Origin of the sequence: Enterococcus sp. AZ079 (assembly GCF_050547255.1) — a bacterium.
Lineage (GTDB): Bacteria > Bacillota > Bacilli > Lactobacillales > Enterococcaceae > Enterococcus_D > Enterococcus_D casseliflavus.
The window spans coordinates 1,665,514-1,723,184 of record NZ_CP172955.1; the positions used below are offsets into that span (position 1 = coordinate 1,665,514).

Sequence of the window (57,671 nt, forward strand, 5' to 3'; positions counted from 1 at the left end):
CAACACGACAACAGCCACTTCTCAAAGCAGTGAAACAGAGGAAAAACAGAAAGAATATGTCGATCAACAAGGAAACGGTTTGATCAAAGGATCAAGAAGCGGCATCTATCATTTGCCCGGATCTAAATACTACGAGGATACTACCAACCCGAAAGAATGGTTCAAAACCATCGCTGAAGCGGAAGCTGCCGGCTACCGTGCACCAAAATAAAAAAGCCTTAGGCTTTTTTATTTTGGTTTTATTTATTCTTCGTTGGCTTGTGCTTGTCGCAACACTTTGACATAGGCCTTCCCTTCGTCTGTAAAACGAACCGAACGTGACTTAAAGCGATAAGCTCGGTAAATCAGGCCTCTTTTTTCAAGACGCAATAAATGACGATAAACCAAAGAAGTTGTTTTTATCTCTTCATTGGCACAGATTTCTCGTATGGTAGGTGCGCAACCTTGAGCTTGCATATATTCGTCAATAAAAAGTAAGATTCGATCTTTTCTCGGCATAATTCCTCCTTTCCGCAAAACAGTCTTCACTGCTGCAAATTCGTAAAAACCGATAAGCTACTGCCTCGTCAGCTTTTTGTCCAATTAATACACTGAAAATCTATTGTTCCTCTCTCTTTTCCCATTCTTCCAACGAGTTAAAGTTACTTTTAAACGCTGGAATTTTCCCCTTAACGAGAAAAGCATCGGCTAGCAGCGCTCTTTGGTATTGATTTTATCAAATTTAGCAGCAAAAATAGCAAATTTCAAAATTATTTTCCTTTTTATTGACCTAAAAATAAATAGAGCTATTATTTTTTCTTAGAATTTGTTATTCTAAATTTAAGTAAAGGAGGATTTTATGTTAGGGATCGGTTTATTTTTTGTAGGAATTACTTTGATAATCAACGGATGGGGCAGCTTACTTCACATTGACTACCGCTCACTTGCTTTGATCAATCTTTTTACAGGTACGTTATCTTTTATTATCAATCTAATCTATATGCTTCAAGGCGCTTATTATGAAGCAGGCACTGGCTTTCTCTTTGCCTTCACGTATTTGTTGGTAGGGATCATTTACCTTTTTGATTTAGATCTACGTATTTATGGGATTTTCGCACTATTCGTAGCCATCAATACCTTACCTTTTGCTTGGGTCTCTTGGCAATGGGAGCAAGATCCCCTCTTTGCATTGATTTGGTTAACATGGGGAGCGTTATGGTTTTGCGGCTTTTTGGATACGATCGTGAAGGTAAACTTTGGTCGTAAGATTCATTATTTTGCGATCGCTTGTGGTATCTTCACTACGTGGGTCCCAGGCTTGCTGATGCTAGTAGATCTCTATTAAAAAAGAGTGATTATCTCAATGATAATCGCTCTTTTTTAATAGGAAAATTTAGAAAAATTGTTTTTTTCTAAAAAGTGTTCAATCTCCTGCATCGCTTTCTGAGGACCATTTGTCGGGAAATCCTTCTTTAACTGATAGGCTTGTTGGCAAATCTTCGGAGCTCCAACCTCAGTCAGGGCAGCTTCCAGCTTTTTCTCAGTTAATGGTTTTGTCAGCGCGATTGCATTGCCATACGCCACGCAGTACTGAATATTGCAGCATTGCTCATAGTGCATCCCAATTCCGATAAACGGCTTCCCAGATGCACAAGCTGTTTGAACAGTCCCTTCCCCACCATGGATAAAAGAAAAATCGATATGCTCATGCAATAGATGACTTGGCAGATATTCGGTCAAGAACAGATTCTCTGAGTCGTTGTGTTTCCCCTTGAGTAGATGTGTAACCGGAGCAATGATCGCTAGTTCCGAACGGTTTCGCAAGAAAGCTAAGATTTTTCGCACCATGCGCGGATTCCCCGAACTGCCCATCGCAAAATAAACGATTCGTTTTCTTTCCCGCCGCTTTTGTTGAATAAAAGTCAACACTTCGTCTGGTAAAGAAGACCCGAGCTTCGCAAAAATCGGCCCAACGATTTGATAATTTTCTGGCAGCTGCTCTTTCGTTAAAAATAAATCAGGAGTGGTGATGAGATTTAAATCAGCGTCCATCATTCGTAAGCTCGTTTCAGGCATAAAAAGTTTTTCTGTTTGAGCAGCGTGTTTGAATGCTCGGGGCATCCAGCGGGATTTTACCAATTGTTTTCTTATCCAATACCAAAGTGGTTTCCTTAGCGGTCCGAAGAAACGCAAACTAGAAGGGATAAATGCGCTATCTGATCGAAAAAAGGGATCGCTCATCGCATAGGGTTTTACGTAGACTAAGGGAATCTGTTTGCTGCGAGCTGATAGAAAGATCGTGACATTCGATCCAGTTACAATGACCTGAGGAGCAAGTTTATCGATCAGCTTTTGTTCGCTCAGAATACGCGCGGCAACCATCTCTTTGGTGAAGGGATTTTTGATTGAGCGTAGTTGATCTAATTTTATGATCTGTTCCTCTTGTTTTTCTGTCAGAGTCGGCGTCAGCAAATGGTACGTAAAGCCACTTTCAGTGATAAGTGAAGCAAAGGTATTTGAAAAACCAAAGAACTCGCAGTGGTGATTTCCTTGCATTTGTTTAGCGACTTCGATCATCCTTGTCGTTTCAGCCAAGTTGAATACCGCAGGCGCAAAAAGAATCGTTGGCATGAAATCCTCCTTATATATCGAGTCCATCCACTCGTTTCTTTCAAGTATACTAAAAGTAGGCACATGTAGGAGTAGTTTTTTTGCAGACCTTCTCGTTCATCTTTTTACATTATTTAACTAAAAATTTGCTATAATAAAGAAAACCTTTCAAGGAGTAAACCAATGCAAAAAAAAATATCTTCCTTGCGGCTTAGTACATTATCAAGCGGGCTCATTCTCTTTGCTTTCTTTTTCTTGATTCAACAATTTTGGGAAATGGTTGTTTCTGACTTTGCACTTTTGCCTTCGCTGGCATTCATCCAAATTCTCTTGATGATCCTTTCAACCTTTCTCATTAGCAAGTTTGTTAAAAAACGCTCGTGGCGGCAAGTGCTTTTTGGCAGCTACCTATTCATCATCGGCTCGCTATTTTCTTTCTGGCTAGCAAATAATCCATTGGAGCTGCAAGCAGTCATTCTTTATATGATAGGCGCTTTTTTTGGCGGCATTCTTTGGGAATATTTGGCCCAGCGCTTGGCAACAGATCTTCTGGCCAAAGAACATGAACCTCGTTAACAGAGGTTTTTTTCTTTTTCTGATAGAAAAGGCAAACATTCTTCGTATATAGTGTGAAGGGGTGAAAAAGGTGCAGGATGAAGAAATCATTGAACGAATCAAAAAGAAAGACTATGCCGGCTTAGAAGAACTGTTAGCTGTTTATGGTGATAGCATGCTGAGGACGATTCATAGTGTCCTCTCCCAACCGCATGAAGTGAGCGAGCGCCAAGATGTAGCGAACGAAGTTTTTTACGAGGTTTGGCAAAAGATTGCTGCGTACCAACCAGAAAGAAGCCGCTTGATTACTTGGCTGCTTTTGATCAGTCGTAGTCGTGCGATTGACCACAAGCGGAAGTTGAACAAGCGCTCACTGGAAGAAAAACCTGTTGATGAGCAGGAACTAGCTATTGAAGAATCACCTTTGACAAAGGAAACCTTTTTGGGCTTTATTGAAGACCTTGAAGCCCTTGATCAAAGGATTTTTCTGCTCTACTATTTTTACCAAGAGTCACCAGAAACCATCGCAGAGCAGACGAACTTAAATGTCTCAGCGATCTACAATCGTCTTTCCCGTGGCCGCAAACGCTTAAAAGAAAGGATGACTATCGATGGATTTTAAACAGTTAGTCTTAAATGAAAACAATTCACTGACAAAAATATCTGAACAAGTAAAAGCAACAACTTTCGAGCTGTCCAAACAATATGTTTTCTTGCAAGATCTATTAGAGGAGCTTCAGACGCTTTTAGCAAAAGACGAAACGATTCTTGGCTATCTGCCTTTGACGCCAGATGGAAACCTCGCCTTCGCCAATCAAGGACTTGGCGCCTATGCCTATGCAACAACCGAGAAAGCAAAAGCATACCGTGACATCTTTCATGATACCCGCGGCAATCGTTTGTTAGTTTTCACAGAAACCCGCATGCTTTTTCTGGTCATCATCGACTATTTAGAAAGTAACACCTATTTCAGTTACCCCTATGAGACCATCAAGGCGTTCACGATCAAGCCAAGAAAGCTGATGAAGCACGAATCACCAGAGGATAAAGAACAATTCCATTGGGGCTATTTCGACTTTCAGGCAGGGACGCACATTTTCTCAGAAGTACTGACGAAAAAAGACTACGAATTATTTACGTCCTATCATGAATCGATCCCTGCACTCAAGAAAATTCCGATTCAAAACAAAGTTTACCGAGCAGCGAAATATCAGTATTTCCTGAGTAATTGGCATTTCAGTTTTCGCTTGATGACCGCTTTCAACCTGCTTTTTCTGCTGCTGTTTGTATTAATGATTCTCGGATTTTTCTTACACATTGGTCCACTAAAAGGATTTTATTATAAGGATCTGTTGGACATAGGTATGGTCATTTCCCTTTTTTATAGTAAGAACATCTTGCCATAAGAAAGGACTGCTGCTCCTTCCTAGGCATTTCTTTTATATCAATTGAATAAAGCACCAGATTTTCTACAAAAGAGTACCCCTTGCAGGATTCAAGTCAAAATGAATGCTGCAAGAGGTATTTTTTGTCTCGGACTATTGGGATATTCCTAACCGTTCGTTTTTTCATTTCCTTTTGAAATTCTCAGATTTCTTGTGAACTTTTCAGAAGACTCCACTCATAATTTCATACATGCCTAATGGGATTATTTTTTCCTTCACGCTTGCTTTTTAGGAAGAAACGTTATGATGATTTTACTTGCTAGGAGGTGTGAAAAATCGAACTTATCGGACATTTGGTCTTTTGGATCCCGTTTTGTCTTTTTCTAGTGATTGGATCGTTTTTCATACAATGGCGGAAACGTTTCGTTTCAACCCTTATTGCAGCGATCCCGTTTCTCTTTTTTATGGTAAAAATATTCAATTATCGGCACTATGAGCCAGATTCTGTTTTCATCATCTATTTGGTCGGACTCTTCTTGTCAGCGATCTTACTGATTGCAGCTGTCCGCCGACTGTCAAAAAAAGCCTAAACCTAGGGTTACTAGAAAACAAAGACATTGCCTAAATGAAACCCAGCCTAACTTTAAGGTTCATTTAAGGTTCACGGACTATAGTCAATACGGACATAATAATTTAGAGCCTGTGCTAGCGGAAACTAGCGCAGGCTTGTTTGATTATTTATAGAAAATAGGACAAATCGCTAGCAGGTGTTGGGTAGGCAAAAATCATTTGGGCCAGCGCTTCTTTCGATAGCTGATTCTCCAACACAAAAACGAAGTGGTTGATCAACTCATCGGCCAATGCAGAAACAATCGTGACCGCAACGATGGTATCAGATGTGTTATAAACCAATTTGATTTTTGCATCTTGATCATTGATTCGTCGATAGGTATACCAAGAAGAAAGATCCATCACCTCGCTATGATACTCTGAGGCATTATCGGCAATCTCTTGCTCACTGATCCCGATTCTTGCTAGTTTTTCCGCACCAAAAACCAGCGTAGGGATCAGCGGATAGCGGATGGGTGTTTTCTGGTCATCTATATGATCGACAAGATAGGCGGCTTCAAAGCTGGCAACAGGCGTCAGTTTGGGCTGCTTTTTCGCTAGCACATCCCCAATTGCATAGATGTGTCTTTGACTAGTCTGCAAAAACTCATTTACTACGATCCCTTGTTTTGACGTTTCTACCCCTGCCTTTTCCAGTTGCAGCTGATCGCTATTGGGTCTGCGTCCCGTGGCACCAATCACTGCTTCTACGGTGAGAGACAATGCTTGTGTCTGGATCGTATAGTGGTTTTGTTCTTTCGTGATTCGCCGCGTGTTCTGATTAAAGTGGAACGAAACGCCTTGGTCCTGCATTGAACGAACCATTTCTGCGGTCAATTCAGCATCAAATCCTTTTAGCGGCTGGTCATTATGATGGATCACATGAACTTCAGCACCTGCTGCTTGAGCGATCATTGCCAATTCGAAGGTAATATACCCAGCACCTATGAAAGCAATCGTTGCTGGCATCTTTTCAAAGGAAAGAAAATCAGTACTGCTTTGTAAATGCTCCTTGCCGACGATGGGCAGTACGGCTGGACGCTGTCCTGTCGCAATAATTATTTTTTCTGCTTGAATCTCTTCTGCGTCCGCGACGACCGTATGGGCATCACGAAAAGCGGCTTGTCCGTAGTAAGTAGTGATCCCTTCTGCTAGTAACCCTTGTTTGGTTGACTCTGGCACCCGATCGGTATACGAGCGCTTAAACGCCATCAGTGCCGGCCAATCAATGGCTACCTGTCCTTGAACACCATTGCCTTGCATACGTTTCGCCTCTGTTTTGACTTCTACGCCTCGCATCAGTAGTTTTTTCGGATCGCACCCGCGATTGGGACAAGTGCCACCCCATAAATCGGCTTCAACGATCGCGACTGTCTTACCTTTGGCTTTTAACCCGTAGGCAGCAGCCGTTCCAGCTGGACCCGCTCCGATAATCAGTACATCCACCTTTTTCATCTGTCTCCTCCTTCTCCTAAAAAAATATTCCTGCGCTTTCTCTTCCCTTCAAGTATAGCGAATCACGGTCAGCCGACAAAACAATTCGCCTTTTGTGGCTCCTGCGAATGATCACAATCAGCCCTTGAAGTTGCATTTGATGTGGTATACTTTTCTTGTCAGTTTAACGACAAAGGAGAATGAATGACTGTGAGTTTTAAACGTTTTTTTCAGCTCTTTCTTTTTTATTTTCTCTCGATTCTGGCGGCATATGGCCTGATTGCATTTCTAGCAGTAGAAAACTTTTGGCTGGCGGTCTGTTTGATGACGATTGTCGGCTACCTCATCTTGGGTATCCCACTAACCTTATTGAGTTTAAAGAAGAAAAAATAAGACAACAGACAAAGACACCAGCAACTTTTCTAAGAAGCTGGTGTCTTTCCTCATTGATGCGATTATCCTAATACGATCTGGGCATCTGCCAATGCTTTTTCCACGACTTCCATCACCAGCTTGCTATGGGCAAGGCGTTCCTTGACAAAGGCCTGATCATTTTCGTGAATGGCTTGTGCAAAGCGGACAAATTCTTCAAACATACGATGTCCGTGAACGCTGCGATCCTGATGGCTTTTTGCCCCATGAACCGATTCAACGTCATAACTGGCAAGCATATTCGTCGGCCCATTGACGATGATCGATCCTTTCGTCCCTTGGATCGTTGAACGAATCGTCGCTGTCGAATCTTTGGCGCCAATACAAACGACTTTTGTTTGTTCATAGTCTAAAAACAGCATGCCAGAAGTATCGATCCCCTGTTCGACATTAGCAAAATAGCGGACACTTTTTGGTTTTCCTAAAAGCCCGACGACAAAATGAATATTATAGATATTGATATCCATCAATGCCCCACCACCCATTTTCGGGTTAAATGCAGGTAAAACGGTTCCCTCTTTGAATAAATCATAACGAGAAGAATACTGCGAATAGTTGCATTCAATCAATTTCAGCTCTCCCAATGTTTCAAGCTGCGCTTTTATTCCTTGATAGTTGGCTAAGTACTGATTTGTGATGGCTTCGATCAAAAGCACCTTGTGGGCAGCAGCCATTTCTGCTAATTCTACTAATTCTCGTGTCTGCAACGTAAATGGCTTTTCACAAATGACGTGTTTGCCAGCGAGGATTGCTTCTTTGGCAAAGGAATAATGCAAATGATTGGGCAGTGCGACATACACGGTGTCAACGGATGGATCCGCCAAACATGCCCCTAACTCTGTGTAGACGGTTTGAATCTTGTATTGCTGTTTTAAGTGATTCATTTTTTCTAAATCATTTTCTGTCCCAAAAATAGCGGACAGTTCAAGTTGTGGGACATCCCCTGCCACCGTTAAAAAATCATGGACGATCATGCCTGCCCCTAAAATCGCTAAGTTCATCTTGCTTCCCCTTTTCTATCTTCTTGGATCATTTGTTTCAATACTTCAGTGACCACTTTATGATCCTCTAAATGGGCCAAACCTGACACACAGATAGCACCAGTGACTTTTCTGTCTTCGATAATTGGAAAACCACCACCACAAATTGCATAATGTTCGTCTTGTGCCCACTTAGCAAATTGTATATCTCTATCTTTTTGCGCATAGACGTATAGTGAACTATGCCCGCTTTCTAGTACCGTTCGTTCTTTTCTTTCAAGCCAAGGGCTCTCTTTTCGCCCTGCCATTAAAAATCGAATGATCGGCAAGCCCTGATGAACAACTTTGATCCCTACCGGCTTCGGGTAGTTCCTTTTAACGTACTGATCGATGGCAATAACCAACCGCAATGCGAGGTCATTGTCAAAATGAGCAAACTGCAGCTGCTGTTCTTCTTGCAGGATTTCTGAAGGTTCGATTCGGATCAACTCCTTTACGTTGAGTCAGTTGATGCCTTCAGGCGCTTTGTTTGTCAAAAGCCCCATAATCACTCTGCCTTATGACTCAGTGATCACTTGATTGATGCCTGTTTCTAACATTTCGATTTGTAAAATCGTTTCTTCGTCTTTCACGATTTTTTCTTTGCCATGGATGATCGTTTCATAGACGCCCTCATACACACGGCTATAATCACCAATTTCAGAGATGACTTTTTCTTCATGGTAGTTCCCGTTAGCATCCATATAAGTTAGTGTGCCATAGTGCTCTGGCAAATCGATCCCAAAATCGGCATGATCTGGGAGATAAAACTGTTTTAGATGCTCTTCTTGTCGATCCTTGGTTTGTTTTACAAAAACGCCGTTTTCGCCATAAACGACAAAACTAGGCCGCTCTTTTAATCGGAAGTAACTAGATTTGACTGAGACTTTCATTCGACCATAAAACAGATCCAAATCGAAGTAATCATTCATGCGATTTTTTCCAAGCAATTGCCGAACCTCATAATGGACATCGTCTGGTTGTCCAAAATAGGAGATCACTTGGTCCAGTGTATGACAAGCGTGTCCGTACAAGTAGCTAGTATTCAATGAAAATTCGGTCACTGACCGTGGAATCTCTGGACGAAAATAATCATAATGCATCTCTACTTCTAAGAGATCTCCGAGCACGCCGCTTTCGATCACTTTTTGCGTGGTCAAAAAATCGGAATCAAAGCGGCGATTTTGATAGCATTGCACAAACAAGCCTTTCTCCTGCGCCAGTGCGAACAATTCCTTTGCTTGTGCCGAAGTTTCCGTAAAAGGTTTTTCGATCAAGACATTTTTCCCATGAAGCAAGACATCCTTGCCTAATTCATAATGCAAATGACTGGGGGTCGTGACCACAACTAATTGAATTTCAGGATCACGGTAGATATCCTCTAAGTCAGAGGTGTAATGAACGCCTTCTAGTGTTGGCCAGGTCAGCTTTCCGCTTGGTGAATAGATCGTCTTTACTTTGATCTTATCCTGTAGCTTGGTTGAAAAAGGCAGATGGTAGCGATTGGTGCTTTTTCCGTTTCCGAGATATGCGATAGTTAACATTGTGACGCCTCCTATGAATTGATAGCTTGATTATTGATGAAATCCTTCGAAATGGGAAGTCTTTTGCCAAAAACAGGTTCTTTTGACCAGACTTTTTCGCAAACTGCTCAGTGGTTCTGAACATTTTTACCAAATTGACAAAAATGTACAGTTTTTGCTTTTGGTTTTCTTTGTCCTAGGCTATGATTAGAAAGAGGTGGTTTGATGTTATTAGGAGATAAATTACGGCTTCAAGAAGGATTGACCAATACGGAGAAACGGATTGCCGATTATATTTTGCAAAATATCAATGATGTGCCTTCGTTGACGATTGAAGTCATCGCCAAGCATACCTACACATCCCACTCTTCCGTCATTCGTCTAGCCAAAAAGATGGGGTATGAAGGATTTAAAAGTTTTCGCTTAGGTCTGGCTGAAATTGCCCATAATCAGATGTTCAACCCAACCTTTGTTGACGCGAATTTCCCCTTTTCGCCCAAGGATCAAACACCTGACATTTTGAAAAAAATGGCCGATCTAACGATCAACTCGATCCACAAAACCCACGCTCAGGTTGCCCCAGAAACGATGGAAGCAGTGGTGCAATCGTTGGAAGCTGCGCAACGGATTTTCTTATTTGCTCGCGGCGATTCTCAGATTCGGGCAAGAAGTTTTCAAAATAAGTTAGTCAAAATCAATAAGTATCTGATCGTTGCTGATGAATATGGGGATGATGCGTGGAATGCATCGAACGTCACGCAAAATGATTGTGCCGTGTTTATTACCTACCGTGGGAAAAATACGCAATACGAAAAAATCATGCAGCACTTTCGTGATGTCGGCGTACCAGTGATTGTGATTTCTGGTAACGCCTATGCGAAAATCATCCCATTAGCGACCCATGCGATCATCGCTTCTCATGATGAACGTGATTTTCTCAAAGTCGGTACCTTTTCTTCACAGGTCGCTTTTGAGTATATTTTAGATTCACTGTTTGCATTGCTGTATGCCAAAGAATACCAAAAAAATATTGTCGAGTTAAGAAAAAAACAAACTGTTTTGGAATCAGGGATTCTCTCAGAATACCCGTCAACTGAAGAAAAGAGGGAAATGAAATGATCAATTGGGGAATTATTGGTGCCGGAAATATCGCCAATCGCTTTGCTGCAAGTTTAGAAAATTTTCAAGACGCCCAGCTTTATGGGGTTGCTTGTCGTACGATGGAAAAAGCGCAAGCGTTTCAAGCAAAATTTCCGTGTGACGTCGTCTTTGATGACTACCAAAACCTATTAGATGATCCAACTATCGATGTCGTTTATATTGCTTTGCCGCATTTGTATCACTATGAATGGATCATCAAAGCCTTTCAAGCGAAAAAAGCTGTTTTATGTGAAAAACCAGCAACCTTGACTGCACAAGAAATGCGCGATGTACAAAAACAAGCCCAAGCACACGAAGTCTTCTTTATGGAAGCTATGAAGCCACGCTTCACCCCAGCGTATCGCAAACTAAAAGAACTTGTGGATGGTGGTCATATCGGCGAGCTGACCAGTGTTACGACTACTTTTCGCCGCCATTTACCAGTCGAAGGCAGTTCTTATCATTATCTGCCAAAACAAGGTGGTGCTTTACTGGATATGGGGATCTATAACTTAGCCTTTATTCAAGATTTTTCACCAGAAAATTTAACTGCCGAATTGATCGGTTACAGCCTTTATGAAACTGGGGTTGATACCTACGTTGAAGCACGCTTTGTCAGTGAAGACTTTGTCGCAGTGATTGAGACTGGATTTGACCAAACAAAAGAGACGGTGGCGGAATTACAAGGAACAAAAGGGAAAATCACGATCCCCAACTTCCATCGCCCCGCTTCTTTTACCGTGACGATTGACCAAGAAGACATGGTCTATGATATTGGGTACGAGATCGATGATTTCCATTCAGAGATTCAAGCAGTTCACACCGCTCTTGCACAAGGACAACTCGAAAATCCCCTGATGTCCTTAACAGATAGCATTGCCTGTATCGCTTTAGCTGATGAACTAAGAAGCTTACTAGATGCGGAAAAAAAGACAATTAAGATCATGCCCCATCGTTTTTGAATAGAACTGACCAGTGGCTACCACTCGGTCAGTTTTTTGTATCAAAAATTGAGCGCTTTCTTTGACGGTATCGAAATGGTTATATTATATTTTTATACAAACGAAAAAAAGAAAGGAAAACGCTTATGACTCCAGAAATTATTACGTATCTTATTTGTTTATTGACCTTCGCTTATCTAGCTGTGACGGTTTTTACTTTTGTAAAAAATCGCCGGACAGGTGACGGCTATCGCCTCCGTATTTTTTACGTGTTGGCAGCAGCACTCGTCTTTTTGCTTTCCGTTTATGCAATCGCTACCGGTCAAACCTATGACGACTTGGTTACATCGATAAATGATCTTTTTCAATAAAACACCGACGGCACGAACCCAAGCTGGTTCACTTTTATCATTCTTTGGGGTATTTCCCAACAGGCAGGTTTCAAAGCCCCTCTTCAGCAATCTGCTTTGTCTCCTTTACGAAAAAAATTGCTGCGAAATAAAAAAGCCATCTCGCCTTTCATCGGCAGAGATGGTTTTTTCTATCAATTGCCATCCTTTACAGCAATCATTTTTATTGGTCCTGCAAGGTGTCATCGGTTTTTTTACGCAATCGCGGAATCTCTTTCACATTCATTAAATCTAAAAAGAAAGTGAACAATGGGATCCCGATGATCAAGCCCCACAAGCCAAAGAGATGTTCGCTAAGATACAGGAGAATAAACGTGTAAAACATCGGGATCTCTGTTTTATTAGCCATCAAGCGGGGATTTAAGATATAGGATTCCAACGCATGAACAAACACTATGATGAATAAAATGTAGATCACGTCATTAAATCCGCCGATAGAATAGGCAATAAACGTCAATGGAATACACGAGATGATCACACCAGCAACAGGAATCAAGCTGAGAAAGAAAATCATCAACGCCAAACTCAACAGCTGCGGAAAGCCCATCACCGCTAAGGCGAAAACAGTGATCGCTGTATTGACTAAGGCGATCACCAACTGCGTCTCGATCACATTTCCGAAAGCCCGCGTGAACTTAGCCCCTAAATAGTAAACATCTTCAAAGAACCACGCCCCTCGCCCTTGCAAAAACAGCCGAGAAAACGCAACGGTCTTTTTGTTATCGATCATAAAGAAGAAACTAAGCAGAAAGGAGATCAGCACAGTCAACGCCAACTCACCGAAATTATACAGATAATTGATCACGACTAGAACGCCGCTTTGTAATTTCTGGATGTATTCGCTGGTCTGCAATAAATTCAAGACATATTCGATCAATTCATTATTGGAGTCTGTCCGTTGGTAGAAATCAGCAACGGAATTGACTAATTGGACGGATTGTTTGATGATGATGGGTACATAATTTGTTGCTACTAAATAAAGAATAAAAACAATCAAGCTGTAGGTCAGGATGCTCGTAAGCTTGATGGGCAGATGGCTTTTTCGATGGAGCAAAAGAACCAGCCGATAAATCAGATACGTAAAGATAAAGGTCAGCAAAAGAATGGTCATCAGACTGCGAAACAAAAAAAGAATGCCCGCAAGCATAAACAGGACAGTCCAGCGCCGCAACACAAGATTTTGAAGAAAAGCATTATAGTATTTCATCTGTAACTCCTTTATTCGTTGCAATGGAGCAACGAAGCATTTCAGTAGTGCCTAAGAATTATCTAATCATTAAACTATGCAAATAGCAAGAGATTTTATTTTTCTTAATCGAGCGAAAAAATGAAACAAAAAATCCTTAGAAGAATCGTTGCCTTTCTTCTAAGGAAAAGAGTTATTGGTAAACGGTCTTTCCTTCGTTTACGGGTAAAACCGAGTTGATGGACAATAAAAAGAAGCTGGCAGCCAACAGATCAGCACTGCCGCCTGGAGACACATTTTCTGACTGGCAGAAGGCTGCTAGTGCATGAAATGCTGGGTTCGGCAACGCTTGCTGATTGGCTTTTTGTGCGAGTTGCTGAACCAGTGCCAGTACCTCTTGATTGCTGCGGTATAAAATACACGTATCGTCCAGCGTAGCGATGATCGCCAACAGCATGTGGAGCCTTTTTTTGGTCTCATTGGAACAATCCCGAGAAAAATAATCTGCTAGAGCGATTTGAACATGAGGGAACCCAGCAGCAGCTTCCCCATACGCACCGAGATGTCCATATTTGGCTTGAACAGTTTTGCCATGACTTTCTGTTTGTTGAATCAGCGCGCGATCAGGAAATGCAGTGAGAAGCTGGATGTCAGAAAAGACTTCTGGTAAAAAAATCCGCTGTTTGCGACTAAGTTGGCTACTGACGGCGCTGATGAGCAAGCCTAATGCCCAGATGGCTCCTTTATGAGTGTTGATGCCACCAGTGGCTGCCAACATCGCCTGTTCTGCCTTCCGACCGATTGCAGCGATTGCTTCCCGCAACTCTTGAGACATGCTGCTTCCCCAAGACACCAAGGCCATTTCTTCAAAGTATGGCGTCAATGCTCGAGCTGATCGTAGAAAGAGTGCTTGATCCATATCGTGATGGGCACCTGAATCAATGGCATCCACTAACCCAGGTTTTGGGGACAATGTCACTTCTGCAATCAAGGCTTCTTCTACCAATTGGGCGAGTCGTCGACAATTTTCTTCTACAGCTAATGCAAACATCCAACTCCTCCTCTAGTTTTTGATTTGACCTTTGATCGTTACCCATAAAACATGCAAAACATAGCTTGTTAAAAAACCACAGCTGGCAGTTGCCAAATAAGCGACGATGATCATGATGCCCATTGGCAGTTGCAGCAATAAATCTTTGAAGCATAGCAACAAGACTTGAAAGACAAAAACATTGGCAAGATAGGTTCGATACGCATAAGTAGACAGCCACTTAAACGTCCCTAACTGTGGGGCATTGTTTTTGATCATGGTTGATCCAAACATAAAGACTGCAAAAATCAATACTAAGCTATATAAGCTTTGCAATGTATTTAAATACGGTGCATGAGCGAAACTTAGATCACCTGCATAATGTAGCAGATGATTGGCAGATAATAGCCCTAATGCTAAGCCCACTGGCAAGAAAGCGTAGCGAATCTTGTATAGGAAGCGATAGACGGTTTCGTGATAAATCAAAGCGGCCTCGCCATAGATCCCGTAGATCACAAAGCTAAAGACAAACCGATCCAATAAATACCAGCTTTCATGATGCGGTCCTTCAAAAACTTGGCGATCATAAAACACATACCAAGCGACATACAAAGCAGTTGCGACGATCAATACTGGCCAAACAGCTTTTTTCTTCGTCAACACTTTGTAGCCTAACCAGACAAAAAACGGCATCAACAATTGGATCTGCAGCATCATGATCGTATACCACAAGTGTGGCGCCGCATCCCCCGTCACATATTTCAGTAAAAACGTTGCTGTGTCAGTATAAGGTTTTCCTTGTTGGACAGCGGGAAACAGCCATAAATAAGCCGTCGTCCAAAGCACATATGGCACGACAAGTTCAAAAAACTTTTCTTTCAAAAATTCTAGATAAGACAGATGTTGACTTGTCTTAACCATGTTATAAACAATAGCAAAAATAAACAGGGGTGCGGTAAATTTCACCAAGACATAAAAGGGACCGATGAATGCTGCAGTCTTTTCATCTTGGGTATTGGATAAGGCAAAAGTCAAAATCGTTTGCATCATTACTGCTGTCACGGCAAATACTTTTTGGAAATCACTGATGTTGATTTTTAAATCGTTGTTCTCAAACATGTTTTTCGCTCACTTTTCTAATAATTACCAAATCTCAGTGGTGAGTTTTGGCCCTTCGTCTGTTTTTACTAAGATTTTTTTTGATGGATGGTCCAAATACTCCTTTAAGGCAAACCCGCCTTGTTTTGTGATAACTTGAACATCGATCTGTTGAAAAAAGGCTGCCTGCTTTTCCAATAGTTCCAGTGGCAGCTTTTCTTTCGTGTCGGCATAAAGCAACAGATCTAAATCACTGGTCGGCTTGATTGCTGCCTGTTTTGCAGCCAATTCAAAACCCAAGCTGCCACCGATTCCCCAAGAATAGTGCTTCAATAAAAGCCGTGCTTGTTGATAGTTGCGGTAAACTGTATAATTGGCTACTTCATTGAATCGAAAGCTCTCACGAGTGATCAATTCCCAAGGATGGATCGTTCGTTTGATCATGTTGCAGGGTGCCTCAAAGGCAAACCGTTCTTGCCGCTTTTCCCCGCGCAACCCCACTGGTAAATAGCTGGGGTTACGGGGTTTCCCATGACGGACGGTCGCAAAAAGCTGTTCTTTTTCAGAAAACCATTTGGGAATATCAATCATATCAAGAACTTCTTTATCTAATTGAACGATATCGTGGGCACGGTTCATTCGTTACTCATTCCATTCTGCATTCATTTTTTCAAATACGTTATTCGTTTCCAGCCGGCCGCTCTTTTTAGCGATCGGATTGTTGTAGCGACTGGTCAACATCGTGTCATTCGTTTTACGCACATCATCAATCGCCTCATTGATCGCTTCAATTACAGTCGCTTTGCTTTCAGAGGTGACAGACTGATCCGTAATGGAGGATAAGAAAGTGAAGATTGCCCCAAGTTTCGTATAATTTTTGATATCATAAGCAATACTTGGTACTTTTTCCGCCGCGGCTTCAATCGCTGCAATCGACCGTTTGGTGACCCGACTTGCACTTTCTTTTGACATTGCTTGAACAGTGATCTTTTCACTATTTAATGCGATCAGACGACTTGATTGCAAGCCATGCGCTAAGAAAGCCCCAGAGATCGCATTACCAGCGATAAAACCGATCACTGGATGACCCGCTTGGCGTAGTTTGGCATAAGCTGCCGCACTATTTGCTAAAGCTGCATGAATACCAATCAATTCTTCATTATAGCCATACGCTTGGCTAGGGACATCGATGACCGCAACGATTGGCCGTTTGATTGCTTTCTCTTTGTCTTCGTGATAAACAGTTTCTAACAGATGGCCCATCTCGTACCCTTCGACTAAACCAACTTCTCCATTGCGTACCCGATACATCGGATTATTTGGGTTTGGCACGATTGCTGTAACAACGACTTCTTCAGTAAAAAGGTCAGATGCAGCTGCATAGACTGTTGCACTAGTTGAGGTTGGGAACTGCAGATTCGTCAATGCTGAAAACCAATGATAACCGATACTGTCAGCAGCAGCTTCTTGGCCTTCTGTTACAGTAATAGGTGCCACTTCAGTTGCTTTATGCGCTGCAAGAGCCTTATTGTATGCCTCGATAGTCAGCGGCTTTGATAGATCAAGTTCGTTTAAAAGAGAAAGATAAAAACCACTTTTTTCGCTGCGATGACTGTCTTTCTTTTCAACCATCGCCGCAATCACAGCTTCTTGGATCGATTCGACACTGTCAGTCACTAGTTCATCGATCATTTGTGCTTCCAAACGTTGTTTGGCGCCAATGGTATTCCAAATCAAATCTTTATCACTGGAATCAAATTCTCTCACGCCAGCTTCTTGTTCGATGACTTCAGGACCGTTCAAACCGATACGGGCTTTCTTCGTCGCTATCAAGTAGCTCATAAGTGCTGAGGTAATCGACATACCGCCAAAAGAACCCACCCGACCTGGCACTAAGCCAATCACTGGCACATACGATTTTATTGCAACGATCAAATTGCCGATTTCTGCGATCGACAATAAGCCGTAATTCGCTTCTTGGAGGCGTACCCCACCAGTATCGGGGATGATGATCGGTGTGATCGGATTGCCCTTTTGGTTTTCTTCCAACACATGCGTCAATGCAGCGATGATTTTAGCACCAGAAACTTCACCGATCCCGCCACCTTGGAATTTCCCTTCCATAGCGATCCCGACTACGTTTTCTCCAGAAATCGTTCCACGACACACAACGATCCCATCATCGCTTTGTGGCACGATGTCTTGAGCCACCAGATTGGGTGCGATCATTTGGTCGAATGGATCGATCAATTCACGACCGCTCTTGGCATCCAATAATGCGTGCACCCGTTCTCGAGCATTTAATTCTACAAAACTATTCTTCATCTGCTAGTTCCTCCATTGCTTGGGTTAATCGTAGGTAAACCACACCGGGAGTGGCGCCAAAGTCGTTGATCACTATTTGCGCACTGATTGGATAGCGCTCAAAAAAACGCGTCAAGACATTTTGCCACACATCGCCAAAGCCGTCACTTCCTGTACAAACTGAAACGGTGGTTTCTTGTTTGTCTGTTGGAAAAAGCAGAATTTCCAAGTCTCCAGAACCAACCACGCCAACATGGACTTTTTTGGTGACTGGTTTCGTTGTTTGATACGTATAAGCTAATTTTTCCATCTCTTCTTCTCTCCTCTTGCTCTTATTAAGACCACGTTCTGAATTTCATTGGCGGTTCGTACAACCCATCGGACCATTCGATCAAATCATCAACGGTTTGAGCTGCTAGCAATGATCGTTTGGCATCACTGCGTTTGATCCCTAAGTCTTCTGGTAATTTCACGATTCCCGCTTTGCGCAAGGCATCCAGAGAAGCTTTTGTGCTGGTCATTCCTAGTGGGGTTACACCGCCGATGGCTGCGATTGCTGCTTGTTTTTCCTCTTTTGAGTTTGCTTTATAAAGATAAGCGATGCCTTCTTCTGTCACGATATGCGTCGTATCTTCGCTATAGATCATAATTGGGGCATTGGCTAAACCAGCTTGCTTTTGGACAGCCAACGCATCTAACGTTTCTACAAAAACAGGTTTTTTATTGGAACCATACGTTTCAACCATTTGAACGACTAATTTTTGTCCTTTTGCTAAAGGATCTGTTTCATCCCGCAAGGATTGCCAAGCTGGAGTCGAATGGCGACGGCCCCCCGGATTATGCCCCATATTTGGTGCACCACCAAACCCAGATAAGCGGCCTTTCGTCACTGTAGAAGAATTTCCTTGATAATCTAGTTGTAAGGTCGAACCGATAAACATATCGATGGCATATTGACCTGCAGTTTGTGATAATGCTCGATTGCTGCGCATCGTGCCGTCTTTTCCGACAAAGAATACATCGGGTCGAGCGGCAATATATTTTTCCATACCAACTTCCCCACCAAAACTGTGGATGCTTTCGACCCAACCAGATTCGATAGCTGGAATCATCGTTGGATGAGGATTCAAGACCCAGTTTTTCGCTACTTTTCCTTTGATTCCAAGGGTTTCTCCATAGGTTGGTAAAAGTAACTCGATCGCAGCGGTATTAAAACCGATCCCATGATTCAACGATTGTACTTCATGTTCTGCATAGATTCCTTTTAATGCCATCATCGCCATCAAAATTTGTAATTCCGTAATGTTTTGCGGATCTCTCGTAAAGAGGGCTTCTAATTGATACGGTTGATCTGCTACCACGACAACATCGATCCAATCGCTGGGAATATCGACCCGCGGCAAACGATCGACCACTTCATTAACTTGGACGATCACGATACCATCTTTAAAGGCTGCTGCTTCGACGATCGTTGGCGTTTCTTCCGTATTGTAACCTGTATAAAGATTTCCTTGGCGATCGGCTTTGTCCGCCGCCACAAGGACCACATTCGGAATCAAGTCGATAAATAAGCGACCATATAATTCCAAATACGTATGAATGTCCCCTAATTTCATGGTTTTGTCTTCAATCATTTGGGCAACGCGCGTACTTTGTGCGCCTGCATAAGAAAAATCGATTTTCGCTGCAATGCCTTTTTCAAATATCGTCAAATGTTCTGGACGGGAGATACTCGACATGATCATATGCAAATTATTGACTTTTTGAGCATCGACTTGTTCTAAGCTTTTTGATAGGAAGCTTGCTTGTTTTTGATTGTCGCCTTCAAGGACCACTTTGTCTCCCGGACGGATCAACTGTTCTAAGACTTCAATGATCGCTTCCGTTGGGACATATTTTCCATCGAGAAGATGCTCGATTTTTTTCATGGTTTGGGCCTTCTTTTCACGTTTACTTGCCCAGTTTCTTGCAGGTTTTTCCATTCTATTCATCTCCATTTTTGATATAGGAATAAAGCATCATCCAAGCCATGTTGATCCAAATTGATCACACGGATCGCTTTGTTTTCACCAAATTTTGCTTGGATCAGTTTTGTTAGGGTATTGCCAGGAGGAAATTCAAGAGCCAAATCAAGTCCTGCTTCGTAGGCAACATCCATGATCTTGTTCCACTGCACCGGATAAGCAATATTTTGCAGCAAATCGCGACGGATCTCTTCAGGGTTCATGGTCATCCGACCATCCGTATTTTTGAGGTACGGACAGATAGGCACATCAAGGAATACCGTGTTCATAAATGGCGCAAACCGTTTCACGGGTTCTGCCATCAACACACAATGAGACGGGACAGGCACTGCTAAAAGTTTGGCGGTTTGCGCATGATAATCTTTCGCTTGAGCTAGCGTCTTGCGCAAGCCTTTGATATGACCAGAGATCGTATGCTGCATGGGGCAATTTTCATTTGATAAATAGACGGGAGCAGCAGGATCAAATGTTTTTGCCACGAGCGCTTCTGCTTCACTTCTCGTTACACCAACCAGTACCCCCATGGCATAATCAGTCGGATAGGCTTCTTTCATCAATGTCGCCCGATGATAGACCAAGCTAGCGGCATTTTCGAAACTCAAGCTTTCACAAGCTAACGCAGCGGAAAAAGCGCCAATCGAATGCCCCGCCACAAGCTGAGGTTGCACACCAGATGCTTTCATCTGGTCCGTGTAAAAAGCTGCTTTTACTAAAAGGGCCAACTGAATAGAGACGGTATCTTGTTTGAGATCCCCCGATACAGGGTGTAAATCAAAGCCTGTCGCCTGTTCTAGCCGATGGAAATAACTGGCAGGCACGTCCTCAAGCATCTTGCTGGTCTGACTGCCTTGTCCTGGGTATAAGAAACCTGTACTCATGAAACACCTCCTAAACAATTTCTCTTTCCTGTGTCATAATAACGGAAGTTTGTTATAATAAAAAATACCAGTTTCATGAATATCCATAACCAAAAGGTATGGAAAGAGGAGTATCTGATGAACCTTGATCATTTACGCTACTTTAAAAAAGTAGCCGAATCGAAAAATATTACCCAATCTGCACAAGAATTATACATCTCACAACCTGCCTTGAGCCGTGCCATGAAACACCTAGAAAGTGAACTAGGCGTTCCTTTGTTCTATCATGCCGGTCGGCATATCGAGTTGACGATGTATGCGGAAGAATTTTATCCCTATGTCGTTGAGACGTTAGCACGTTTCGACGAAGGAATGAGTGCGATCCAAGCCTTAAATGGAGAAATGGTCCCGGCGGTGACGATCTACTCTGAAGTCGCATCCGTTTCCTTGCCTAACCTGGTGGCGACATTCGTTGAAAAGCACCCTGAGATCCAACTTTCGATCAAGCAGCACGGCAGTAAGGAGACCAACAAAGAACAAGCCTTCTACATTACCTCAGAGCCAAAGAACGGCTTGACTAATCTGCCGATATTCACGGAACCCATCTTACTGGCGATCCCCCAAAAGCACCCTATGGCAGAAAAAAAAGACTTGCAAGTTGCCGATATCCAACAAGTGCCTTTGCTGATGCTGGTTGAAAACAGCCCACTGCGTAGAACCATCGACGAAGCTTTTGAAGCAAAAAAAATCAGTTTGACTATCGGTTCAACGACGGACGATCCGGCGACGCTGCGCTCCCTTATCAATCAAGGACTAGGAATCACGTTCTTTCCTAAAATTACTTGGGGCTATGAAAATCAGGCGCCTTTCGTCTTACGTGAACTAGCAGATTTCCCCTTATCAAGGACGATTTATTTAGCATCAAGCTTTACTAAAGGTCATCCCATGACAAAACTAATTGCAAAAACGTTGATTGAATTTTATCTTGGCTAAACAAAAAGAAGCGTCCATTCGCACGTTAGCTGTGCAAGTGGACGCTTCTTTTTTCTTTCCTATTTACAAAGGGTGAATCATCGGCTCGACCGTACATTCATTCACATTGGTCTTCGATCTCTTTTGACTAGCCACACTATTGGTTGCCAGTCAGATGAGACCCCATAAGATTTGTTACACGCCTTCCAGTACGGCTACTTTATCATCGCTTATGCGTCAGGCAATTGATCGTATTCTTCATCACTGACTGCTTCTAACCATTCTGAAGCACCAGCAGTAATCGCTACATGGGCAAACCAACTATTTTTTGCTGCACCATGCCAATGTTTGACCCCTTCCTTGATGACTACGACATCCCCAACAGTAAGTTTTTGCGGTTTCTTCCCTGCTTCTTGGTACCAACCTTCTCCTGAAGTCACCAACAACAATTGATACCCACCATCGATATGCCGATGCCAGTTGTTGCGGCAACCTGGTTCAAAGGTCACATTGCCAACGTTGACTGGAATCGCTGGATCAGCTACTAAAGGATTCAAGTAACTTTGACCGCTAAAAAATTGTGCATAGGCGTCATTTGTGTTGCCCAGTGAAAAGATTCCAGCTTCTTTTGCTGCATCGAGTTCTGACATTTATTTTTCCTCCAATTCAGCTAGCTCTTCTTGATAAACCGTTTTGGCGATGTTAAAAGCAGACCAAGCTTTGGGCCAGCCAACATAGAAAGCCAGATGAGTGATTACTTCTGCAATTTCCTCTACAGTGATCCCGTTCTCCTTGCCAATCGTTAAATGGGCGGGCAACTGTTCAAAATTGCCACCGGAAATCAAGGCCGATATCGTTAATAAGCTTCTCGTATGAGGAGCCAATTCTGCCTCACGTGACCAAACTTCACCAAATAATACATCATCATTCAGTTGCGCAAATTTCGGCGCAAATTTGCCTAAGTTATCTCTTCCTGCTGTTTGTTTCTTTACCATATCGATCGACTCCTTCTTCTATTGTGATGAAATGCTGGTCCACCCAATTTTGAATGGCAGTATCCGCCTTATTCACTCGTGAACCACGGATGGCTAATCCAGGATATATGAGGGCTTCAGGACAAGTTTTTTTAAAGTCTTCTAGGCTATTGCCGAATCCTGAGCCTTCATGAGTGCAAAAGGGAAAAATAATCTTCCCATCGAAATGATAGTCTTTTAAAAAACTCGCCACGATCATCGGATAGCTCCCCCACCAGTTGGGAAATCCAACAAATAGTATCCGTTCTTTAAAAAACGCAGACGGTACTGTTTGATAGCGGGGAAAATCATTACTAGCTTTTTCTTTTTGTGCTTGTTCGACCATCGCCTGATAGCTTTCAGGATAAGGTTCCACAGGGGCAAGGGTATAGAGGGGGCATTGCAGCTGCTCTGACAGCTTCTCTGCTAGAATCTGCGTATTTCCTAAGCCCAGTTTTTTTAGCTGTCCCTCAATCAGATTTTCACCAGCTCGTGAACAAACAAGTATTGCCGCCATTTTGTCACCTCCTACTCTTTGTTTCCTGATAGATTTAATGGTAAGCCAATCGAGTTGGATTGGCTAATGCTTTTTCACACAAGACCTTATGCTTACAAAGCATAGCTGGTTTCGATATACAAAAAAGAAGCGGATATCACCGCTTCTTTTGATGTTTACACTGAGACTATTGAAAGGAATCGCGAAAACGCCGAATAAACTCGATAACGACTGGTGACAGCACCCGATTCTTTTTCCAGACCAATACACAGCTGGTCTCGATTTGTGGTACTAAAGGCAGAAACTTGATTGCCTCATTCCTTCGCTGACCAACAGCGCCACTAACAGTCAGTGCCGAACCAACATGATTTTCTACCAAGGAAAAGACATTGAATATTAAATTGTAGGTGCCTACGATCGGCAATTCTTCCACTGATGTCTTCGACCATTGACTGAACATTTGTTGTACTTCTGGACGCTTCGAGATCAATAAAGACACACCTTTGATGTCTTCGGGTGTAATTTCTTCTGTATGCGCAAGAAAAGAATCAGCCGATGTCAAAAAGCCCCATGTTTCTTTTCGTGGAAGAACGATTTTTTCGTACTTCTCGATTTCGATCGGTTCGATCAAAATCGCTAGATCCAACAAGCCTTTCTCTAGACGATCGCTGATGTCATCTCCTGTACCACTATGAATATGAAAGCGAACATCAGGATAATCATTGATAAATTCTTCCAACATCAAGGAAAGCGTATCGGAATTATCTGCTTCCACACAGCCAATCGTGAAGTGACCGCTAAATAAATGTTTTTTACGATCTTCAAACGCTTGCATTGTCTGGTCTGTCAAACTCAAAATCTCTTCTGCACGGCTTTTTAAAAAATGCCCCGCTTCCGTTAAAACCATTTTACGATTATCACGAGTGAATAGTGCCGTCCCTAACTCGTCTTCTAATTCTTTTAATTGTCGACTCAATGTCGGTTGTGTGATGTGGAGCACTTCTGCAGCTTGAGAAATCGTCCCTTCCTCCACAATCGTGTAGAAATATTTTAATAACCGAATTTCCACAAAATCTCCTCCTAATTTTTTCTTGTGCATTCAAGGTGTTCGAAACAAAAGGGAACCTCTCTCTCCAGTCTCGTTTTCAATTCTTATGATAGCAAAGAATCACTGTTCCAGCGAATCTAACTAAAAAAGCGTAGGAAATTACAGAATTGTAAAAAGATTCGTCAACGACATGTAAAAACTGTTCGCATAAACGAACAGTTTTGTCAGCTGCTTGCTTTTTACGGCTTTTGGCGTAGGATATATGAGTATCTTGGTATGAGTCCTCATACAATGATTTGGAGGAATATGATGTTAAATTTATCAATTATTTTATTTTGTGTAGCGATCGCTTTACTCGGACTTGCGGGATTCATCTTTAGAGTGCGTGCGTTGCTGAATAAACGTCCGTGGAATGGTCCTGTACTGCCATTGTCGGTTATTGGTGTGATTCTTTTAGTCATCTCTTTGGTCATGATCTACCTTTCTTATCCGAAATAAGAATATTTATCGAAAGAACTAAAAGAAACCTAGTTTTAATTGTTAATTGACAAAAAAGGACTGGCAATACAGTCCTTCTATGGAGAAAGCTAAGTTTGAAAAGAGATTATACAATCATCAATTGTTTTCTTTAATCTTTGTTAAATAAAATCTGGCTATTTTGTCCGTTTGAATCGGTTGTATCAATTTCAATCTCCCAATAATACATTCCATCTAGAGAAGTGACTTTTTTCGCTGAAATATTACTATCTGCTTCTTTAATACGATAACCATCGTCTTTGAGATGAATCAGATCCTTTTGAGCACGCTTCATTGTAGGATCTGAATGTGAAAGTATAATCATTTCATCGCTGTCCACTCGTGTAAGTGCCATTGGGGTTTGAAATTTCATATCAAGGATTTCGACTTCGGTCTCATTGTAGACATTAATACCAATTACATTATTTGACTGTACTGCATGAATGTTTTTATCATTGCGCAATATTTTAGCAGGTTCAATTTTTTCGAATTCAGTTCTGTCCCTATTAGGATAGATAGCATAGTTGTACCCATCTTCTTGATGGGTATGCGTTTTCCACATTGTAAAGTAGCTTCTCGTAATCGGGTCAATGCTCCCTGATCCATTGATACGATTCCAACTATCTGTACGTTCTTCAATCATCAAAGTTAAATCTTGAGGGTTGATAAATTTATATCCGATAGATTGTTGCGGATCAGAAGCCTCCAAATAAACACTTTCAACATTAGAAAAGCTTTGTTGTCCATTTGATAAATCAATCTGTTCATTATTCACAAATAATCTGTAATCAATCGTCTCATTTAGCTTTCTGTTCTCTATAACTGTTTCAATGATACGGTCATTTTGAAAGTTTATATTACTTCCGATAGCAACAAGCTCGTCACCAAGGATGAACCATGACTTTTGAGCTGTCAACGTTCTTTCATAATTGATAAAATCCATGACAAAACTACCATAACGATCATCAACAGTGGAACCTCCCACGAAGTCTGTTTCCGCTACACTATAACCGCTTTGATTAAGTCGAATTTGCTTATCCACAGTAATACCTGGCAATCTATAGGGATCAACTGTCGCCCAAAAGTCTTGATTAAATTGATTTAGATCATCATTATATAGATAAAGCATTCCATCGCCCGTATGCCATCCTTGAAGGTTTTCATTATTCATTGTTTCATATCGTTTGATTCTACTAGAGGACATACTTAACCCAAAACTAAAATCAAAATCTTTATTAAAATAGGTCATTCGATCCATATTCGCAAAATTTGTAAGTTTTGTTGTGTAAGGACTATCGGAGGCTATATCAGGATTAGATAATATTGTTTTTGCTAGTGAAATATCTCTAAAGCTTGATAAACTATTTAAGTAGTCAAAATTCGCACTATTTGCCTCTATCCAATGCTTAGCAAAATGAAAATATCTTTCGCTGTTCGATAGTTCTGGAATACTCGCAAAACGAATCATCGCTTTTGTCATTTCAGCTCCAGCAACATTGCTCTCCATTTGGCTCCTTGAGATAGCTCTTCCTCTGACCATATCCATCATATTTCCTTTATACATGAACGGGACGATTGATTCTTGAATCCAGAAATCTATCACTTTAACTATACTATCATCTGGAAAATAGTCTGTTGACTGAGTCATTGTGAATATCTGTGAGATACCATCAAGAAGAACATTTCCATATGAACCAATATAAGGAACGTTGTCATGTTGTAAAAACGAACCATCAGTATAAAAGCCATCACCCTCGGTTACAAAAGGATAAACTTTTTCTAATGCGCTTATCGCTTCACTAACACCAGAATCCTTTTCTTCCAAGATGCTTTTAATTAGTATTATTCGGGTGTTATCCACTTGATTAGCTCCAGTTGCTTCAAGTGCAAGTTCTGGATTTACACTATACCTATTATAATTGACGTCTGGCAAAAAGCGGTCAATCGGTCTTAAAAAATCGCCAATCTGTTCTTGTGATAAAAAAGGATGTAAAGTAGTAACCAAGTCATTGATAGCTCGAGGAACACCAATTTCCCAATCCCACCAGTTTCCATACGTTTGGACAGAGAGATTATACTTATAAATGTACATCCATTCTAATCCCGAAAAGACATCCTCTAATAAATTTCTGTTGAGATAATATTCTGAATAAGGATTGGTTGCTGCCAGAGCTAAAGTCGTTAAATTTCTAAAACTAGTTGTTAAATTAGCTGATGCTGTCAATTCAGATTGTTCATCCCACAAATCCTCTTTATCTTCATCTTTATTCAATGTTTCCCATAATAGGTTGGCTGTTCTATCCATTGATCTTTGCTTATCAATCATTAACGAATCATCAGAATCAAAATAGTTAGCTCCAAGAATCATTTCGTGCCACTTTGTTCTCATGTCATCAAATTTGTTGTGGTCACCTTTATCAATCGATACATTAACGAGAACGATCAGCTCACCACTTTTATTGGTTATTTTTATTCGTGTTGTTCCCTCCTTTTTAGGCAGAATAATCCCATCAAAGACCTCTAATAAATCTTGGTTTTCCACAAAAACGTCTAATTCTTCAAGTGGTTGGAAGAGAGGTATGATATGCATTTGATCTAATGTAAGATGTACATTATCATGTCTATCTTTTGTAACGAAAATGGGGATACTTACTTGAATAGTCTCATTTTTATCGCTAATAATGATCTCACTGGTCCCTGATGCTACACCAGTAACATACCCCCGCTCATTTACTTGAGCTACCTTTGGATCACTTGAAGAAAAAGATAGGTTTTTCCGAGGGAAATCTTCGGGGTAAGTTTCCAGCTCGATTAACTGGCGTTCACCAATTTGCAAATGCAGCTCTTCTTGAGAAATGATAATCTCTTGAATTTCTTCATATATGCGATCATACAAACGTGCATTTCTGTATTCAATTAATCCCGAGGTATTATCAAAAAAAAGCTCCAATTTTACTTGTTCCGTATCTGCTCCAGTCGTAAAAGTAACTGCAAGGCTTTCCCATCCCGAAGTTCCTGAAACAGCTTCACTAGAGTAAAGAGATATCTGAGTTCCATTTTCCATGTACTGAACCCTTATTCTTCCACCAAGTGCATTAGAAATATCTGTGGCTTTCACCTCGACAATTGCGCGATATTCTGTATTTGGAAGAACAGGTATACCTTCTTGAAAAACTGCTGCACGACTGACTTGATTGGAAGAAATTTCAATGCTGTTTTCTTCTGTTACTCTCACTTTTGGACGGATATCTGAAGGGAACCAAAGGCGCCAGTGATTTGCTCCAATTGAATCATGCCATCCATTCGTATTCTCAGATTGTTGTGAAAAGTTCCCGTTCAATAATAAATTATGTTCAATCGTTGTGCTGTGAACAGTGATTGGTAGTATAAGCGAATGAGTCAGGAACAGAAATAAAGCAAGTATTTTCATATTTTTCCTTTCTGCATTAGGCGGAGGCTTCTTGTCATCATATACATAAAGAAACTGTCATTGAGTTGAATAAAAACTGAATAACTATTAAATTGATAGAACTATGGTCTAATAACTACATGAAAAGTCATCCAAGGATACCTGACAGCGACCCTAAAATACCCAAAACAAACAATAGAATGAGCAGCTTGTAAACATTCCAATTCTTCTTTTTAATTAGATAATAAACCATAATCGTAACTAACCCAGGCAAAAGCCGAGGCAAAATTTGATCAAAAACAGTTTGGAGCGCTACTACTTGTTGTTCGCCTTCAATTGTTGTTGCGTACTCGATCGCCATTTCAGCTTTTACGAAGCTCACCGCTAAACCAGAGATAACTGTGACTCCTACAATATTCGCTGCCCGAGAGATTTGGTTGATTTTTTGGCTGAGCATTTCAATCGCACTTGTGCCCATTCGATAACCCAGCCAGCCTAAAAGACACTTAAGAAACAGATTAAAGCCAATCATACAAACCAAAAACATGATTGGACTAGCAGTAATACCCGCAATCGCCATGCTAGCAAAAATCGTTGAAAATAACGGTGCTACACCAAATTGAGATATTGCATCCCCAATTCCTGCCAATGGACCCATTAATGCCATTTTTATACTTCTAATTTTTGATACATCTTCCCCGTGATCAAGCATTGCTAGTTGTAAGCTAGTAACAAAGGGGACTGTCTGAGGATTTACATTATAAAATTCCAAGTTATCAATAGTTGCTTTTTTCAATGCTTCCTGATCATCTTTGTAGATTTTTTTTAATCCCGGAAAAATAATATTTGCATAACCCGTTCCTTGGTACGTGTTATAGTTGAAGCCATTTTGGAGAAAGTATGAGCGCATAGTTGCTACAAAATAATCGTTTTTCGTTAGTTTTTGTTCTTTAGATTCCATCTTCTTCGATTCCTCCTTGTTGAGCGAAAGTCATTGAAAGTTCTTGTCTTTTTTCTTGATTATAGTAATCGATCATTGCAAATACTGCTCCTACTAATGCAATCGCCATAACAGGTAAATCTAAATATGCAATACAAATGTAGCCTAAGATCACGTAAGGAATAACGTCTTTGGAAACCATGACCGATAGAATCATTGCAAAACCGATTGCGGGTAGTAAGCCTCCAGCAACAGTCAGTGCTTGAACCAATTCATTCGGAATCATTTCGACAAATTTTCTAAGAGGCTCCATACTTAAAGCAGAAAGTAATGCAATAAAGAATCCCACAAAGAAAAAACTAATGAAAGTTGTATGTGCAAACCATTTAAAGCGTTTGAAACGGCCATTTTCTACCGCAACTCTTGCAGCTTCGGATGAACCAGCACATACTGTATAAATGAGTGTCTGGCAAATTTGAAATAATACTGCAAATGGATAAGATAATGCCAAGGCACTTTCAGGTGTGACCCCTTGATCTTTTAAAGTTATAGCCATTATGGTCCCCACCACTCCTGGACCTAAAGGATTAGGTGGGACCGTTCCCCCAGCGCCAACGCCAAATCCCATAAAAGCAAGTTCACCAATGGCACCCATCATTAATCCAGTTTGAACATCACCAAGAATCAACCCTACAAAAAAGGAAAGGACAATGCAACGATTTGTAAAAATGCCTAGCAATAGACCCGAATAACAAACGCCTGCCATAAGTGCCAGTAAAAAAGCTTGCATAATTGATATATTCATTTTATTCTCTCCTATTCGTTTTCAAGATGAGACATGAGTTGTTTCAATGAATCAACGTCTGGAGCCATCGGCGAGGTACGGGTATCAAACTTGATTTGGAATGCATCCTTTAATTCTTTTAACGCTCTTTTATCTTCTTCACCGATAAAAATATAGTTGGATATTTTCGTTTTTCCTACTGCATTGTGAATGTTCCCAACATTGATTTGTTCTATTGGTACACCTCCTTTGACAAGTGCCAGTGCATCCTGCGGATTAGCCACAACGATAAAAATCATTTGCTTAGGCGAGGCTTTATGAATGATTTCGCATGTTTGTTGAATCGTGAAAAATCGCATACTCACATTTTGTGCCACTGCTTTCATTAATTGTTGTTGAAATGGATCATTTGCGGCTTGATCGTTAGCTACGATACATAAGTTGACACCCAATGATTTGATCCACATTTGACCTTGACCATGTATCAAGCGTTCATCAATTCGTGTCATTTTAATATTTGGTTTCGCCATTTGATTCCCTCCTTTAGTCTTTTTACCAAAATAATTGCCAGTTTTTTTTATGTCTTACCAGTGCTTCCATATAGAAGTAATCCCCCCAAATATTCCCTTCATTCACACCCTTTCCGGAATGCCAGGAATAGACCCCCTCATTGATGAGCGCTACAGCTCCTGTGCCCTTTTTTTCTGTGTAACGGTTCATTAAGTTTCTTAGCATAACTTGTTGGATGTTGTGATACATTTTTTTCATAGGATGGTTATCCGCTAGATATTTTTCCATTTCATTCATCCCACAAAGGGTTATTGCATTAGCAGAGGTATCCCGAGGTTGATCAGATCCCTCTTCAAAAATCAAATCCCAATAACAGATTAGATCACTAGGCAAACGATTTAAAAAGTAATTCGTTACAGCTTCATAAAGTTTTACATTTTCCTCCTTTCTACAATAATGCTGATTTAATGCTATTCCATAAATCAACCAACTTTGGCCGCGTGCCCAACTGGAGTCGTCAGAGAATCCTTGCTTCGTTTTACCATATAGGGGCTGACCTGTTGTGGGATCGAAATAATAAGTATGAAAAGCTGAAGCATTTTCTCGAATCGCATATTTAATGGTGGTCTCATAATGTTTCTCTGCCACAGCTTTATAGATATCGTCACCAGTCTCCTCATATGACCAATGCAATAATGGTAGATTTAAGAGACAGTCAACAATTAAACGAAATTCATTAGAGTCATCCAAATCTCCCCAAGCTTGTATAAATTTCCCTTTATTTTGAAATCGCTCAACGAGTTTGTCAGCTGCGCTAATGGAAAGTTCTCTAGCTTGGGAGTTGCCTGTGATTTTGTAACAACTGACACACGAAAGAGTATAAAGAAAACCTAGATCATGATGATTGATTTCTATATTTTGAGACAATCTTCTGGAAAAGCTTTCCATATGCTTTTCTGCTAAATCCTTATACTTATTTTCCCTGGTAATATCATATGCGAGCCATAAAATGCCTGTCCAAAAAGCCGTCGTCCATTCTGTGTTATCAATAACTTGGTAATTTTGGTTTTTAGTGGCAGGTGCAGGAAATTTCTCTCCAAATATAGCCATATTTTGATCAATTTTCTGTAAACACTGATTAATCGCTTGATCAATTTCTTTCGTACTTAATTCTAATACTTCTAGTTTTTGATAATTATCCTTTAAAGGTTCAATTCTTTTAGAAAGCATGTTTTTCCTCCATTCGCAACTTATAGCGTTAACGTGTTATCTGGTTGCAGTATATAACATTCTCACTTTCGATGCAAGCGTTTTCAAGTTTTTTTTTTTGCTTTAATGGAATAAAAAAAAGCACATAACGTCAGTTATATGCTTTTGAAATATAGTTGTTAACTAATTAATAATATCAATACTATAGTAATCAGGATGAATAAATGCCTGATCATATTCAATAGCATTTTCAAAACGATCATAAACAATTCGATTCCTCACAAACAAAGCTGCTGGTCGATTATTCTTAAAATAGCTTTTCATTATTTTCTGATCTTTCTCTGATAAATTATCTATGATCGATTCAAAGTCAGATACAGAGATTGTCATTTTCTCTGATTCTGGTATTTGGTTTAAATCTTCTAGCACTTTAGTAAATGACAACCCCTTTTTCAGCTGAGCGATTGGAATATCAGTCGGTCCAGTGATATGTGCATATCTAAATTGAAGTTTCCACGGCTTATTATTAATAAATGCAACTTGACTTAGTTTTAAAAACGGTACCCTTGTTTCTTCAAACGAAGGAGCATGTAAAATCTTTGCTATATCTGAATTCGTTATTGGTTGAATGAGATCTACCGCTTCCACGACAGTCTTTTCAGATATTGGTTCTTTTTTATCATTAGTCAAGGGGCGTGTATTTTCACTAAAGAAAACACGTTTATTTAGAATGTTTTTTCGTACAAATGTTCCTTCGCCTTGTCTCCGAATGAGATAACCTTGTGCAACTAGATCATTCATCACTTTGATGACGGTTGTATTACTTACCCCATATTTTGCTTTCAAGTCTCCCTCTGAATAGATACGGTCCCCCGGTTTAAATTTACCAGCTTCAATATCTCGAAGAATATCTTGTTTGATTTTTTCATATTTTAATACAGCCACTTTTAGTCCCCCTAAAACAATCTTTATGTACGCAATTTTAGCTAAATGGAATAATATTTAATTTACCTAAATTAAGACAGCAATTGATTAAAAATTTTTATTGAATCGACGAGTATTATAGCTGAAAATAAGGTTCTTTGCTTTTACGCTAAATCATTAGATTAATCATATCATATATCTCAAATAGACGTCTAACAGTCTCATAGAAAAATAAAACAAAGAAGAAGCCTTTAAACAAGGCTCCCTCTATAATTAAAGAAATTCTTTTATTCTTTATTGCTGCTCTTTTTATAATCCCATCTGATTTAGCCACTCTAATACTTCAGGTTCAGCGTCTTCAACACTTCCCGCTCTTGTTGCAAAGCCTTCAAGAAAGTCATACGCTGGATACAACGTTTGAAGTTCGTTTTGACTATTGGTCAGTCCACTTCCCCCATGGGTTGCAAAAGGAATGATTTGTTTATCCGTAAGATCATAGGTTTCAAGAAATGTTAAAACGGCTCTTGGGGCACGATTCCACCAAACGGGAAAGCCGATAAAGAGAACATCCACTTCAGTCATTTGGGCAACGTCAGCCTTCAACGTTGGTCGGGCATCTTCTTCCACCTCTCTAGTCGCTAAAGCTGTATGTTCATCGTAAACGTTAGGGTAACCTACTTCTGTTTGAATCGAGAACAACGCACCACCGGTCTGTTCAGCGATCATTTCTGCTATCACCTGGACATCTCCTACTAAGGTGTCATCGATTACATTAAAACTACTTCCAGAAACTGCTTCAACCGCTGGTTCATGCTCTAAATTTTCTGGTCTTGTGAAATAGGCGATCAAAATATCGGCCTCCCCATCAATCCCTGTTTCTATCATTTGTTGCGTAACGGTGTCACTAGTACTTGTTTCCGTTGTACCAATGTCTGGCTCGTCATTCATTGAATTGCTCCCTTCTATTCCCACCAAAAATGGTAGTTCCAGTATAATTCTTGAAGTGGACTTTAAGGCAAGGCTCTTGAGCAAACCTTCCCCTATTTTTTACATCTTTCTCACAACTTCCTCACAAAAAGTCTTCCTTCCCAGCATACTGAAAAAAGTCGTAAACAAAGCTTTGTTTTACGACTTTTTCATTTAGTTATCGATTTTTCTCAAATTAGCAGCGACAAAATGATTTGTTCCCACCTGAACCCAATCCGGGTCCGCTGTTTCTTCTGTTTTAAATGTGGTGAAATCAAAGACATTGTTTTCCTTACTGTAAAAGTCATCAGGCGCTGTTTTCTTGTTTCGAATGTCGGTTCTTAAAAATGCAGCAAGTAAGCGCCTTGTGTACGGATGGTAAGCATTTTTGAATATCTCATTGATTGGGGCACTCTCGACGATTTTTCCCCCATGCATCACGATCACATCATCGGCCATTTTACTAATGACACCCAAATCATGGGTAATAAATAAAATACTTGTATCCAGCTTGTCTTTTAACTCATTCATTAACTTAAGGATTTCTGCTTGGATGATCACATCGAGTGCGGTAGTCGGTTCATCGGCAATCAATAGCTTCGGATTGCAGGCTAATGCCATTGCGATCATTACTCGCTGACTCATTCCTCCAGATAACTGATGAGGATATTGCTTGGCTACTCGTTTAGGATCTGTGATCTTGACAGCTTCTAACAGCTCATATGCCCGTAAAGTCGCCGTCTTATTGTCGACGTGCTGATGAAGTTTCAAGGCTTCTGTCAGTTGTGCTTTGATTGTAAATACCGGATTCAAACTTGTCATAGGCTCTTGAAAGATCATTGAAATATCATTTCCACGAATTTTTAAAAGCTCTTTTTTGCTTAATTCGAGGATATTTTTTCCATCAAAACGGATCTGCCCTTCCGCTATATACTGATTTCGCTGAAAAAGTTGAAGGATCGACATGGCTGTTTGACTTTTGCCACTCCCACTTTCTCCAACAATTCCTAATGTCTTCCCTCTTTTTAATGAAAAAGTAACGCCTTTGACAGCTTTGACAGTGCCCCGTTTCGTATCAAAATACGTATGCAGATTATCAACTTCTAGTAAATCCATCTGGACCTCCTTTTGATTTTTTCACATTAAACCAATCGTATCATGCTTATGGTTCGAGTGATTGACTCATCAACCATGTTTCAATTCCTATGTTCTAAAAAAACTATTTTCGCGTACACTTCACAAAATGATTCGGCTCGACTTCTACCCAATCTGGATCAGCATCAGTTTCTTTTGAATAGTTGAATGCCAAATCAGGATGGGTTTCATCAAGAGCCCATGGGCGATACTCTTCGTCTAGCGTTGGAATGGCATTTAATAATTGCCGTGTGTACGGATGGATCGGGTTAGAAAAAATCGTCTCAGCTGAAGCTAATTCTACAAGATGCCCAAAATACATCACACCGATCCGATCAGAAATAAATTTTACGACTCCAAGATCATGGGTGATAAACAAGTAAGTCAAATTGAGTTCTTCCCGCAAATCATGAAGCAAATTGATGATCTGTGACTGAATCGAAACATCTAACGCTGAAACAGCTTCATCGCAAACAATGAATTTGGGCTTTAAAGCTAAGGCACGAGCAATCCCGATTCGTTGTCGTTGTCCACCAGAAAATTGATGCGGATAGCGATGAATAAATTCTTTCTTTAACCCGCATTTTTCCATGATATCAAGAATATAGGTTTCATAGTTTGGGTCCTTTTTACTAGCAAAAAATTTGTGTATCAACAAACCTTCTCCAATAATATCACCCACTGTTAACCGTGGATCTAGTGAGGAGTAAGGGTCCTGAAAGATAATTTGCAGGTCTTTTCGTAAAACTCTTGATTCCTTTTGAGTCAAAGCAGCTAGATCGATGCCAGAATCAAGCTGCTCTTCGTAGTATGAAAAGTCTTTTTTGTTCATGACTTCATTTTTTAGTTGTGCGACTTGCTTATCAATAGCTGCTAAATCATTTTGTTGTTCAGCGATCGTTTTTTCCAAGTTTATGAGTTCTGTTTGATCCACTGCCCCATTCATCGCTTGTTTTTGCTGATTAAACGTTAACGCTCGCTTACTAGCGGCAACTTTTGCTGCAGCTTCGTAACGAGACGAAAGAAGCTTACTGACCTTTTGTAGATCATCATGCAAAATCAAGCCTCCGACTAATCGTAGGGTATTGCCATATTCATTTTCAAAAGCGATTTTCTTTAGACGCAACCGTTCCGTTGTTGCTTCTACATCAGCAGCTGAATCGGTAGCGAGTTTTGATTCGATCGACTGGAGCTCATTGACAGAATCAGTAAACTGTTTCATCTTTTGTGGCAGTTGTTGATAGACTTTTTTTACGTAACGAGGCATGAAATCTTCGATCGTCTCTCCATAGTAAAGGGTCGAGCCTCCGGTTTGTCGTTGGAGCTGAATAATCGTGCGTCCAAAGGTCGATTTTCCACAGCCACTTTCACCGACGATGCCTAATGTTTCTCCTTCATAGATATCGATCGTAAGATCTTTATTTGCTTTCACATAGTCTTTTCCCACCCCAAAAAAGTTTTTCTTCTTCACAGGAAAATACTTTTGTAGATTCTTGACGCGCATGATCGTGTCCATAACTGCTTACCTCTCTCTCATCTTCGGATCGATGGCATCTCGGATTCCGTCACCGATCAAATTGAAGGATAAAATGGTCAACATGATCGCGATCCCTGGATAAATCGTCAGGTAGGGATGTGTTCGGATATAGCCTCGTCCAAAATTTAACATCGTTCCCCATTCCGCAACGGAAGCCTCCATACCTAAGCCAATAAATCCTAAGCCAACAGCAGATAAAATTGCTGTGGCAACGCCCATTGATGAATGCACAATGACTGGTGAAAGGATATTTGGCAAGATGTGTTTAAAAATCAGCAATCCATTATTTGCGCCCAGCGCTTTTCCAGCTTCAATAAATTGCTTCTCTTTGACCGCCATCACACTTGCCCGAATAATACGAGCAAAAATGGGGATATTCGCCAACCCGATCGCCAAGATCATGTTCGGCAGACTGGATCCCAAAGAAGCCACGATGGCGATTGCCAACAAAATGGAAGGGATGGATAGTAAGATGTCACAAAAACGCATAATCAGCGTATCGATCCACCCTCTGAAATAACCGGATAAGACACCTAAGATGCCACCAAAAAAGAGTGCCAGTAACACCGCACAAACGCCTACAGTAAGCGATATTCTCGTGCCGTAAATCAAACGAGACAATACGTCACGTCCCAAGTCATCTGTCCCAAACCAATGAGAACGACTTGGAAATTGCAATGCATTGGCTAGATTTTGCTCCCTCATACCATAGGGAGCTATAAAGTCTGCAAAAATCGCAGTAATCGTCAGTAACGTGATAAATAGTAACCCAAACATTGCTCGGCGATTTGCTTTTAAGGAAAGCCAAATCTCTTGTTTCGATCCTTCTGGTACGCCTGCAAGTGCTTGCGTTTTCGCTATGGCCTTTTTTCTAGAAAACATGAGTTCCTCCCTTAATCATATGAGGTTTTAATTCGCGGATCGATATATGCATAGAGAATATCGACACATAGATTAACCATCGTAAAAATAAATGCAATAAATAAAACGCCGCCTTGGACGATCATTGTGTCTCTTGTACGGATCGCATTCACCATCAATGTCCCGATCCCATTGATACTAAAAACAGTTTCGGTCAATACAGCCCCACCTAATAAAGCCCCAAACTGCAAACCAATGACTGTCACTACGGGAATCAAGGCATTTCTTAAGGCATGATGGAACGTCACCTTTGAACCATTTACTCCTTTGGCTTTTGCCGTGCGAATATAATCTTGGTCTAAAACGTCCATCATACTCGACCTTGTGATCCGGGCGATCGTGCCAATTGACGAGGAAGCCAATGCAAATACTGGCATGATCATTTGCTGCCAAGTATCAAAACCAGATGCTGGCAACCAGCCCAGGGTAGAAGTAAAAAGAATAATTAAAAGGAGTGCCTGCCAAAAGGTTGGCATAGAAACCCCAACTAGTGAAAGAAACATCACGAAATTATCAACCTTGGAATAAGGTCTCGAAGCAGAGATCACTCCCAGTGGAATACCAATCAGCGAGGCAAATAACACACTCCATACTGATAATTTGATTGTGTTGGGCAAACGGACTAGGATTTCATCCATGACCACCCGGCCAGAAACATACGATCTCCCAAGATCAAATTCGACGACAACATTTTTTATATAATGAAAAAATTGTTCGATAAAACTACGGTCAAGCCCCATTTGCACACGCATGGCCTCATATTGTTCAGGAGTCGCTCCTTCCCCCAACACCATCGTTACAGGGTCTCCAGGTGATAGATACATAATCGTAAATACAATAAAAGAGACGCCTAGCAGGATAGGAAACAACCACAGAATTCGTTTTACAATATATTGGAACATCTATTCATCTCCTCAAAATAAAGAGCCATTGCGGCTCTTTATTTTATACTCTCAATCCAATTTAGTTTTTTGACACCGTATCTAAGAAGTAACTTCCAGTTGGATGATGTTCGAACCCTTGCACCCAGTTGCGGATACCTGAAACATTTTCTCTGGTTTGTAAGTAAACCCATGGCATCTCATCATTGATAATCTCTTGCGCCTCATGATAATAGGCCAAGCGTTCCTCTTGGTCAGAAGTGCTACGAGCTGCATCAAGTAATTCATCTACCCGTTCATTATGATAGAACGTACGATTTCCAGCTTCGCCAAAGCTACTTGAATGGAACAGTGGATACAATCCATAGTCAGCATCTGTTGTGATCGTTGTCCAACCTAGTAAGAACATATCTGGTTCACCAGCTGCTGCAGCATCTAAAAATGCTCCCCACTCCATTTGGTTGACCTCAACAGTGATACCTAATTCTTCTAAAGCAGCGGAAACAACCTGCGAGACACGGATTCGTTCTTGATTGTTATCACCGACATACAACGAAAGGGAGAACCCGCCATCTGGATAACCAGCTTCTGCTAATAGTTCTTTTGCTAATTCAACGTCATAAGGAGTAGCTTCCAAGTTTTCATTATATCCAAAAACCAATTCGTTGATCGGTCCACTCATTTGAGTCCCGATCCCCATATGAACCGTTTGGATAATCGATTCGACATCGATAGCATGGGCAATCGCGCGACGTACCCCTACTTCTTGCAATGGTGTATCATTTCGAACGTTGAAACCTAAGTATTCCGTTCCTAAATTTTCTGTCGCTAATAAAGTCAATTCATCGTTTTCTTCAACCTTTTCATTATCAGAAGGAGCGATATCTTAAACAATATCGACGGTTCCTGACTCTAGTTCAATCAAACGAACACTTGAATCTGTAATTGTCCGAAACTCAATTCTTTCCATTCCCGCTGGCTCATCCCAGTGATCGTCAAATCGATCTAACGTCACGTGACTACCGGTTGCCCATTCAACAAATTCAAAGGGACCCGTTCCCACAACGCTGCTGATACCATAATCTTCACCAGCTTCTTCCACAGCTTTCTCACTCAAAATTCCAACCGCAGGATGTGCTAAATGAGTCAAGAAAGGCCCGAAGGCACCATTTGTCCCGATATGGATCGTATGATCATCGATCACTTCGATCGTATCAGGATCGATCGAACCAATGATATGACTGATCGAAGGTGAGTCAACCGCCCGTCGAAGGGTGTAGGCAACATCAGAAGCTGTCATCGCTTCCCCATTATGAAAGACAACATCTTCTCGCAACTTGAACTCATAAAGGTTCTCTTCAATTTCTTCCCACTCTGTTGCTAACCCTGGCACTAACTCAAGATCGTTCGTCTGTTTGATCAGTGTTTCGTAAATCTGTCTTGCTACCCTGGTAGTTGCTTGGTCGTTCGTTTGATGGATATCTAATGTCACTGGATCCGCACCTGATGCGACCACTAATACATTAGGATCAGAACTAGCTCCCCCTGACACATTCCCTCCCGAACTATCTGTTGGGTCTTGGCCTCCACTGCCACAAGCACCTAATACCATCAGACTTGTTAACAATACGAGAGCCCAGCTTGTTTTCCTTTTTTTCATGTTATCCTCCATTTCGTCCCCTGTAACTTAAGGATTTTTTTTTGCGCTCTTCTTCATACCAGCAAATATAGAAATTAGACGCATTGGCGTGTAACTTGGATCGAAAACACATACGCTCGTCCTGTTTTCTATCAACTAACTATAAAAAATTTGCTCATAATGAAGAAGCTTTTATCTGAATGATGAAAATTTTCAGATAATAACAAACTTTAGCTTGGAAATGTGATAGATTTGTGATGAATACCTAAGAAAATTGTCATTTTGTTAGAATAAAATGAAGAATTGCGATTTATTATCATTAATTTGACTTTTTCTTATAAAAACCCATTCAGTTAACAACAACTAATTCTTATTTTTGTTTCATTTGAATGAAAGTATGACAACGATTCTGTACTAGAAATTTTAAGTCTATAAATTTTTATCGTCATCAAATATAAACGATATATATCATTCTGTGATAAACTATTTTTGAATAAAGATAGGAGTGATTGAATGAACATTTTCTTCAGACCACCAAAAGAAGATGATATTGATCAAATCATGCAGATTGAAAATGCAGGATTTACAGTTGATGAAGCAGCATCCAAAACATCGATGATGGATCGAATACATACAATAAGTGACAGTTTTATTGTTGCTATAAATGAAAAGGATTGTCCGATCGGTTACGTTGTAGGGCCCATTATTTCTAAACGTTATCTCTCTGACGATCTCTTTGAAAGTACTTTTCCTAATCAGCCTTTTGGTGGCTACCAAAGTATTCTGAGCTTAGCTGTCGCTCCTGATTATAGAAACTGTCAGATTGGTAGCAAACTACTGTCAGCCCTAAAAGAACAATGTCGTCTTCAATACAGAAAAGGAATCACCTTAACTTGTTTAGAATCATTGATTCCATATTACGAAAAGCAGGGCTATCAACTAGAAGGACTGTCAGAATCAAAACATGCTGGTGTTGCTTGGTATAATATGGTGCTAGAATTGGACGATACGCTTAATGAATTCTAATAAAAACTGCATACTAAATGAAACGCCATTCAAAAGTAAGATATTTAGTCTAACTTTTGAATGGCGTTTCATCTCAAATTAATATTATTTAGGAATTTTTCTAAAACTTACTCTGATTTTTCTTGCTAACTTTTCATCCGTCAACGCTTTTTTAGTATTTGAAAGCAACATAACTCTTGATTCAGTGGGATCCATAATATATTTTCTCTCCCATTGATCTTGATCTGGACCATCGCCAATGATACGAATGTAAGACAACAGACTTTTGATCATCTCTTTTGTCAATGTTAGGTTGGTATAGCCATCATTTTCATAAAAATCATACCATGTATCACTTGGATTTTCCTTTAGTATTTGAATTAGTTGATGGATTTCTTCTAACGCATCGAAAACTTTTACAAATACAAAGACCATTTCTTCCCGATCAAGCATCTGATAAGCGTCTAACAAATGGAGCAGTGCTTTTAATGTTTTGCATTGAACGGCTACTGAGAGGTAAATATCATTAAAAAAGCGAGCATTTTGCGCACGTTTATCCTGAAGGGATGATGTAATCTGCTGGCATCTCAGCAATAGATTCTCCCAGGCTGCTATCTTTTCTCCTACCATAGAGAAAATTTCTGTGACTTGCTCCTTGATTTTCCGATCACCCGTCAACCATTCTATCCTCGGAATTTTTGTTTCTTGCTTGAGCCAAGATTGAATAATTTTTCGAATCAAATAACAGGCAAACTCGTCCCCAGCGGTTTGATCCTCATGTGTTCCATAGCGAATAATCGCTTCAAAGTAAGCTTCATAGACAGCTTGGATCTCTTCTTGCTGATTTTGATAATATTGTGTTACATGCTCTGAAATTATCTCTTGATTGGTTCGTAACTGATAATCTGCTCGCCAGAAATTCGCTATTTCTTGTAAGAACAAAATATGCGGTTTTATGTTGCCTGTATTGACTAAGACAAACTTATCCATCTTGACTTCTCTAACCGCCATTAACTCTCTAGAAACAAATTCTGGGCTATTAGGCAAGATCGTCAAGAAATTAGATGCTTGTAAATCATGAAAGGCAACATGATAATAGATTCCTCTTGATTGATTTGGTTTTGATGTGTTTGTTAGCACCTCATCTCGTGGATCGTGATTTTCTTGTCTACGAGAAACCATTTTGCCATAACCATTATCCGCCCAAATCTCAATCACATCATCCGGAAGCTCAAGTAAGCCAAGATTAAATAATTCCGTCATCTCCCCATAAATGTTCATTGAACATACTGCATGAGGATCGACTTCTTTAACCATATGATATTGCAGATGGACGACTTCGTTGATCACTGCTGCTTTTTCTGCTGCTGACCACTGTCGGTCAAGATCTTCTGCCCAGAAAGGACAATCCCCTTGTCCGCGAAAACCAAGTGTGTAGATAACCTTGGTACCTTTTTGCTCGTGTAAGGCTTTTTTCCATAATTCCTGAAACAACGCAAAATGTTCTTCGTATGAAGCCTTCAAACCAGGATACCTTCTAGCAAACATCTCAGCGCCTAGTGGCTCGGCATGATGATGTGTATAGATCAACCCCATCGCTTGCGCACTTTCTCGATGTCTATGACTGTTCTTATCTGTTCCAGGGATGATGACATTTCCGCCTAAACGTAACAATGTTTCATAAATACGTTCCCATACATATTCATTTGAACCATTATCTTCCCATTGATCCAGTAGCAACTCATCATTAACGAACCAGCCCCGATAGTCCGTTGAAAAATCAGGCAATGTTAAGTCAAAACCTGTCCATTCAATAAATGGCTTTTTTATTGGGGGAATCTCCATGAAATACCAAAAGGGTTGAACACCTAAAATTTTATGAGAGATTTCAAGAACCCCATACATTAATCCTAGCGGTGTTTCAGCACACACTTTTACTTTATCTGGCGATACGAAAAGTATATGAAAAGCATCCGTTTCATTTTTTCCATCAAGTAAAACCAATTCGATTTCATTTGCCTTCCTCGTGTCTGTCACAACGGTTAAAATGTCACGCTGCAAGATCTTGCAAGCATGTCCAATCACTTCATTTTCCAGCTGTTTTGACGTGACAGAAGTATTTTTCGAAATGAAAAATGTTGTTTCCATGTAATCACCCGTTTCATCTTTTTCTTTCATTATTTTAACTCTAATGAAAATCCAACTACTGTACTGTAACTAATATTCTATCTATAACTTGATAGTCAATTCGCTCTTAGAAAAAATAGGACAACATTCTAAAAATCATTCTAATAATCCCCATCTAAACACTTTGAGATCGTTTACAAGTATAGAATAAACGAAACCTTTCCCCAAAAAAATAGAGAAAATCGATGAAAAAATTAAAAAAACAGACTTTTTTCGTATTGTGGTTTTAATCGTCTTCTTTTAAGTAAACACGTCTCTCATAGATAGATTAATTTAATTCAATCAATAATTTCGTCCTTCCCATTACTAGATTGGCGATACAAGTTAGCTAAAATTTCCCTCGCTTAGCACCTTCATCCTGATATAATGAAGTAAATCAACGACAAGGAGCCATAGCATGTCAAAAATAATTATTTCTGGAAGTATCGCTTTTCAAAAGGATTTTGAAGAACTGACGAATACACTTACTGAAAACGGTCATCAGGTGATCAATTATCCAAAAGCCACGGACGATCTTTCTACTCAGTTTCCAACCTTATTCGTAGACTTTTATAAAGACATAGAAAAAGCCGAGATTTTTTATTTGCATAACACAGAAAAAAATGGCATCTGTGGTTATATCGGTGCAGCTGGTTTTGCGGAAGCAACCTTTGCTTTGACTCGAAAACTACTGTACGGACAGAAAATCCAATTGTTTTTGCATGAGGAACCGAGTGAAAAAATAGCTTGCTCTGAAGAGATTGGGCTGTGGAAAGAGAATGGTTGGATCACAGTTAAAAATCTAAACACGTTTTTGGATTGAGAAAAAAATACTTTTTATATGAAAGCTGGCGGTAGTCTGATGAAAAAGCTTATATTGATCAGTGGTACGATGGGAATTGGTAAATCAACTATAACTGAAGAACTATCCAAACAAACAAAGCAGTCTATTTACCTTGACGGGGATTGGTGCTGGATGATGAATCCGTTTATCGTCAATGAAGAGAATAAGGATATGGTGATCAACAATATCCATTTTCTGTTAAACTCTTTTATCAATAACTCTATGATCAACGTCATTTATTTTTGCTGGGTTATGGATGAGCAAAAAATTGTGGATCGAGTCTTGAACGGCATCGCATTGGAAGATATTGACGTGCAACACTTCTCATTAATTGCCTCGCCAGAAAAATTGCAGAAAAACTTTGAAGGAGATATAACCACCGGGAAACGAACACTATCTGATTTACAGCGTTCACTGGATAGGTTACCAAAATATACTGAATTGCGTTCAAGAAAAATTGATATTTCCCATTACTCTGTTGCGGAGACCGTTTCAAAAATAAGAAAAATAATTTTGGCATCTTCTTAAATATTCCTTCAATTAGTAAATTTTGGCCCATGTTTTTTAACGCAACTATTCTCAGAGAGTTACTTCTTGTGACTGACACAAATAAGCCCATACTCATAAGAGCATGGGCTTATTGAGATCATTGTCAATTCTAAATCTTCAATTGAAATCTGGCTTTTATCAATTCAGATTTCAATTGCTGAATAATGGTGACAATTTCTTATTATTCTTCAATTACATATACTTCTCAACTTCATCAATTTCTTTTTGTAGTGCTTTTTCATCGTACTTTTCATACTTACCGGCTTCGTGTGCGATCTTTTTGATTTCATGAATCGCTTTTTTCTCAACGATCCATTTCTTCATACTATGTTTTTTTGCATCTGCATCTAGTGTGTCTAATTCAGCTAAATTTTCATCTAACTTATCAAGAACCTCTGCAATTTTTACCAATGCTTTTGCTTCCTTTTCTTCATAGTTTGTCATAGATATCACTCCTTAAGTATTTGATATATTTATCATACTGCTGTAATTAAATATTTTCAAATTAAATGTACTGTGTATCACAAAGTTTTATCTTATTCTCACTGAATAGATAGAAACTATAATTTTTTTGCAATATTCTATTCATTTTACATTTATTTTTATCCTTAAAGATGTATCATAAGAGAACTATCGATTATATAAAAAAATGCCTTAGTGAAACATCAAACATTCAGTGTATCGTTTGCAATAAAAACATCTAGTTTTTTACCTTCTTATGGTTGCAGCAGAATTTTCCCGATACTTTTTCCAGATTCTAGATAATCATGGGCAGCTTTTCCGTCAGCTAATGAAAAAATGGTTGGTTGACTGATTTTCATTTGATCCTTGCTAAAGTAGTCAAACAATCGAGAGCTTCTTCTCTCCCGCTCTTGAAAACTTGTCAAGTAATCCCAGAGATCTCCTGTCAAAATACTTTTTGATTTAGATAGCAAGGGAACAAAGTCGATTGCTGGAGGATTTCCGCCGGCCATGCCAAAAAAGACAACCTTCCCTCTATTTTTGAGCAAGTCGACACTTTCGACTAATGTATGCCCAATGCCATCATAAACGGTATCAAAGAAAGAAGCGTAGGTATCTTGCCATTCTGTATTTCTTAAAAAGACTTGTTTTGCTCCTTGGTCTAAAGCCAGTTGCCGCTTTTCTTCCGTAGAAGTGACGCCATAAACTTCTAGACCATCTGCGGTTAATAATTGCGATAAAATTTGTCCGACGCCACCACTTATCCCATGGACGAAGACCTTACTATGATTCACATTATTGCCAAGATCATGAGCTAAAAAATCAGCTGTCAACCCTTGCAGACCAATACTGGCTGCTAATTTAGGTGGTATACCTGATGGAATACGGATAGCATTTTCCTCAGGAACAGCCACCAATTCTGCATTAGCAAAAGGAACATCCACAAAAAGAATCGTTTCCCCTAGCTGAAACTTGGAGACAGATGTTCCTTTTTGAATAATCCTCCCTACCCCTTCATAGCCATTAATAAGAGGGTCTCGGGATTCAATATGATAGTTACCCTTTCTCCGATAAATATCAGCATAATTCAACCCAATATACATCATCTCTACCATTAGCTCATTTTCGTGAATGATGGGATCAGGCAAATCCCCATATGTTAAAACAGTTGAATCACCGAATTCATTAAAATACAACGCCTTCATGCGCAAATCATCTCCGATCTTCAATCTATCAAAAGCCACGCATCAATCGATTGAAACTATCTACTAAACAACCGATGAATGTCCCTTCGGTCATTTTAGATTTTCCTTTTATTCAAAAAAAGCACCTTCTCTCGAAGGTACTTTCATTTTATTCCTCTTACTGACATCCGTCAAAACAGATTATTTCTTCGGTTCGTCCTCATCCATTTTCAGAACTGCCATGAAGGCTTCTTGCGGTACTTCGACGGAGCCGATTTGTTTCATCCGCTTCTTCCCTTCTTTTTGTTTCTCTAGGAGTTTGCGTTTTCGAGAAACGTCACCGCCGTAACATTTCGCCAATACGTTTTTACGCAAGGCTTTGATGTCAGAACGCGCAACGATTTTTTGTCCGATGGCTGCTTGGATCGGTACTTCAAATTGTTGTCGTGGGATCAGTTTTTTCAGTTTTTCAACGATGGCTTTACCGCGTTCATAAGCAAAGTCACGGTGAACGATAAAGCTTAACGCATCGACTTTTTCAGTATTCAGCAAGATGTCCATCTTCACTAGCTTGCTGGTGCGGTAACCAGACATTTCGTAATCCAGTGATGCGTAGCCTTTGGTGCTGGATTTCAATTTATCAAAGAAATCAAAGACGATTTCCGATAGTGGGATCTCATAAACGACGTTTACACGATAATCATCCAAGTAATCCATTGTGACAAAGTCTCCCCGTTTGCGTTGGGACAATTCCATTACAGCACCGACGTAATCATTAGGCACCATGATTTGTGCTTTGACGTAAGGTTCTTGTACGTTTTCGATCGTGACTGGTTCAGGAAATTCTGCCGGGTTATCAACGACGACCATTGAGCCATCTGTCTTGTTGACATGATAGATTACGGATGGTGCAGTCGTAATCAACTCAAGGTTAAATTCACGTTCTAGCCGTTCTTGCACGACATCCATGTGTAATAGGCCTAAGAAGCCGCAACGGAACCCAAATCCTAATGCTTGAGAGGTTTCTGGTTCAAATTGCAATGCTGCATCATTCAATTGTAATTTTTCCAATGCTTCTCGAAGGTCGTTGTAGCGTGAAGTATCGATTGGGTACAATCCGCAATAAACCATCGGATTCATTTGACGATAACCAGCTAAGGCTTCTTCTGCTGGATTGTTGGCTAATGTCACCGTATCCCCGACTTGGGTATCTTTAACGGTCTTGATGGCAGCAGTGATATACCCAACATCGCCCACCATCAACGCATCTCGTTGAATGGCTTTTGGTGAAAAGACACCAACTTCCGTAACATCAAAGGTCTTGCCATTGCTCATCATTTTGATTTTATCTCCAGGTTTGACCATCCCGTCCATGATGCGGACGTTTAAGACCACCCCACGATAGGAATCGTACACGGAGTCAAAGATCAACGCTTTTAGCGGTGCTTCAATATCACCTGCTGGAGCTGGGACATACTCAACAATTTGTTCCAAAATGTCTTCGATCCCAATACCTGCTTTGGCACTTGCTAAAACAGCTTCACTGGCATCGATACCGATCACATCTTCGATCTCTGTTCGTACTCGCTCAGGATCGGCAGCTGGCAAGTCTATTTTATTAATGACTGGTAGGATCTCTAAATCATTGTCTAACGCCAAGTAGACGTTTGCCAATGTCTGTGCTTCGATCCCTTGAGCTGCATCAACGACGAGCACGGCGCCTTCACAAGCAGCCAAACTGCGGGAAACTTCATAGGTGAAATCGACGTGCCCTGGGGTGTCGATCAAATGGAAGATGTAGGTTTCGCCGTCTTTGGCGGTATAGTTAAGTTCCACGGCATTTAATTTGATCGTGATTCCTCGTTCACGTTCAAGATCCATGGAGTCTAATAGTTGGTTTTGCATTTCTCGTGACGTCACCGTATGGGTTTGTTCCAAAATACGGTCCGCCAATGTTGATTTCCCATGGTCGATATGGGCGATAATGGAGAAATTACGAATCTTCTCCTGTCGTTTTTTCATTTCTTCTATGTTCATGGATACGTTCCTCATTTCTTTTAGTCAGCTTTTCTATTATACCAACGAAACGCCAATAGATAAAGTATTTTTCTTAACCGTTATTTAGACATATTCATTCAGGTTTTGCTATACTAGAGCTAGCAAATAAATTGGAGTTGAAAGAATGGACAATAATTTTCATCAAAATCTACATATTCGAGCGGTGGAAGAAAAAGACGTTGATCAGTTCAACGAACTGTTAAGCTATGTTTTTCAGATCACTGAATCGGATATTGAAGAAAGCGGCTATGAGAGCAAACGGGAAATGATCAAATCTAAGCGCCCGATCTTAGAGCTTTCCAAGGTCTTTGGCTGGTTCAATGAAGACAAGTTGATCTCGCAAATCGCCGTTTATCCTTGTGAAGTCAATATACACGGCAAATTGATCAAAATGGGCGGAGTGACCGGTGTTGGGACCTACCCAGAATATGCCGGACATGGCCTGATGAAAGACTTGATCAAGCTTGCCTTAGAAACGATGCGGGAAGATCAGCAATGGATCTCCTACCTTTACCCTTATAATGTGCCCTACTATCGTCGCAAAGGCTGGGAGATCATGTCCGACAAGCTGACCTTCAAAATTCGTGATACCCAGCTTCCGAAAACCAAAGAAGTCCCTGGGATCGTAGAGCGCAAAGAAGTGGATGATCCTGATGTCTTTACTGTCTACAACCAATTCTCCCGCGACAACCATGGTGCCTTGCAGCGGACCTCTTTTCACTGGGAAGAGTATTGGCGCTATGAAAATGAAGAAGAGCGCACCGCGGCTGTTTATTACAATGCCAGTGGTCATCCGACTGGTGTACTTTTTTATTGGGTAGCCGAAGAAGTCTTCCATGTAAAGGAAATGTTCTACTTGAATCAAGAAGCCCGCAATGGTCTTTGGAATTTTATCTCTGCCCATTTCTCAATGGTTTATTGGGTCAAAGGAGACATATATTCAAATGAACCCCTGTCCTTCTACTTGGACGATAGCCAAATCAAAGAAACCATAGAGCCTTATTACATGGCGCGGATCGTCGATGTTGAACAGTTTTTGAAAAACTTCCCATTTGAAGCCTTCCAAACACCTTTTCACTTTGTTGTTTCCGACCCAGTTGCCGATTGGAACAACGGGATCTTCGGTGTCCAATACAATCACGGGGAGATCGTGGTTTCAAGAGAAGCTATCGGAAAAGCGGTCCAGCTGGATATTCAGACATTGTCTTGTCTGTTGATGAATTACCGCCGCCCAGCTTACTTAGAGCGTGTGGAACGGCTAAATACCGATTCAGAAACACTGGCATTACTGGAATCGATCATCCCTGATATGGAAGCCTATTTCAGCGATTATTTCTAAACAACGAATCAACAAAATGTACAACTATGAATGATTAAGGAGTGTTTTTGAATGAAACTATATTTTGCTGCTCCCCTGTTTGCTGCTAGTGACCTGCGCTACAACGCCGAACTTGTTGCGTCGATTCGTCAGCAGTATCCGCAGCTGGAGATTTATTTACCTCAAGAAAATGCCGCGATCAATGAAAAATCCGCCTATGCGGATAGCAAAATGATCGCTTTGGCAGATACCGAAAAAGTACTGGAAAGTGATTTGATGATCGCATTGCTGGATGGTTTGACCATCGATGCTGGGGTTGCCTCTGAGATCGGTGTCGCCTATGCAAAAGGCATTCCTGTTTTAGGGCTTTATACGGATAGTCGCCAACAAGGTGCCGACAATCAGCAAAAGCTGGCAGCATTACAAACCGTTGCGGAAAATCAGTTCCACTATGTTAATCTTTATACGGTGGGTTTGATCAAGCTAAACGGGGAAATTTATTCCTCTGAAGCAGCCCTTTTAGCTGGCTTAGCCGACTATCTTTCGGAGGACAACTAAATGGGGCAAAATTATCAGCGACTGCAAAAGGTATTCACTATTTTTGGTATTCTCGTGTTTTGTTTTTCTTTGTGGGAATTTTTCCGTGGTGTCTATCCGCAAACACAAGGATTGATTTTCCTCGCCCAAGCCTTGCTTGGGATTTTATTGATCTTCGTCCCAGAAATGAGTAAAAAGTTCTTGAAAATCCAGCTACCAAACGCCACCGTCTACTTTTATTGGTTTTTCTTGCTGATCTCTGTATTTATGGGGACGATCTTACATTTGATCGAAACCATTGCTTTCTGGGATAAAATTTTGCATGCGGTAAGCCCAATGGTCTTGACGGCTGTCGGCTATGGATTGATCTGTCTGCTACTGAAAGAAGTCAAAGTTTCAAACGTCTCTCCCTGGTTATTCTTACTGATGGGCTTTGCTTTTGCTGGCTTGTGTGGTATCTTCTGGGAGTTTTGGGAGTTTATCTGCGATTCTGTTGGTGGAATGAACCTCCAACGTTATGCAACCTTAGATGGTACTCCGTTTATCGGTCGTGAAGCATTGATGGATACGATGGGTGATTTACTGACCAACACGATTGGTGCTGCCTTAATGGGCGTGATCGCGTATGTGCAAGGTCGAGGCAAACCTGATTACTTTGAAAGTTATCGGATTAAAAAATTATCATAAACGACCTTTAAAAGCTTGTTGAAACCATCGTTTTTCAACAAGCTTTTTTCTTTTGTTCTTTTATTCATAAAGAAAAATTTATAAAAATACTTAAATAACACATCTTATTTTTATAGATTCGCTGTCTATCAAGGTTTGACCTTTCTTACACTTCCCTATAAAACGATTACATCCACAAAAAAATTCCCTCGTTTAATCATTTTTATTTCCCCAAAAAACCATGGTCTGTTATAATTACATTATTCATTTGACGTTGCGTCAGTAAAGGAGAGGCTTATGGTTCTAACAGTGTTTTTTATTTTATGCTGCTTGATTTTTTCATCGATCACCTATGCGTTCTCTAAAGATGCTCGAAAATTTGTCCAACCTTTATCAATCAAAATTATTTTTATTGCATCAGCTATTATTGCGGTTTGGACAATGTTCTTTTCAATGGTTGCATTTGTCGCTTGGGTCATCTAAAAAACATTCTTGTCAGTTGCGATCGTTTTCGCTGCACTGGCAAGAATGTTTTTTCTTTTGATTAAAATAGTTTGATTTGATTCAATGGCCAAAAGCGCAGCAGCACTTTCCCTTCCATTTGATCTTCCGTTACAACCCCGAAACTGCGACTGTCTCTAGAGATCAAACGATTGTCTCCCATCACAAAATAGCTGCCTTCAGGCACCGTTACTGAGAAATCTTCCGTAAACTGTTCCGCACCAGCGGCGATTTGCTGAAACATTTCGCGATAAGAATATTCGTCTTGTAATTGATCGTCTGCAAATTTCTCTTTAAACTCATCTAAATAGGGTTCTTCGTATACTTCTCCATTGATCGTTAGGACATCATCTTTCATCTCGATGGTATCACCGGGTATACCAATCAACCGCTTGACAGCGATTTTACTTGGATCATCTGGTTCAACACATATCACGATGTCTTGTCGGTCATAGGAGGAGATTTTTGATGCAATCAAACGCTGTTTATCTGCCAACGTTGGGTCCATAGAATGGCCACTGACTTGAACTGGGGTCAGGACAAACAGACGGATGAGAACCACGGCGACGATAAAGAAAAGCAGTAACCAATTTTCTTTGAGGATTTTTACCATAGCTGCTCTTTCGCTCCTTTACTGCATCTTTTGTCATCGGCGAAAGCTTGTTCTGCCATTTTGACAAAAGATATCTTCCTCAATCTTACGTGGAATTTTTGCTTTGAGCAAGAGAAATCATCGATTTTAAAAAATTTATGATATTTCTCGTTGCGAAAAGAATCGTTTACGTTCGATCACGACTCAAGAAAGCAAACACATCTTTTCGACGTAGACTCCCTATCAGTTGGTGATTTTCTTCGATCACCACCGTCTCATGACTCGCAAATAAAGTATACAACTCATTTAATGGCGTAGATGCTGCAATTTTCGGGTCAGCTTGATTGATATCATTGCTGAAAAAGTTCATCCGTATCAAATCTCCTGCTGTGACCAGTTTTGCTTCATCTTCCCCGGTTTCTTCAAAGAAGCTTTTCACAAAAGCGGTCTTCGGTTGTGAAACGATGACTTCTGGTGTATCGCATTGAACGATCTTCCCTTGATTCATCACAGCGATGCGCGTCCCTAATTTTACCGCTTCTTTCATGTTATGCGTGACAAAAATAATCGTTGTCCCAAGCTCTTGGTGCAGATCGAGGACTAGCTCCTGTAAGGAATTACGAGAAATTGGATCAAGGGCACTAAAGGGTTCGTCCATCAGAATGATTTCGGGATTGGCAGCTAACGCGCGCAAGATCCCGATCCGTTGCTGTTCTCCACCAGACAATTCTTTCGGCATTCGATGACGGTATTGCTCTGGGTCAAGTTTGACCTGTGTCAGCAAACGATCCACGGCTTCTGAGCGATCTTTTTTTGACCACCCTAACATCTCTGGGATCACTTCGATATTTTGTTTGACATCCATCGTCGGAAACAGAGCGATTTGTTGGAGAACATACCCCATTTGCCAACGCATCTTTTGAATATTGTATTCTTTGATGCGTTTTTCTTTGAAGTAAATATCACCATCTGTCGGTTCTGACAACGCGTTGATCATCTTCAAAGTCGTCGTTTTCCCACTCCCAGAAGGACCGACCAAAACAAAGATTTCTCCTTTATTGATACTCAGATCTAATTGATCGATCACTAGTTTTTGATCAAACTTTTTACTGACGTTTTTAAATTCAATAATTGGTGTCATTCTTGTCCCTCCTTAATTAGTCCTTCGTCTATCAGGAAGGTACGTGCGACTTCTGCTGGATTTTTTCCTTCGACATTGACCTGATAATTCATTTCACTCATTTGTTCTTCGGTGATTTTCCCTGCCAACTTTTCCAATGCACGGACGACTTCTGGATGTTCCTTGGCAAAGGCTTCTTTCATCAAAGGCGCTCCTTGATAAGGTGGAAATAGTTCCTGATCGTCTTCTAGAATAACTAAGCCATATTGACGCAATTCACTGTCCGTGGAATAGGCATCCAGTAGATTGATATCACCATTATTGATGGCTTGGTAACGCAATGCCGGTTCCATACTTTGGACACTTGGAAAATCTAGCCCATAAAGTTCTTGGATCCCCGCATATCCGTCCGTCCGATCAATGAATTCGAGAGTGAAGCCAGCTTTGATTTGATTTTCGATTTTCTTCAAATCAGAGATCGTGGTTAGTCCATTTTCCTCAGCAAATTCTTTTTTGACAGCCAACGCATAGGTATTTTGATACGCCATCGGCTGAAGCAAGGTCATCTCAAACTGATCCTTCAATAGATTGACTGCTTCGGTATAGGTTTCGTCGGAGTCAAGGTTTTGACTCGCAAGCTCTTCTGGTACCTCAACTAAGCTCTCCAACACGGTACCAGTAAACTCTGGATATATATCGACTTGACCATTGTCCAATGCGCTGAATAAGAAAGAGGTTTTTCCAAAATTTGGCTCTAGTTCAACTTGGGCATCAGGGTCTTCTTGTTCAATCAATTCTTTGTACATGTTGATCAAGATATCTGGTTCAGATCCTAGTTTTCCTGCGATGGTAATGGTTTTGGGAGCGAAAAATCCGCTTTGTGAAAAGGAAACCCCACCAATCAGCAAGATGATTGCTGCCAACGTGATCAAGGTATAGCGCGGTTTTAAATGTTGCAGGTAACGGATCAGGGTACTGAAAACAATCGCCAACAAGGCAGACCCGATCGCACCAATCAACGTTAACTCAGGCGCATTTCGATCGATCCCTAACAAAATAAAGGAACCTAACCCGCCAGCGCCAATCAAAGCGGCTAAGGTCGCTGTTCCGATGATCAAGACCAGCGCCGTACGAATCCCAGAAATTATGACAGGCAAAGCAATCGGCAACTCGACTTTGATCAATCGGCGCATCCGAGACATACCAAATGCCGCAGCAGCTTCTTCGATTGATGGATCGATCTCCGAAAGGCCAATATAGGTATTTTGAAAGATGGGCAATAACGCATAAATAACTAATGCGATCAATGCAGGTGGCGTTCCGATCCCCACGAATGGAATTAATAAACCTAACAGTGCCAGTGATGGAATCGTCTGTAACACACTCGTTATTTGTAGGCCGACTTCCGCTGCCCGTTTATGATTAACCAGCCAAATAGCTAAAGGAACAGCAATAACGATCGCCACGAGCAGCGCAATGATCGACAATGACAAATGTTCAAAGACAGCTGTCAGCAATTCCCCTTTTCGCTCATTCAACGTTTCAAAAAAAGTATTCATCTTTTCATTCCTCTCCTACTCCATAAGAACAGTATAATCGAAGTGCGAATTTCCTCCAAACAACAAGCAAGGAGAACTTTTTTGTCATATGTTGAGAGACAAAAAAACGATGGCTGCCAATGAAATGGCAACCATCGTTTTGTATTTATTCATTTGTTCTCTTTTTATTACTCGGTCATTGGCGTATTTTCAAAAACCAGCTGATCGTTCAATAATTCGATCGTGACTTGGGTCTTTGGTAAGACTCTGCCAGCAACGATTTCTTTTGCCAATGGGGTTTCGACTTCTCTTGTGATAAACCGACGGAGAGGTCGCGCACCATACGCTGGCTCATAAGCATTTTCAGCGATCCAGCGTTTGGCTTCTTCAGTGATCGTCAACAGTATATCTTGGACTTCCAGTCGTTGTGAAAGCTGTGCGATGATCTTGTCGACGATGCCTGTCACATCGCTTAGACTAAGCGGTGTGAATAAAATCGTATCGTCGATCCGATTTAAGAATTCTGGTTTGAAATGGCCTCTCAAGAGATTACGGACAGTTTCTGCGACAGTTTCTGGGATCGTCCCTTCTGCCGTCACGCCATCTAGCAAGACTTGAGAGCCGATGTTGCTAGTCATGATCAAGACGGTATTTTTGAAATCAACGACGCGTCCTTTTGAGTCTGTCAAACGGCCATCATCAAGCACTTGCAATAAGATATTGAAGACATCTGGATGGGCTTTTTCGATCTCATCCAATAAGACGATCGTGTATGGATTGCGTCGAACGGCTTCGGTCAATTGTCCGCCTTCTTCAAATCCAACATAGCCTGGAGGGGCACCGACCAAACGAGACACCGAATGTTTTTCCATATATTCGCTCATATCGATCCGAACCATATGCTCTTCAGAGTCAAAGAGGTTGACCGCTAACGCTTTCGCTAATTCGGTCTTACCGACGCCGGTCGGTCCTAAGAACAAAAAGGAACCTAATGGTCGATTTGGATCTTGCAGACCAGCTCGGGAACGAATGACTGCGTCACTGACGGCATCGACTGCCTCGTCTTGTCCAATCACTCGTTGATGCAAGGTCTCATTTAATTTCAACAGTTTTTCTCGTTCGCCCTCCACTAATTTCGCAACAGGGATTCCTGTCAAGCGGCCCACGACTAAGGCGATCTCATTTTCTGTCACTGACTCTTGAACCATCCGAATGCCTTCGTCTTGGTTTTTTTCTTCCAATTCAGCGAGTTCTTTTTCCAGTTGGGGAATCGTCCCATGACGAAGAACAGCTGCCCGTTCCAAATCATAGTTATTTTCAGCATCTTCCAACTCATGCTTGGCTTTATCGATCTCTGCCCGTTTATTTGAAACTGCATTGACTTCTTCTTTTTCCGTTTCCCACTGCATTTTCATGGTATTGACTTCTTCACGCAATTCCGCCAATTCTTCTTGTAAAATGCCTAAACGTTTTTTCGATGCATCATCAGATTCTTTTTTCAGTGCGGCTTCTTCGATCTCCAATTGCATCAAACGTCGAGTGACCTGATCGAGCTCGGTAGGCATCGAATTCATTTCCACCCGAATCGTGGCACTTGCTTCGTCGATCAAATCGATGGCTTTGTCTGGTAAAAAGCGGTCCGTGATATACCGATCAGATAAGGTCGCAGCAGCAACAAGCGCATTGTCATGGATATTGACGCCATGATGGATCTCGAACCGTTCTTTCAAGCCACGTAAAATCGAAATCGTATCTTGAACGGTTGGTTCCTGTACCAGCACTTTTTGGAAACGACGTTCCAAGGCTTTGTCCTTTTCCATATATTGACGGTATTCATCAAGGGTGGTTGCGCCAATCGTATGCAATTCTCCCCGTGCCAGCATTGGTTTTAGTAAGTTTCCAGCATCCATGCTGCCTTCCGTCTTACCAGCACCTACAATATTGTGGATCTCATCGATAAAGAGAATGATCCGTCCATCGGCTTTTTTCACTTCTTGTAAGACGGCTTTCAAACGCTCTTCAAATTCACCTCGGAACTTGGCACCTGCGATCAAGGCACCCATATCCAGAGAAAAGATCGTTTTGTCTTTTAGGTTTTCTGGGACGTCTTTTCGCACGATCCGTTGAGCCAATCCTTCAACAATGGCTGTTTTACCAACCCCCGGTTCACCAATCAAAACGGGATTGTTTTTTGTTTTCCGAGAAAGGATGCGAATCACGTCGCGAATTTCTTCGTCTCGTCCGATAATGGGGTCCATTTTTCCGCTGCGGACTTGTTGGACCAAGTCAACGCCGTATTTTTCTAATGCTTTGTATTGTTCTTCTTGATTTTGTGAGGTCACACGATCCCCTCCTCTTAATGTTTCGATCGTTTGCTTGATTTCTTTAGCGGTGATTCCTTGTTTCTTTAAATACACCGTCAATGGATGATTTTTCAATTTCATCAACGCATAAAGGACGATTTCTGTGGAAAGATACTCGTCTTGAAATTCATTTTTTAATTGATCTGCCTCAGACAAAAGATGAAACAGATTTTGACTCATGGATTGACCATAACGAACATTTCCTCCTTCAACCGAAGGCAGTTCATCTAATAGTCGGTCGACTTCTTTTTCAAAAGCATCGACATCGAGACCTGTGTCCGTGTAAAAATTGCGGCCGAATTGATTGGCTTGCAATAAAATCTTCCATAAATGCGGAATATCAATTTCTTGATGGTGACGGGTCATGGCAATCTGCTGGGCTTCAGCGATAGCACTTTGTAATGTAGTCGTCATTTTTTCTGGGTTCATACTTTTCCCTCCCAAAATGGTAGTCAGAAAAAAGTACGCTGCAAGCAGTATCCTTTTTTCTACTCTTCTATTATACAACGTTGGTCAGTAATGGTCAAAAGTTTTCCCTCGAACATCAAGATTTTTTTCAGTATTCTTTCATGAAAATTGACAGATGGGAAGCAGCAATGGTATGCTAGGTCCTGATTGGTCAGGAACAATCGATTTTCCTGATCGTTTTGATCGCTTTTTGGCGATTTTTATTCAGTAAGATTATCTACTTAGCTGTAACGTCTACTGTTTACAGCTTTTTTATATGGAGGAAATGATGTTAACATTAACGAATATTAGCCAACAATTTGGCGACAAATTGCTTTACGAAGACGTTTCCGTTCAAATCAACCGTGGTGAAAAAGTCGGTTTGATTGGACGGAACGGCGCTGGCAAAAGTACTTTAATCAAAATCATTACAGGAGAAATTCTCCCCGATGATGGCTTCGTCCAATTTCCGAAAAATTTGAAAATGGGCTATTTGGATCAATACGTCAATGTTGATGAAACGCAATCGATCCGTGATTTTTTGCGCTCTGCCTTTGCAGAAGACTTCGAAAAAGAGCAACAGATTGCCGATCTTTATACTTCTTATGGCGAAAGCCTCGACGATAAGCTTTTAGAAAAAGCGGGCGAATTGCAAAATCAATTGGATCAAGGAAATTTCTACCAAATGGATACATTGATCGATGATTTAGCAGAAGGGTTAGGTATTTCTGTTCTCGGAATGGATACCCCCCTCGCTTCTTTAAGTGGTGGTCAACGCTCAAAACTGATCTTGGCAAAAATGCTGCTAGAAAAACCCGACATGCTGATTTTAGATGAACCGACTAACCACTTAGATGATGAGCATATCAAATGGCTGGTTGAGTTT

At 40.7% G+C, this 57,671-nt stretch carries 56 protein-coding genes and 1 pseudogene (2 of these 57 only partly in view); 19 read left to right on the forward strand and 38 right to left on the reverse strand.

Annotated features, from left to right (window positions below):
• Positions 1-211 carry the end of a DNA/RNA non-specific endonuclease gene (locus tag IGJ15_RS08025; RefSeq protein ID WP_008379949.1) on the forward strand. Its footprint begins 776 nt before the window's first position, so the window shows 211 of its 987 coding nt (coding positions 777-987); the start codon falls outside the window, past its left edge; the stop codon is at positions 209-211.
• Between the two features lie 32 nt (positions 212-243).
• Here the strand turns inward: IGJ15_RS08025 and IGJ15_RS08030 are convergent, their stop codons facing one another.
• Entirely contained in the window at positions 244-498 is a 255-nt protein-coding gene (locus tag IGJ15_RS08030; protein WP_016620130.1) for a LexA family protein, read from the reverse strand.
• 340 nt (positions 499-838) lie between these two features.
• Here IGJ15_RS08030 and IGJ15_RS08035 point away from each other — a divergent pair, with 340 nt between their 5' ends.
• Positions 839-1,324, forward strand: a complete 486-nt coding sequence (locus tag IGJ15_RS08035; protein WP_005226071.1) for an AmiS/UreI family transporter — start codon at positions 839-841, stop codon at positions 1,322-1,324.
• A 35-nt stretch (positions 1,325-1,359) separates the two neighbouring features.
• Here the strand turns inward: IGJ15_RS08035 and IGJ15_RS08040 are convergent, their stop codons facing one another.
• Positions 1,360-2,610 carry a glycosyltransferase gene (locus tag IGJ15_RS08040; protein WP_167823254.1) on the reverse strand — a complete coding sequence of 417 codons (1,251 nt, stop codon included), beginning with the start codon at positions 2,608-2,610 and terminating at the stop codon, positions 1,360-1,362.
• A gap of 162 nt (positions 2,611-2,772) precedes the next feature.
• On the opposite strand from IGJ15_RS08040, the gene IGJ15_RS08045 reads away from it, so the two are divergent.
• The 3 genes from IGJ15_RS08045 to IGJ15_RS08055 all read left to right on the forward strand — a co-directional run bounded on the left by IGJ15_RS08045 (position 2,773) and on the right by IGJ15_RS08055 (position 4,550).
• A complete protein-coding gene (locus IGJ15_RS08045; protein WP_167823253.1) occupies positions 2,773-3,165 on the forward strand; it encodes a hypothetical protein in 393 nt (130 codons plus the stop codon).
• A 61-nt stretch (positions 3,166-3,226) separates the two neighbouring features.
• Entirely contained in the window at positions 3,227-3,766 is a 540-nt protein-coding gene (locus tag IGJ15_RS08050) for a sigma-70 family RNA polymerase sigma factor (RefSeq protein WP_167823252.1), read from the forward strand.
• Complete coding sequence (locus IGJ15_RS08055) at positions 3,756-4,550, forward strand: hypothetical protein (protein WP_081117174.1); 795 nt, start codon at positions 3,756-3,758, stop codon at positions 4,548-4,550. Before IGJ15_RS08050 ends, IGJ15_RS08055 begins: the two co-directional genes overlap by 11 nt.
• A 717-nt stretch (positions 4,551-5,267) precedes the next feature.
• Here the strand turns inward: IGJ15_RS08055 and IGJ15_RS08060 are convergent.
• Positions 5,268-6,593 (reverse strand): dihydrolipoyl dehydrogenase family protein, encoded by a 1,326-nt coding sequence (locus IGJ15_RS08060; RefSeq protein ID WP_333719156.1) that lies wholly within the window; start codon positions 6,591-6,593, stop codon positions 5,268-5,270.
• 183 nt (positions 6,594-6,776) lie between these two features.
• Here IGJ15_RS08060 and IGJ15_RS08065 point away from each other — a divergent pair, with 183 nt between their 5' ends.
• Complete coding sequence (locus IGJ15_RS08065) at positions 6,777-6,965, forward strand: hypothetical protein (RefSeq protein ID WP_201704909.1); 189 nt, start codon at positions 6,777-6,779, stop codon at positions 6,963-6,965.
• Between the two features lie 62 nt (positions 6,966-7,027).
• Here the strand turns inward: IGJ15_RS08065 and IGJ15_RS08070 are convergent, their stop codons facing one another.
• From IGJ15_RS08070 to IGJ15_RS08080, 3 genes are all read right to left on the reverse strand, one after another.
• The gene (locus tag IGJ15_RS08070; RefSeq protein WP_167823249.1) at positions 7,028-8,005 is read right to left on the reverse strand and encodes a Gfo/Idh/MocA family protein; all 978 of its coding nucleotides are present in this window, start codon (positions 8,003-8,005) and stop codon (positions 7,028-7,030) included.
• Positions 8,002-8,472 carry a heme-binding protein gene (locus IGJ15_RS08075; protein ID WP_333719154.1) on the reverse strand — a complete coding sequence of 157 codons (471 nt, stop codon included), beginning with the start codon at positions 8,470-8,472 and terminating at the stop codon, positions 8,002-8,004. Before IGJ15_RS08075 ends, IGJ15_RS08070 begins: the two co-directional genes overlap by 4 nt.
• Before the next feature lie 69 nt (positions 8,473-8,541).
• Complete coding sequence (locus tag IGJ15_RS08080; RefSeq protein ID WP_005226060.1) at positions 8,542-9,567, reverse strand: Gfo/Idh/MocA family oxidoreductase; 1,026 nt, start codon at positions 9,565-9,567, stop codon at positions 8,542-8,544.
• 204 nt (positions 9,568-9,771) lie between these two features.
• On the opposite strand from IGJ15_RS08080, the gene IGJ15_RS08085 reads away from it, so the two are divergent.
• The 3 genes from IGJ15_RS08085 to IGJ15_RS08095 all read left to right on the forward strand — a co-directional run bounded on the left by IGJ15_RS08085 (position 9,772) and on the right by IGJ15_RS08095 (position 11,998).
• Positions 9,772-10,665, forward strand: a complete 894-nt coding sequence (locus IGJ15_RS08085) for a MurR/RpiR family transcriptional regulator (RefSeq protein WP_074535856.1) — start codon at positions 9,772-9,774, stop codon at positions 10,663-10,665.
• A complete protein-coding gene (locus IGJ15_RS08090) occupies positions 10,662-11,648 on the forward strand; it encodes a Gfo/Idh/MocA family protein (RefSeq protein WP_167823247.1) in 987 nt (328 codons plus the stop codon). The genes IGJ15_RS08085 and IGJ15_RS08090 overlap by 4 nt, the downstream gene beginning before the upstream one ends.
• Positions 11,649-11,773: 125 nt before the next feature.
• On the forward strand, positions 11,774-11,998 hold the full coding sequence (locus tag IGJ15_RS08095; RefSeq protein ID WP_005226057.1) for a hypothetical protein: 225 nt from the start codon (positions 11,774-11,776) through the stop codon (positions 11,996-11,998).
• Positions 11,999-12,200: 202 nt separating this feature from the next.
• Here IGJ15_RS08095 and IGJ15_RS08100 read toward each other — a convergent pair whose 3' ends face one another.
• From IGJ15_RS08100 to IGJ15_RS08135, 8 genes are all read right to left on the reverse strand, one after another.
• Complete coding sequence (locus tag IGJ15_RS08100) at positions 12,201-13,244, reverse strand: AI-2E family transporter (RefSeq protein ID WP_060791910.1); 1,044 nt, start codon at positions 13,242-13,244, stop codon at positions 12,201-12,203.
• 172 nt (positions 13,245-13,416) lie between these two features.
• Complete coding sequence (locus IGJ15_RS08105) at positions 13,417-14,274, reverse strand: triphosphoribosyl-dephospho-CoA synthase (protein ID WP_005231353.1); 858 nt, start codon at positions 14,272-14,274, stop codon at positions 13,417-13,419.
• Between the two features lie 12 nt (positions 14,275-14,286).
• Positions 14,287-15,372, reverse strand: coding sequence for an acyltransferase family protein (locus tag IGJ15_RS08110; RefSeq protein WP_430599443.1), 1,086 nt, complete (start codon positions 15,370-15,372; stop codon positions 14,287-14,289).
• A 24-nt stretch (positions 15,373-15,396) separates the two neighbouring features.
• A complete protein-coding gene (locus IGJ15_RS08115) occupies positions 15,397-15,990 on the reverse strand; it encodes a malonate decarboxylase holo-ACP synthase (RefSeq protein ID WP_142968425.1) in 594 nt (197 codons plus the stop codon).
• A gap of 3 nt (positions 15,991-15,993) precedes the next feature.
• Positions 15,994-17,676, reverse strand: coding sequence for a biotin-independent malonate decarboxylase subunit beta (gene mdcD, locus IGJ15_RS08120; protein WP_430599444.1), 1,683 nt, complete (start codon positions 17,674-17,676; stop codon positions 15,994-15,996).
• Positions 17,666-17,965 carry a malonate decarboxylase subunit delta gene (locus IGJ15_RS08125; RefSeq protein WP_005226050.1) on the reverse strand — a complete coding sequence of 100 codons (300 nt, stop codon included), beginning with the start codon at positions 17,963-17,965 and terminating at the stop codon, positions 17,666-17,668. The genes mdcD and IGJ15_RS08125 overlap by 11 nt, the downstream gene beginning before the upstream one ends.
• Positions 17,966-17,990: 25 nt before the next feature.
• Entirely contained in the window at positions 17,991-19,637 is a 1,647-nt protein-coding gene (gene mdcA, locus IGJ15_RS08130) for a malonate decarboxylase subunit alpha (RefSeq protein WP_015509676.1), read from the reverse strand.
• Between the two features lie 5 nt (positions 19,638-19,642).
• Positions 19,643-20,557, reverse strand: a complete 915-nt coding sequence (locus IGJ15_RS08135) for an ACP S-malonyltransferase (RefSeq protein WP_010748321.1) — start codon at positions 20,555-20,557, stop codon at positions 19,643-19,645.
• Between the two features lie 117 nt (positions 20,558-20,674).
• Here IGJ15_RS08135 and IGJ15_RS08140 point away from each other — a divergent pair, with 117 nt between their 5' ends.
• Entirely contained in the window at positions 20,675-21,529 is an 855-nt protein-coding gene (locus tag IGJ15_RS08140) for a LysR family transcriptional regulator (RefSeq protein ID WP_333719150.1), read from the forward strand.
• Positions 21,530-21,738: 209 nt separating this feature from the next.
• On the opposite strand, the gene IGJ15_RS08145 is transcribed toward IGJ15_RS08140, so the two are convergent.
• The 4 genes from IGJ15_RS08145 to IGJ15_RS08160 all read right to left on the reverse strand — a co-directional run bounded on the left by IGJ15_RS08145 (position 21,739) and on the right by IGJ15_RS08160 (position 24,086).
• The gene (locus IGJ15_RS08145) at positions 21,739-22,158 is read right to left on the reverse strand and encodes a cupin domain-containing protein (RefSeq protein ID WP_194192817.1); all 420 of its coding nucleotides are present in this window, start codon (positions 22,156-22,158) and stop codon (positions 21,739-21,741) included.
• Positions 22,159-22,503 carry a carboxymuconolactone decarboxylase family protein gene (locus tag IGJ15_RS08150; protein WP_201689094.1) on the reverse strand — a complete coding sequence of 115 codons (345 nt, stop codon included), beginning with the start codon at positions 22,501-22,503 and terminating at the stop codon, positions 22,159-22,161.
• Positions 22,472-23,038, reverse strand: coding sequence for a flavodoxin (locus IGJ15_RS08155; RefSeq protein ID WP_333719149.1), 567 nt, complete (start codon positions 23,036-23,038; stop codon positions 22,472-22,474). The genes IGJ15_RS08150 and IGJ15_RS08155 overlap by 32 nt, the downstream gene beginning before the upstream one ends.
• Before the next feature lie 166 nt (positions 23,039-23,204).
• Positions 23,205-24,086 (reverse strand): LysR family transcriptional regulator, encoded by an 882-nt coding sequence (locus tag IGJ15_RS08160; RefSeq protein ID WP_430599445.1) that lies wholly within the window; start codon positions 24,084-24,086, stop codon positions 23,205-23,207.
• 288 nt (positions 24,087-24,374) lie between these two features.
• On the opposite strand from IGJ15_RS08160, the gene IGJ15_RS08165 reads away from it, so the two are divergent.
• Complete coding sequence (locus tag IGJ15_RS08165; protein WP_142968418.1) at positions 24,375-24,563, forward strand: hypothetical protein; 189 nt, start codon at positions 24,375-24,377, stop codon at positions 24,561-24,563.
• A gap of 130 nt (positions 24,564-24,693) precedes the next feature.
• Here IGJ15_RS08165 and IGJ15_RS08170 read toward each other — a convergent pair whose 3' ends face one another.
• The 12 genes and pseudogenes from IGJ15_RS08170 to IGJ15_RS08225 all read right to left on the reverse strand — a co-directional run bounded on the left by IGJ15_RS08170 (position 24,694) and on the right by IGJ15_RS08225 (position 39,468).
• Positions 24,694-28,011 carry a polysaccharide lyase family 8 super-sandwich domain-containing protein gene (locus IGJ15_RS08170; RefSeq protein WP_430599447.1) on the reverse strand — a complete coding sequence of 1,106 codons (3,318 nt, stop codon included), beginning with the start codon at positions 28,009-28,011 and terminating at the stop codon, positions 24,694-24,696.
• 127 nt (positions 28,012-28,138) lie between these two features.
• Positions 28,139-28,951, reverse strand: a complete 813-nt coding sequence (locus IGJ15_RS08175) for a PTS system mannose/fructose/sorbose family transporter subunit IID (RefSeq protein WP_142968416.1) — start codon at positions 28,949-28,951, stop codon at positions 28,139-28,141.
• Positions 28,941-29,735: a PTS mannose/fructose/sorbose/N-acetylgalactosamine transporter subunit IIC gene (locus IGJ15_RS08180; protein ID WP_016611815.1), complete on the reverse strand. Its 795-nt coding sequence runs from the start codon at positions 29,733-29,735 to the stop codon at positions 28,941-28,943. Before IGJ15_RS08180 ends, IGJ15_RS08175 begins: the two co-directional genes overlap by 11 nt.
• 11 nt (positions 29,736-29,746) lie before the next feature.
• Complete coding sequence (locus tag IGJ15_RS08185) at positions 29,747-30,244, reverse strand: PTS sugar transporter subunit IIB (RefSeq protein ID WP_142968415.1); 498 nt, start codon at positions 30,242-30,244, stop codon at positions 29,747-29,749.
• A gap of 22 nt (positions 30,245-30,266) precedes the next feature.
• Complete coding sequence (locus IGJ15_RS08190) at positions 30,267-31,454, reverse strand: glycoside hydrolase family 88 protein (protein ID WP_142968414.1); 1,188 nt, start codon at positions 31,452-31,454, stop codon at positions 30,267-30,269.
• 162 nt (positions 31,455-31,616) lie between these two features.
• Complete coding sequence (locus IGJ15_RS08195; RefSeq protein ID WP_142968413.1) at positions 31,617-32,378, reverse strand: GntR family transcriptional regulator; 762 nt, start codon at positions 32,376-32,378, stop codon at positions 31,617-31,619.
• 288 nt (positions 32,379-32,666) lie between these two features.
• On the reverse strand, positions 32,667-33,305 hold the full coding sequence (locus tag IGJ15_RS08200) for a flavodoxin (protein ID WP_277346411.1): 639 nt from the start codon (positions 33,303-33,305) through the stop codon (positions 32,667-32,669).
• A gap of 192 nt (positions 33,306-33,497) precedes the next feature.
• Positions 33,498-34,439: an ABC transporter ATP-binding protein gene (locus tag IGJ15_RS08205; RefSeq protein ID WP_060791900.1), complete on the reverse strand. Its 942-nt coding sequence runs from the start codon at positions 34,437-34,439 to the stop codon at positions 33,498-33,500.
• A gap of 103 nt (positions 34,440-34,542) precedes the next feature.
• On the reverse strand, positions 34,543-35,973 hold the full coding sequence (locus tag IGJ15_RS08210) for an ATP-binding cassette domain-containing protein (protein WP_333719146.1): 1,431 nt from the start codon (positions 35,971-35,973) through the stop codon (positions 34,543-34,545).
• 6 nt (positions 35,974-35,979) lie between these two features.
• Positions 35,980-36,876 carry an ABC transporter permease gene (locus tag IGJ15_RS08215; RefSeq protein ID WP_060791898.1) on the reverse strand — a complete coding sequence of 299 codons (897 nt, stop codon included), beginning with the start codon at positions 36,874-36,876 and terminating at the stop codon, positions 35,980-35,982.
• Between the two features lie 11 nt (positions 36,877-36,887).
• Positions 36,888-37,817, reverse strand: a complete 930-nt coding sequence (locus IGJ15_RS08220) for an ABC transporter permease (RefSeq protein ID WP_015509667.1) — start codon at positions 37,815-37,817, stop codon at positions 36,888-36,890.
• Positions 37,818-37,878: 61 nt separating this feature from the next.
• Positions 37,879-39,468 (reverse strand): annotated as a pseudogene (locus IGJ15_RS08225) (ABC transporter substrate-binding protein).
• 480 nt (positions 39,469-39,948) lie between these two features.
• Between IGJ15_RS08225 and IGJ15_RS08230 the strand changes: the two are divergent.
• Positions 39,949-40,461, forward strand: a complete 513-nt coding sequence (locus tag IGJ15_RS08230; protein ID WP_167823243.1) for a GNAT family N-acetyltransferase — start codon at positions 39,949-39,951, stop codon at positions 40,459-40,461.
• Between the two features lie 84 nt (positions 40,462-40,545).
• Here the strand turns inward: IGJ15_RS08230 and IGJ15_RS08235 are convergent, their stop codons facing one another.
• Entirely contained in the window at positions 40,546-42,618 is a 2,073-nt protein-coding gene (locus IGJ15_RS08235; protein WP_430599449.1) for a glycosyl hydrolase 115 family protein, read from the reverse strand.
• Positions 42,619-43,024: 406 nt separating this feature from the next.
• Here IGJ15_RS08235 and IGJ15_RS08240 point away from each other — a divergent pair, with 406 nt between their 5' ends.
• Together IGJ15_RS08240 and IGJ15_RS08245 are read left to right on the forward strand one after the other, a co-directional pair.
• Positions 43,025-43,429 carry a hypothetical protein gene (locus IGJ15_RS08240; protein WP_201689077.1) on the forward strand — a complete coding sequence of 135 codons (405 nt, stop codon included), beginning with the start codon at positions 43,025-43,027 and terminating at the stop codon, positions 43,427-43,429.
• A gap of 39 nt (positions 43,430-43,468) precedes the next feature.
• Positions 43,469-43,978: an AAA family ATPase gene (locus IGJ15_RS08245; RefSeq protein WP_201689075.1), complete on the forward strand. Its 510-nt coding sequence runs from the start codon at positions 43,469-43,471 to the stop codon at positions 43,976-43,978.
• 213 nt (positions 43,979-44,191) lie between these two features.
• Here the strand turns inward: IGJ15_RS08245 and IGJ15_RS08250 are convergent, their stop codons facing one another.
• The 3 genes from IGJ15_RS08250 to lepA all read right to left on the reverse strand — a co-directional run bounded on the left by IGJ15_RS08250 (position 44,192) and on the right by lepA (position 47,682).
• On the reverse strand, positions 44,192-44,443 hold the full coding sequence (locus IGJ15_RS08250; protein WP_015509648.1) for a hypothetical protein: 252 nt from the start codon (positions 44,441-44,443) through the stop codon (positions 44,192-44,194).
• 272 nt (positions 44,444-44,715) lie between these two features.
• A complete protein-coding gene (locus tag IGJ15_RS08255; protein ID WP_333719143.1) occupies positions 44,716-45,666 on the reverse strand; it encodes a zinc-binding dehydrogenase in 951 nt (316 codons plus the stop codon).
• Positions 45,667-45,846: 180 nt separating this feature from the next.
• Positions 45,847-47,682, reverse strand: coding sequence for a translation elongation factor 4 (gene lepA / locus IGJ15_RS08260; protein ID WP_005226023.1), 1,836 nt, complete (start codon positions 47,680-47,682; stop codon positions 45,847-45,849).
• Between the two features lie 145 nt (positions 47,683-47,827).
• Here lepA and IGJ15_RS08265 point away from each other — a divergent pair, with 145 nt between their 5' ends.
• From IGJ15_RS08265 to IGJ15_RS08280, 4 genes are all read left to right on the forward strand, one after another.
• Positions 47,828-49,042 carry a GNAT family N-acetyltransferase gene (locus IGJ15_RS08265; RefSeq protein WP_005226022.1) on the forward strand — a complete coding sequence of 405 codons (1,215 nt, stop codon included), beginning with the start codon at positions 47,828-47,830 and terminating at the stop codon, positions 49,040-49,042.
• A 51-nt stretch (positions 49,043-49,093) separates the two neighbouring features.
• Complete coding sequence (locus IGJ15_RS08270) at positions 49,094-49,579, forward strand: nucleoside 2-deoxyribosyltransferase (RefSeq protein WP_430599450.1); 486 nt, start codon at positions 49,094-49,096, stop codon at positions 49,577-49,579.
• The gene (locus IGJ15_RS08275; protein WP_005226020.1) at positions 49,580-50,245 is read left to right on the forward strand and encodes a hypothetical protein; all 666 of its coding nucleotides are present in this window, start codon (positions 49,580-49,582) and stop codon (positions 50,243-50,245) included.
• A 276-nt stretch (positions 50,246-50,521) separates the two neighbouring features.
• Positions 50,522-50,707: a hypothetical protein gene (locus IGJ15_RS08280; RefSeq protein ID WP_005226019.1), complete on the forward strand. Its 186-nt coding sequence runs from the start codon at positions 50,522-50,524 to the stop codon at positions 50,705-50,707.
• A 61-nt stretch (positions 50,708-50,768) separates the two neighbouring features.
• Here the strand turns inward: IGJ15_RS08280 and lepB are convergent, their stop codons facing one another.
• From lepB to clpB, 4 genes are all read right to left on the reverse strand, one after another.
• Positions 50,769-51,338 (reverse strand): signal peptidase I, encoded by a 570-nt coding sequence (lepB, locus tag IGJ15_RS08285; protein WP_201689068.1) that lies wholly within the window; start codon positions 51,336-51,338, stop codon positions 50,769-50,771.
• 166 nt (positions 51,339-51,504) lie between these two features.
• Positions 51,505-52,458 (reverse strand): ABC transporter ATP-binding protein, encoded by a 954-nt coding sequence (locus IGJ15_RS08290; protein WP_010748213.1) that lies wholly within the window; start codon positions 52,456-52,458, stop codon positions 51,505-51,507.
• On the reverse strand, positions 52,455-53,996 hold the full coding sequence (locus IGJ15_RS08295) for an ABC transporter permease/substrate-binding protein (RefSeq protein WP_010748212.1): 1,542 nt from the start codon (positions 53,994-53,996) through the stop codon (positions 52,455-52,457). The genes IGJ15_RS08290 and IGJ15_RS08295 overlap by 4 nt, the downstream gene beginning before the upstream one ends.
• A 167-nt stretch (positions 53,997-54,163) precedes the next feature.
• Positions 54,164-56,767, reverse strand: coding sequence for an ATP-dependent chaperone ClpB (clpB, locus tag IGJ15_RS08300; RefSeq protein WP_201689064.1), 2,604 nt, complete (start codon positions 56,765-56,767; stop codon positions 54,164-54,166).
• Between the two features lie 307 nt (positions 56,768-57,074).
• On the opposite strand from clpB, the gene IGJ15_RS08305 reads away from it, so the two are divergent.
• Positions 57,075-57,671, forward strand: partial view of an ABC-F family ATP-binding cassette domain-containing protein gene (locus tag IGJ15_RS08305; protein ID WP_333719124.1) — the start only. 930 nt of this gene lie beyond the right edge of the window; the window shows 597 of its 1,527 coding nt (coding positions 1-597); the start codon lies at positions 57,075-57,077; the stop codon falls past the right edge of the window.

What these genes read in the sequence shown, in the direction of transcription:
- IGJ15_RS08280 (WP_005226019.1), top strand. Translation starts at nt 50,522, where the DNA reads ATGGTTCTAACAGTGTTTTTTATTTTATGCTGCTTGATTTTTTCATCG.
- IGJ15_RS08230 (WP_167823243.1), top strand. Translation starts at nt 39,949, where the DNA reads ATGAACATTTTCTTCAGACCACCAAAAGAAGATGATATTGATCAAATC.
- IGJ15_RS08030 (WP_016620130.1), bottom strand. Translation starts at nt 498, where the DNA reads ATGCCGAGAAAAGATCGAATCTTACTTTTTATTGACGAATATATGCAA.
- mdcD (WP_430599444.1), bottom strand. Translation starts at nt 17,676, where the DNA reads ATGAAGAATAGTTTTGTAGAATTAAATGCTCGAGAACGGGTGCACGCA.
- IGJ15_RS08215 (WP_060791898.1), bottom strand. Translation starts at nt 36,876, where the DNA reads ATGTTTTCTAGAAAAAAGGCCATAGCGAAAACGCAAGCACTTGCAGGC.
- IGJ15_RS08095 (WP_005226057.1), top strand. Translation starts at nt 11,774, where the DNA reads ATGACTCCAGAAATTATTACGTATCTTATTTGTTTATTGACCTTCGCT.
- IGJ15_RS08155 (WP_333719149.1), bottom strand. Translation starts at nt 23,038, where the DNA reads ATGGCGGCAATACTTGTTTGTTCACGAGCTGGTGAAAATCTGATTGAG.
- IGJ15_RS08265 (WP_005226022.1), top strand. Translation starts at nt 47,828, where the DNA reads ATGGACAATAATTTTCATCAAAATCTACATATTCGAGCGGTGGAAGAA.
- IGJ15_RS08150 (WP_201689094.1), bottom strand. Translation starts at nt 22,503, where the DNA reads ATGGTAAAGAAACAAACAGCAGGAAGAGATAACTTAGGCAAATTTGCG.
- IGJ15_RS08145 (WP_194192817.1), bottom strand. Translation starts at nt 22,158, where the DNA reads ATGTCAGAACTCGATGCAGCAAAAGAAGCTGGAATCTTTTCACTGGGC.
- IGJ15_RS08035 (WP_005226071.1), top strand. Translation starts at nt 839, where the DNA reads ATGTTAGGGATCGGTTTATTTTTTGTAGGAATTACTTTGATAATCAAC.
- IGJ15_RS08220 (WP_015509667.1), bottom strand. Translation starts at nt 37,817, where the DNA reads ATGTTCCAATATATTGTAAAACGAATTCTGTGGTTGTTTCCTATCCTG.
- IGJ15_RS08235 (WP_430599449.1), bottom strand. Translation starts at nt 42,618, where the DNA reads ATGAAAGAAAAAGATGAAACGGGTGATTACATGGAAACAACATTTTTC.
- IGJ15_RS08125 (WP_005226050.1), bottom strand. Translation starts at nt 17,965, where the DNA reads ATGGAAAAATTAGCTTATACGTATCAAACAACGAAACCAGTCACCAAA.
- IGJ15_RS08165 (WP_142968418.1), top strand. Translation starts at nt 24,375, where the DNA reads ATGTTAAATTTATCAATTATTTTATTTTGTGTAGCGATCGCTTTACTC.
- IGJ15_RS08270 (WP_430599450.1), top strand. Translation starts at nt 49,094, where the DNA reads ATGAAACTATATTTTGCTGCTCCCCTGTTTGCTGCTAGTGACCTGCGC.
- IGJ15_RS08190 (WP_142968414.1), bottom strand. Translation starts at nt 31,454, where the DNA reads ATGCTTTCTAAAAGAATTGAACCTTTAAAGGATAATTATCAAAAACTA.
- IGJ15_RS08065 (WP_201704909.1), top strand. Translation starts at nt 6,777, where the DNA reads ATGACTGTGAGTTTTAAACGTTTTTTTCAGCTCTTTCTTTTTTATTTT.
- lepB (WP_201689068.1), bottom strand. Translation starts at nt 51,338, where the DNA reads ATGGTAAAAATCCTCAAAGAAAATTGGTTACTGCTTTTCTTTATCGTC.
- IGJ15_RS08255 (WP_333719143.1), bottom strand. Translation starts at nt 45,666, where the DNA reads ATGAAGGCGTTGTATTTTAATGAATTCGGTGATTCAACTGTTTTAACA.
- IGJ15_RS08070 (WP_167823249.1), bottom strand. Translation starts at nt 8,005, where the DNA reads ATGAACTTAGCGATTTTAGGGGCAGGCATGATCGTCCATGATTTTTTA.
- IGJ15_RS08170 (WP_430599447.1), bottom strand. Translation starts at nt 28,011, where the DNA reads ATGAAAATACTTGCTTTATTTCTGTTCCTGACTCATTCGCTTATACTA.
- IGJ15_RS08250 (WP_015509648.1), bottom strand. Translation starts at nt 44,443, where the DNA reads ATGACAAACTATGAAGAAAAGGAAGCAAAAGCATTGGTAAAAATTGCA.
- IGJ15_RS08210 (WP_333719146.1), bottom strand. Translation starts at nt 35,973, where the DNA reads ATGGACACGATCATGCGCGTCAAGAATCTACAAAAGTATTTTCCTGTG.
- IGJ15_RS08180 (WP_016611815.1), bottom strand. Translation starts at nt 29,735, where the DNA reads ATGAATATATCAATTATGCAAGCTTTTTTACTGGCACTTATGGCAGGC.
- IGJ15_RS08295 (WP_010748212.1), bottom strand. Translation starts at nt 53,996, where the DNA reads ATGAATACTTTTTTTGAAACGTTGAATGAGCGAAAAGGGGAATTGCTG.
- IGJ15_RS08080 (WP_005226060.1), bottom strand. Translation starts at nt 9,567, where the DNA reads ATGTTAACTATCGCATATCTCGGAAACGGAAAAAGCACCAATCGCTAC.
- IGJ15_RS08245 (WP_201689075.1), top strand. Translation starts at nt 43,469, where the DNA reads ATGAAAAAGCTTATATTGATCAGTGGTACGATGGGAATTGGTAAATCA.
- IGJ15_RS08105 (WP_005231353.1), bottom strand. Translation starts at nt 14,274, where the DNA reads ATGTTTGCATTAGCTGTAGAAGAAAATTGTCGACGACTCGCCCAATTG.
- IGJ15_RS08205 (WP_060791900.1), bottom strand. Translation starts at nt 34,439, where the DNA reads ATGGATTTACTAGAAGTTGATAATCTGCATACGTATTTTGATACGAAA.
- IGJ15_RS08045 (WP_167823253.1), top strand. Translation starts at nt 2,773, where the DNA reads ATGCAAAAAAAAATATCTTCCTTGCGGCTTAGTACATTATCAAGCGGG.
- IGJ15_RS08040 (WP_167823254.1), bottom strand. Translation starts at nt 2,610, where the DNA reads ATGCCAACGATTCTTTTTGCGCCTGCGGTATTCAACTTGGCTGAAACG.
- clpB (WP_201689064.1), bottom strand. Translation starts at nt 56,767, where the DNA reads ATGAACCCAGAAAAAATGACGACTACATTACAAAGTGCTATCGCTGAA.
- IGJ15_RS08090 (WP_167823247.1), top strand. Translation starts at nt 10,662, where the DNA reads ATGATCAATTGGGGAATTATTGGTGCCGGAAATATCGCCAATCGCTTT.
- IGJ15_RS08290 (WP_010748213.1), bottom strand. Translation starts at nt 52,458, where the DNA reads ATGACACCAATTATTGAATTTAAAAACGTCAGTAAAAAGTTTGATCAA.
- IGJ15_RS08085 (WP_074535856.1), top strand. Translation starts at nt 9,772, where the DNA reads ATGTTATTAGGAGATAAATTACGGCTTCAAGAAGGATTGACCAATACG.
- IGJ15_RS08240 (WP_201689077.1), top strand. Translation starts at nt 43,025, where the DNA reads ATGTCAAAAATAATTATTTCTGGAAGTATCGCTTTTCAAAAGGATTTT.
- IGJ15_RS08140 (WP_333719150.1), top strand. Translation starts at nt 20,675, where the DNA reads ATGAACCTTGATCATTTACGCTACTTTAAAAAAGTAGCCGAATCGAAA.
- lepA (WP_005226023.1), bottom strand. Translation starts at nt 47,682, where the DNA reads ATGAACATAGAAGAAATGAAAAAACGACAGGAGAAGATTCGTAATTTC.
- IGJ15_RS08115 (WP_142968425.1), bottom strand. Translation starts at nt 15,990, where the DNA reads ATGAACCGTGCCCACGATATCGTTCAATTAGATAAAGAAGTTCTTGAT.
- mdcA (WP_015509676.1), bottom strand. Translation starts at nt 19,637, where the DNA reads ATGGAAAAACCTGCAAGAAACTGGGCAAGTAAACGTGAAAAGAAGGCC.
- IGJ15_RS08135 (WP_010748321.1), bottom strand. Translation starts at nt 20,557, where the DNA reads ATGAGTACAGGTTTCTTATACCCAGGACAAGGCAGTCAGACCAGCAAG.
- IGJ15_RS08275 (WP_005226020.1), top strand. Translation starts at nt 49,580, where the DNA reads ATGGGGCAAAATTATCAGCGACTGCAAAAGGTATTCACTATTTTTGGT.
- IGJ15_RS08175 (WP_142968416.1), bottom strand. Translation starts at nt 28,951, where the DNA reads ATGGAATCTAAAGAACAAAAACTAACGAAAAACGATTATTTTGTAGCA.
- IGJ15_RS08110 (WP_430599443.1), bottom strand. Translation starts at nt 15,372, where the DNA reads ATGTTTGAGAACAACGATTTAAAAATCAACATCAGTGATTTCCAAAAA.
- IGJ15_RS08060 (WP_333719156.1), bottom strand. Translation starts at nt 6,593, where the DNA reads ATGAAAAAGGTGGATGTACTGATTATCGGAGCGGGTCCAGCTGGAACG.
- IGJ15_RS08100 (WP_060791910.1), bottom strand. Translation starts at nt 13,244, where the DNA reads ATGAAATACTATAATGCTTTTCTTCAAAATCTTGTGTTGCGGCGCTGG.
- IGJ15_RS08185 (WP_142968415.1), bottom strand. Translation starts at nt 30,244, where the DNA reads ATGGCGAAACCAAATATTAAAATGACACGAATTGATGAACGCTTGATA.
- IGJ15_RS08055 (WP_081117174.1), top strand. Translation starts at nt 3,756, where the DNA reads ATGGATTTTAAACAGTTAGTCTTAAATGAAAACAATTCACTGACAAAA.
- IGJ15_RS08200 (WP_277346411.1), bottom strand. Translation starts at nt 33,305, where the DNA reads ATGAATGACGAGCCAGACATTGGTACAACGGAAACAAGTACTAGTGAC.